This window comes from Micromonospora alfalfae (assembly GCF_022230925.1).
Taxonomy (GTDB): domain Bacteria; phylum Actinomycetota; class Actinomycetes; order Mycobacteriales; family Micromonosporaceae; genus Micromonospora; species Micromonospora alfalfae.
On sequence record NZ_JAKKFH010000034.1, the window covers coordinates 228,441 to 286,111 of the forward strand.

Sequence of the window (57,671 nt, forward strand, 5' to 3'; positions counted from 1 at the left end):
GCGGCGATCTGCGGCACTATCACTCCCTGCCGCAGCAGGTCGAGCACGATGCCGAGGTCGGTACGCAGGCGACGGCGGAACGCGGCGCGGCGGGTGAGCTGGCCGGCCCAGAAGTTGTAGAAGCCGGCCCGGTGACCGTTGGGCAGCGCGTTCCAGGTGTAGAGGCGGGTCAGCAGCTTCACGAAGACCCACACGACCGACTGCCCGGTGCCGACGGCGGCGGCGTTGCCGTAGACGACAAGCTTGCCGCCGGGGGCGAGCAGGGCGTACGAGGTGCGTACGCCCGGGCCGCCGACCGGGTCGAAGACGGCGTCGACGCCACCCGGCGACAGCTCGCGGACCCGCGCCGCCATTTCCGGGTCGCGGTAGTCAAGGGGTTCGACGCCGAGTTCGCGCAGCCCGGCGTGGTGCCGTTCGGCGGCGGTGCCGATGACCCGCAGGCCGAGGTGTCGGCCGAGTTGGACGAGCACGCTCCCGACGCCGCCGTTCGCACCGTGCACGAGGATGGTCTGTCCGGCCGTCAGGTCGGCGTCCCGCAGCATCTGCCAGGCGGTCACCCCGTTGACGACGACGGTCTCGGCCTCCGCGGGGTCCAGACCCGCCGGCACCGGGGTCAGGGCGTCGATGTCGACAAGCGCGTGCGTGGCCCACGCGCCGGTCTTGGTGACCGCCGCCACCCGCGTGCCGACCAGTGCGTCGTCGCCGTCGGGGCCGACCTCCCGGACGGTGCCGACGAGGTCGTAGCCGGGCACGAACGGAAACTTCGGCTGGCCGGGGTACAGCGCGTGGCGCATCTGCTGCTCGGCGAACGAGATGCCGGTGGCCTCGACCTGGACCAGCGCCTGCCCCCGGGCGGGCACTGGCATCGCGCGTCGGTGCAGCAGGAGGCCGTCGGGCTCCACCACGCCGGGCAGCACCACTTCGGTGATCGTGTCGGTGGTCATCGGGTTCTCCCTTGTTTGTAAGTGCGTACTCACACACTTGTCGGGTCAAAAGAGCGGGCCGCCGAAGCGGCCCAGCATCGGGGTCGGTCAGGGGTGGCGAATGCCGGCGGTCAGGGCGCGAGCCCAGGGCTCCGGGACCTGCTCCAGGCCGGCCGTCACGATCAGGTGGCACAACTGGCCGTACGCGAAGAATTGCTGCACCTGCGCGTCGCTGGCCCCTGCCCGACTCTGCACGAAGGTCGCGACCCGTCGGTAACCGGCCCGCACCGCCTCGGCGATCTCCGGGATGTCAGTGACGGCCTGCGCCTGCACCTGGAAGAGCAGCAGGTCGCGATCGGCGATCAGCTCCGCGTAAGCACCGCCCATGGCGTCGAGGATCTCCTGCGGGCTGTCACCCTCGGCGCGCTCCGCACCCGCCTCGATCGCGTCAGCGATCCGGTCGAAACACACCCCGGCCGCCGCCACGAACAAGCCGAGCTTTCCGGAGAAGAGCCGAAAGACGTACGCCTCGGAGATGCCGGCGGCGGCGGCCACGGCGGTGACCGGGGTGGCGTGGAAGCCGGCGCGTGCGAACACCGACACGGCGGTGTTCAGGACGGTGACCCGGCGGGCCTCGGCGGTGGATCGCATGTTTGTAAGTGTGCACTCACAAACAATCGCCGTCAAGCCTGGCGCGGACTTTCAGGGTGCGATCCGCAGCTGCCGGATCGCTGTGTCGTCGTAGTCGCTGAAGCGGTAACGGAGGCCGGCGAACGGGCTGCCGGGGAAGTCGCCCGTGATCGTCGCGGTCACGACGGTGCCGGCGGGAGTGTCCTCGACGTCGGTGATCTCGTACGACACCAGCGGCACGGCACGACGCCACGCGCGGATGGCCTCGATGCCCCGCCACTCGGTCGACTCGTCCTCGACCACGGCGTCCTCGGCGAAGAGGGCGAAGTAGTCCTCGGAGTCGGGCCGGCCGGCGAGCTCGAAGTAGCGGCGGATGATGGCCGGTGCGGCCTGGGTGACAGTCACGGTTGGAGACCCTTCCGGACGTCGCTGGGCAGCAGGAGGCACATGCCACCCGGACGTCGTACAGTTACTTCTGAAATAGCACCTACTAACTTCGAGACTAGCACCTACTCGGGAGAGGGCACAGTTGTGGCCGGGAAGATCCGCTTGGAGGACCGCGAATGCCCGCTGTCCAGCGCGCTGGGCCATGTGGGCGAGTGGTGGACGCTGTTGATCCTGCACGACGCCTTCGACGGCTACACCCGGTTCGACCAGTTCCAGGCCAACCTGGGCGTCTCGTCCAGCATCCTGACCAGCCGACTCAAGACCCTCACCGGTCAGGGGTTGCTCGAACGTCGCCGTTACCAGACCAGGCCCGACCGCTACGAGTACGTCCTCACCGACCTCGGCCGCAGCCTGCGGCCCGTCGTCGTCGCCCTCGCCGCCTGGGGTAACTCACGTCTCGATCCGAGCGAGCGCAGCATGATCCTCGTCGACCGGACCACCGGGCTGGAGGCCGACCCGGTGATCGTGGACCGCAACAGCGGTCGCCCGCTCGACGACGCCGACTTCGTGTTCGCCGCCGGCCCGGCCGCCAGCGAGACCATGCGCAAACGCTACGAGCACATCCCCACCCAGGCGACCCCGCAGCGGCCCTGACCTGGTCACTCCAGCGGATAGAGGCGGGCCGGGTCGCCGGGTCGGAGGCTGTCCGGCAGGTCGTCGGCGCTGCTGGCGGTGATCGAGCCGAGCAGCGCCAACGAGCGGGCGGACTCCGTACCGGGCTCGGCGTGGTAGATCACCAGCAACTGCCCGTCGGCGCCCGCCACCGCGAGCTTGTCGCAGTACAGGTCGAGGTCGCCCACCTCGGGGTGGTGCAGCCGGCTGACCACGCCCTCCCGCCGACGCACCTCGTGTCGCGCCCACAGTTGCCGAAAGCAGTCGCTCTTGAGTGACAACTCCCCCACCAGTGCCGTCAACCGTGGGTCGTCGGTGGCCCCGCCCGAGTCGGCACGCATCTGCCCCACCACGCTCTGCATCGCCTGCCGCCAGTCGCGGAACAGCTCCCGCTCGGCCGGGTCCAGGAACACCGCGCGGAGTCGGTTGGCGCCCGGGGCGAGATTCGGCGACAGCGCCCTCGCCATCGGGTTCGACGCCAGGATGTCGAGGTAGCGATTCTGCACGAAGGCCGGCATGGAGAGCTGCCGCAGCAGGTGCAGGATGCTGGCCGGGACCCGCTCGGCGGCCGGTCGGGCCGCCCGACGCGACCGCGCCCGGCTCAACCCGATCATGTACGCGGTCGCCTCCGGATCCAGCCGCAGCACCCCGGCGAGGGCATCGAGGACCTGCACCGAAGGGTGCCGCTCGCGCCCCTGCTCCAACCGGAGGTAGTAGTCGGCGCTGATGCCGGCCAGCATCGCCACCTCCTCACGCCGCAGCCCCGGCACCCGGCGCAGGCCAACGCCCGGGCCGAGCCCGACGTCCTCGGGCCGGGTCTGCTCCCGGCGGGCGCGCAGGAAGTCACCGAGCGGGTTCGTTGCGTCCATGCCACCGACGGTAGATCGCCGGGCGGCCCGGTGACTGGCTGTGTCACTACCAGGAACAGCTCGCCCTGCCGGCCGGGCGACTGCCGACGCACAGTCGTCGGAGGGCCGGTTCCAAGCGGCCCAGATGTCACCACGACAACGAGCAGAGGATGAGATGAGCGAGAACCTTCCCGGTGGTGCCCTCACCCCCGCTGACGGCCTCACCCTGAGCCGGATGGGCTACGGGGCGATGCAGTTGGCCGGCCCGGGTGTCTTCGGCCCGCCCCGCGACCGCGAGCAGGCGCTCGCCGTACTCCGCGAGGCCGTCGACCTGGGCGTCCGGCACATCGACACCAGCGACTTCTACGGGCCCGTGGTGGTCAACGAGCTGATCCGCGAGGCGCTCCACCCGTACCCCCAGGGTTTGCACCTGGTCACCAAGGTCGGCGCGCGGCGCGGCGCCGACCGCTCCTGGATCCCGGCCCTGGAGCCGGACGACCTCAAGGCCCAGGTCCGGGAGAACCTGGACCACCTCGGCCTGGACGTGCTCGACGTGGTCAACCTGCGGGTAGGCGTGGCGGAGGGCACGGGCGACGCGCCGCTCGGCGCGCAGTTCGCCGCCCTGGCGGAGCTGCGGCAGGAGGGCCTGATCCGGCACCTCGGCCTCAGCAACGTGACGCTCGACCAGCTCGACGAGGCCCAGGCCATCGCGCCGGTGGTCACCGTGCAGAACCTCTACAACGTGGCCAACCGGCAGGACGACGCCCTGGTCGACCGGTGCGCGGCGGAGAACATCGCGTTCGCGGCGTTCTTCCCGCTCGGCGGGTTCACGCCCTTGCAGTCCGACACGCTCGACGGCGTGGCCGCCCGACTGGGTGCCTCACCGCAGCAGGTCGCCCTCGCCTGGCTTCTCCAGCGCTCCCCCACCACAGTGCTGATCCCCGGCACCTCCAGCGTGGCGCACCTGCGGGAGAACATGGCGGCGGCCGACCTGAAACTGCCGACCGACGCCATCGAGGAACTGGACGCGCTGGCTTCCTAGCTAGTGCTGGTGCGGCCGGTTGCGGATCAGGGTGAGCGCCAGCGCGGCGGTGACCAGGAAGACGATGCCGTTGATCCGCAACCCGGCCTGGACACCGGAGGTCAGTGCCTCCGCGATCGCCGCCCGGACCGGGTCGGGCAGGGGTTGGCTGCCGTTGACGCCGGAGGCCACCGCTGCCTGCACTGCGGTACGGGTGGGTTCGCCGATCTGGTGCGCGGCGAGCCGGTCCGGCAGGTCGGCCACCATCGTGGTGGTGAGGAGCGTGCCGAGCACTGACGAGCCGAGCACCGAGCCGACCTGGCGGGCGGCGTTGACCGCGCCGGAGGCCATGCCTGCCTGGGCGGGCGCGACGCTGGCCAACGCCGCCGCCGTCGCCGGGGCCACCACCAGACCGCTGGCCGCGCCGAACAACACGAACAGCGCCCAGCGGTCACCGAACGACGTGGTCGGCCCCTGGTTGGCCAGCGCGAAGCTGGCCACCGCACCGAGGACCAGGCCGAGGGTCAACGGCGCCTTGAATCCGGTACGACGGATCGCGCGCCCGGCACCGAAGGCGACCAGCACGTACGCGCCGAAGAGCACCAGCATCCGCCAGCCGGTGTCCAGCGGGCTGAGCGCCTGGGCACGTTCGTGGAAGAGGACCAACAGGATCGCCACGCCGGTGAAACCGAACAGCGACACCGCGCCGACGACCATGACGGCGCTGACCGACGCGGACCGGAACAGCCGCACGTCGAGCATTGGCGCGCTGGTCCGCAGCTCGACCAGCACGAACGCGACAAGTGCGACGACCGCGACAACCCAGGCCGTCGACACCACCGGGTTGGTGTAGCCGACCTTGCCGCCCTGGATCAGCGCGTAGACGGCGGCCGCGATGGCGACGGTTCCCAGGAGGAGGCCGGGCACGTCGAGTCGGGCGGCGTTCGGCCGGGACTCGGCCACCCCGACGATGGCGACGACGAGGGTGACCAGCCCCAGCGCGATCGTCGACAGGTAGACGCTGTGCCACTGGTAGTGCCGCAACAGGAAGCCGGCGATGAGCGGGCCGATCGCGAGGCCGATGCCGGACGCCGCCGACCACGCGGTGATGACCTCGGTCCGTCGGTGCGGATCGGTGAAGGTCGCGCCGAGGATCGCCAGACTGTTCGGCAGGATCAGGGCCCCGCCGAGGCCGGCGACCAACTGCCCCACGATCACCCACCCGACGGTCGGAGCCTCAGCCACGACGGCTGCGCCGACGATCATCGCGACGACCCCGGCGCCGAACATGCGCTTACGCCCGTATCGGCTGCCCAGGGTGGCCGCGGACAGCACGACGCTCGCCACCATCAGGGTGTAGGCGCTGGGGATCCAGACCAGAGTTGTGGGGTCGACCCGCAGGTCCTGCTGGATCGTGGTCAACGCGGAGACCGTCGCGGTGATCTGCAGGAACGTGATCATCGCGCCCAGGCACATGGCGATCAGGGTCACCGGGCGGGAGCCGCGCAAGGAGGAGCGGGCGGGCGCGGCCGGCCCTGGTGAGGTCTTGCCGGATGGGGCCGCTCCGGATGGGGTCGAGGCCGTGGCGCTAGTGGTCACTGAAGATCCTTCAGGCTGATGGTCTGACTTGCGCATGCTGAAGTCAGCTTGCCCCAGTGAAGCACCTGGCTAGCCTCCATGCAAGTCAGGTACGCTGGGGGCATGGAGGACCTACGAGGCGATCGCGATTCCTGGACGAGCGAAAACTGCTCGGTGGCCCGGGCGATGGACATCGTGGGCAGCAGGTCGACGGTCCTGATCCTGCGCGAGGCCCTGCTCGGCACGCGCCGCTTCGACGACTTCGTCCGCCGGGTCGGCGTCGGCGAGCCCGCCATGGCCGCCCGCCTCAAGGAAATGGTCGCCGCCGAACTGCTCGAACGGATCCCCTACCGGGAGCCCGGGCAGCGCACCCGCCACGAGTACCAACTCACCCGCAAGGGCCGCGAACTCCTGCCCGTCATCACCGCACTGCGCAACTGGGGCGACACCTGGGCCGCCACCGACACCGGCCCGTCCGTCGTCGCCACCCACCACGACTGCGGCGAGCCGATCCGCGCCGTACTCCGCTGCGCCGCCGGCCACGAGATCGCCGACAGCGACATCGACATCATCGCCGGCCCGGGCCTCGTCCGCCGCGACTGAACCGGAAGGCCGTGGCCGGACCACCGCACTGCCGCCACCCAGGTCGCGCGGCAACGCCCCGGTCCGGCAGCTCTTCCTGGCCGCGAACCATCCGCCGCAGCGGAACTGACGGCATTGGTTCACAACAAGCGCGGCCGGCAACGCCACGGCAGGTGCCGTCATCCAATCGATCATGTGACTGAAAGTGTCGTACACCTGTTCTAGTGTCGGGTCATGCTCAAGGAGTTGGCGCTGGCAGACGACGCTGTCGTCGCCTGCGTCGACGCCCCCGCCTGGCCGGTCCCGGAACGGGAGCTGATCGCCGCGCTCGACGCCGCACACCGCCTTCAGCAACGCCTCGCCGCCGTCACCCTCACCCTGATTCGTGAGATCGACGGCCGCGGCACGGCCCGCAGTCAAGGAGCCTCCTCCACCGCAGTCTGGCTCCGCGAACGACTGCGGCTGACGGTTCCCGCCGCCCGCCGCCTGATCGACCTCGCCACCGCGCTGGACGCCGGCAATCCCGGCATCCGACAAGCGCTGGCTGATGGCACCATCAGCCTGGACCAGGCCCGGGTCATCGCCGACACCGTCGGCACCGTGCAGGCCACCGCCGGCCCCGAGGCCGCCGACAAGGCCGTCAGCCTCCTCACCGACTGGGCCGGCCAGTTCGACCCCTCCCTGCTGCGCAAACTCGGCAACCGCATCCTCGACCACGTCGCTCCTGACCTCGCCGACGCCGCCGCCAAAGCTGCCATGGAGGCCGAGGCGGCCCGTGCCGCCCGCGACCGTCACCTCACGCTGTCGGAACAGACCGACGGCCGACTCCGGCTCACCGGCATCCTCGACGCCGAAACCGCCGGTCTGCTCCGCGCGGCCATCGACCCATTGACCACGCCATCAGGCCCCGACGATCAGCGCTCCCCCGGGCAACGCCGGCATGACGCGCTCACCGACGTCTGCCGACTCAGCCTGCGCACCAGCGACCTACCCGAACACGGCAACGACCCCGCCCAGATCGTCGTCATCAGCACCTACGACGCGCTCACGGCAAAGCTCGACGCCGGCACCCTCGACACCGGACTCACCCTCACCCCGGAAGCGGTGCGCCGGCTCGCCTGCGACGCCGGCGTCCTGCCCGCCGTCCTCGGCGGCGCTGGCCAAATCCTCGACGTCGGGCGGCAACGCCGCCTCATCACCGGGCCTCTGCGACGCGCCCTCGTGCTCCGCGACAGGGGTTGCGCGTTCCCCGGCTGCGACCGACCACCCCGCTGGTGCGACGCCCACCACATCGAGCACTGGGCCGACGGCGGCCTAACCAGCCTGGCCAACGCCGTGCTGCTCTGCGGCTACCACCACCGACACATTCACCACAGCGACTGGAGTGTCCGACTCGGCAGCGACGGCCACCCCGAATTCACCCCGCCCGCCTGGCTCGATCCCGAGCAGGTCCCCCGCCGCAACCACTACCACCGACGGACGTAGGAGCAGCCGGCCGACCGGGCGGCCCGTCAAGGCGGGCGACCTCCGCGCGCTGGACAACGCACACGACCCTTCCGGCGCTAGACGACGAAGGCAGCACCTCGGCGCCTAGATGACGAATGCGCCACCCTCCACGGGTGTCGCCAGCCGCCAGGCGCGGACCAGTGCTGACACGCCTGGGTACCGTGCGTCCGGCGGCTGCCTCGTCGCGCGTTCCACGACCCGGCGCTGGTCGCTGCTGCCCCGCCAAGCCTGTGGTGAGCTCCGCCGGTCGTCCTGAGGAAACCGCAGGTCCGCTGGCGAGTCGAGTAGGTGGTGCAGGGCGCGGCCGAGATTGTGCACCGTGGTCCGCTCGTCGATGATCGCGCCACGGGTGAACTCCTCTGGTGCCATGTAGCGACGTGAACCTGGCAGCCGATCCGCCGCGAGCACGAACGGGCCGCGGCGGTACTCGTCGAGGTCGATCAGCCGCATCCGGTTGGCGGCGAAGTCGTACAGGAAGCAGCCGTCGTAGAGGTCGACAGCGACGAGGCCGGCGGCGCTGACGGCGAGGTGGGCGTCGAGGATCGCGTCGAGCGCCACCTCGACCTGCGGGACCGGCAGGCGCTGGAACCGGGTCAGCGCGCTGCGGTCCGTGCCGTGCGCTGTGGCGTGGTTCAGGACGGTGCCGTCGCACCAGGGGTAGACGAGGGTTGGTCCAGCAGTGCCGTGGATCGTCCAGGTGGGACGGACGATGGCCGGGTGGCTGACTGCGGCATGCACCGCGACGGCCCGGTCGAGGGATGCTCGGCCCTCGACGGTGGTGGCCGTCTTGACGAGCCAGCGGCGGCCCGCCTCCTCGACGCCGTAGGAGAGGCATCCGGAGTCCTGCGCGTCGAAGACCACGAAGGCCGACTCGACCGGCGGCACGGGCATCCGACCAAATGCCATGGATCCCCCATGTCGGCGCTCCCAAATGACGCGCAAAGTACCCGTTGTGTTACGAGCTTGTTTCCAAGATGACAGCGAGGTTACGGGTGCTTCTCGATGATCGGTACCGATCCTAGGTTTCGGCCACCGTCATCAGTCGTGGCGGCCGGCACTGAACGTGGAGGCAACGACGTGCCACAACCGAACGCACATCGGACCGGACGGGCCAGGTACGGGGTCAGCATGCTGGCCGCCGTGGCGCTGACCGCAGCCGGCCTGACCAGCCTGCCTGCCAGCGCCACCGCCGCGCCGGCGAGCAGTGGGCCGACCGCCCGCTACCTCGTCCAGCTCGCCGAGGAGCCGCTGGCCACCTACACCGGCGGGGTTCCCGGGATCGGGGCGACCAAGCCGGCCGACGGGGCCAAGCTGAACCGCACGTCCGGGAACGCCAACGCGTACCGGGATCACCTGCGCCAGCAGCGCAGGTCGGTGCTGGACCACGTCGGTGTGCCGGCCGAGCGCACCCGCGTCACCATGGAGACCGCGTTCAACGGCTTCGCCGCCGACCTGACCGGGCCGCAGGCCGCCCGGCTGCGCGCCACAAACGGCGTCCGAGCGGTGTACGAGAGCCAGAAGGTGCACGCCGCCACCTCACACACCCCCGACTACCTGGGCCTGACCGGCAAGGGCGGGGTGTGGAACAAGGAGTTCGGCTCAGACTCCCACGCCGGTGAGGGCGTCATCATCGGGGTCATCGACAGCGGTTACTGGCCGGAGAGCGCGAGCTTCGCGCCGCTGCCCAGCCCGCGCCCTGACCAGGCCATCATCGACGCCAAGTGGAAGGGCACCTGCGACGTCGGCGTCGAAGCGCCGGTCACCTGCAACAACAAGGTGATCGGGGCGCGCTGGTACAACGACAGCGGCATCGCCGAGGCGTTCCCGGACGACTACTCCTCGCCGCGCGACCGCAACGGCCACGGCACCCACACCGCCAGCACCGCGGCCGGCATCCACGGCGTGCGGGCCACGTCGGGTACCCAGGACCTGGGCATGATCTCCGGCATGGCGCCGGCCGCGCGGTTGGCCATCTACAAGGCGTTGTACGACAACGGCGCTGGTGGCGCGACAGGTACCGACATCGACATCGTGCACGCCATCGACGACGCGGTCGCGGACGGCGTCGACGTGATCAACTATTCGATCGGTGACGACACCGAGCGGTTCGGGGCTGTCGACGCGACGTTCTTCAACGCGGCCGCAGCCGGGGTGTTCGTCGCCGCCGCCGCCGGCAACTCCGGCCCGTTCGCCAACACCGTCGACAACTCGACGCCCTGGCTGACCACTGTGGCCGCGAGCACCACCGACCGGCAGAACACCCGGAAGCTCACCCTCGGCAACGGCACCACCATCGCCGGTGTGGGCATGGGCGAGACCGGTGTCGGGCCGGCCCCACTGGTCTTCGCGAAGGACAGCGCGATCGACCCGGACGGCGCCTACGGTGCCGGCCTCTGCGCCGACGACACGTTGGATCCGGCCAAGGTCAAGGGCGCGATAGTGCTCTGCCTGCGTGGCGAGATCCCGCGTACCGACAAGAGCATCGAGGTGGCGCGGGCCGGCGGCGTCGGCATGGTGCTCTACAACGACGAGCTGAACTCCTTGAACGCCGATGTGCAGGCAGTGCCGACAGTGCACATCAACGAGGTCGACCTGGCCACTGTCACCGCGTACGTCGCCACTGGCAACGCCACTGCGACCATCTCGCCGAGCAGGCTGGAGACGGTCGAGGCGCCCGCTGTCGCCGCGTTCTCCTCGGCGGGCCCGTCGAACCTGAACGCCGGTGAGCTGCTCAAGCCGGACATCAGCGCGCCCGGTCAGGACATCGTCGCCGCGTTCTCCCCGTCCATCGGCGGCAACGACTTCGCACTGGAGTCGGGCACCTCGATGGCGGCGCCGCACATCGCCGGCATCGCCGCCCTGCTGCTTGCCAAGCACCCCGGCTGGTCGCCGGCGGCGGTCCGCTCGGCGCTGATGACCAGCGCGGTGGATAAGACCGACAAGGGCAACCCGATCAAGATCGGCACGTACGACGCGACCCCGCTGAACTACGGCGCCGGCCAGGTCGAGCCGGGCAGCGCCTTCGACCCGGGCCTGGTCTACGACTCCAACCAGCAGGACTGGATCCAGTACCTGTGTGGGGTTTCCGCCGACCGTGGCGGCGACTACGGGCTCGGCGGCCTGGACGGCTGCGACACGATCGGTGCGATCGACACGGCACAGCTCAACTACCCGTCCATCTCGCTCGGCCGGATGGTGGGCAAGCAGACCGTGACCCGTACGGTCACCAACGTCAGCGACAAGACCAGCACCTACTCCTCGTCGGTGCAGGCCCCGCCGGGCTACCAGGTCAAAGTCACCCCGAAGAAGCTGCAGATCCGCCCGGGCAAGAGCGCCCGCTTCACTGTTGAGGTCACCAACACCGGTGGCGCCTTCGACACCTGGGCCGACGGCTCGCTGACCTGGCGCGACCAGTTCAAGCACGCGGTACGCAGCCCGCTGGTGGTGCGCAACTCCGGGCTGGTCGCCCCCGACGCCATCACCGGCAAGGGCACCTTCGGCAGCGTCCGGATCGCCGCCGAGGTCGGCTACCAGGGTCAGCTGATCTCCCAGCTCTCCGGGCTCACCTCGGGCACCAGCAACGTGGTCACCCTCAAGGGCGACGGGCCGAGCTGGGACTGGAGCACGTCGAACAACCTGCCGGTGCCGCTGCCCGCGTCGATCAGCAGGACCACACTGCACGTGCCGGCCGGGACCCGCAGCCCACTCGTCCAGGTGACGTCGGAGCGGCCCACCTGCTCCCACATCGACTGGGACGACGAGGAGGGCGTGATGGAGTGCACCGAGTTCAGCCTCAACGTCTACGACAAGTCCGGGAAGTTCGTCACCGCCACAGCCAGCGGCCGGGACGGCGCCAAGGTGACACTGCCGGACGGTGCCGGTGACTACATCGTGGTCGTCGAGCAGGAGTTCACCGAGAACATCAAGGACGGCGCGAACGCGTACACGGTCACCAGCTACCTGCCGGGCGCGCCGGGTACCTCCACCGGCCGGTTCACCATCGACCCGAAGCAGCGCAGCGTGCGGCCGGGCGCGACGGCGAACCTGACTATGCGCTGGTTCGGCCTCGCTCCGGGCCAGCGCTACCTCGGGGTGTTGGAGTTCCGCAACGGTGACGGCTCGCTGAAGACGGTGCCGGTCACCATCCAGTCCTGACCCTTCCCCCAACCCGGCGGATCGGCGTGTGACCCAGGTCACCGCCGGTCCGCCGGCCCGCCGTCGCGCCGCGCAGAGATGATCTGCTCGGCCCACGGTGATCGACGGCGGCGAGGACAAGACACGGGGCGGCGGGAGCCCAACTCCCGGCCGCCCCGAACGTCTGCGCGGACCCGTCGAGTTCGTCGGCCGGGCGGCGGAGCTGGCCCAGCTCCGCCGGATCGTCGGCACCCCGCCCTGCCTGATCCTGCTGGAGGGTGAGCCCGGGATCGGCAAGAGTCGGCTCGTCGCCGAACTGCTCGCCGAACTCCCCGGGCGGCACCTCATCGGCGAGTGCGACGACGTGCCCGAGCCCTTCCCACTCGGCGTGCTGCTGGACGCGATCCGGGGCGGTGCCGACCGAATCGGTCCGCTCAGCCCGGTGGCCGGCGCCCTCGCGCCGCTGCTGCCCGAACTGGCCGACGTGCTACCTGACGCGCCGCCCCCGTTGACCGACCCGGCGGCCGAGCGACATCGCCTGCTCCGCGCCGTCGCGGCGGTGCTCGCCGCGCTGAGTCCGGCCACGCTGTTGCTGGAGGACCTGCACTGGGCGGACCCGGCGACCTGCGAACTCCTCGCCTACCTGAGCACCCACCCGGTGGAAGGGCTGTCAGTGGTGCTGACAGCGCGCACGGCGACGCCGGGAAGCAGTACGCCGATCCACGACGCCCTGGCGCGGACTCCCCCGTGGAGCGTCACGCGCGTTGCGCTCGGCCCGCTGGACGCCGACGACGTACGCAGGCTGGCGGCCCGCACCCTGCGCCTCGATGATCCGCCGCAGCAGCTCACCGCCACCCTGCTCGACCGCACCGCCGGCATCCCGTTCGTGGTCGAGGAGGTGCTGCGGACGCTCGCCGAGCGCGGCGGCGACCCGTTGGCCGACGACAGTGTTCCGTTCGTCCTGCGTGACGTGCTGCTCTGGCGGCTGCGCCCGCTCGACGAGGCCACCCGGGAGGTGCTCGGCGCGACTGCCGTACTGGGGATGACGCCCGATCAGCGCATCCTCGCCTCGGTGCTCAGCCTGGACCGGGTGGCGATCGGCGCGGCGTTGACCGCCGCGCACCGGGCGGGCCTGCTGCACGACGCCGGTGACGGCCTGCGGTTCCGGCACGACCTGGCCCGCCAGGTGGTGTACGACCTGGTGCCCCGGGAGAGCCGGGAGTGGCTGCACCTGCGGGTGGCGCGGGTGTTGGAACAGGAGCTGCCGAGGCCGGTGGCCCAACTGGCGCACCACTACCGCCGGGCCGGCAGCGGGGCCGACTTCGTCCGCAACGCCGAGGCGGCAGCCGACCTGGCCACCGAGCGCGGCGACGACGCGACAGCGGCAAGCTTCCTGCTCCAGACGATGGACATCGCCGAACTGCCCCGACCGGTACGGGTTCGGCTCGCCGCCAAGTTGGGCCGGTCAGCCATCGACGGGCTCAGCCAGGCCGAGGCGATCCCGGTGCTGGAACGGCTGCTCGCCGACCGACGGCTGCCGCCAGGCGCCCGCGGTGAGCTGGGTCTGGTGCTCGGACGGATGCTGCGACAGCAGGGCGAGGCGCTGCGCGGGTACACCGAGATCGAGCGTGCCGTGCCGTACCTGCGCGCGCCGCGCCGCAAGGCCCAGGCGCTCGCGGTGCTGGCGGCCCCTGACACGGTCGTCGACCGGCACGTCGACGACCACCTGGCCCGCTGCGCGGAGGCGGAGACCGCCGCAGCGGCCAGCGGGGATCCGGCGGCGGACCTCGCGGTTCGCATCGCCCGCGCCTCGCTGTTGCTGGAGCTGGGCGACCCCGCGGCCTGGGCAATCATCTCCGAGCTACGGGCGTCCGCCGAACTGGCCGACCGGCCCCGCGAGCATGCGCGAGCCTGCCTGAACTGGGCGCAGGGCGCGCTGCACGCCGGTCACCCGGAGCAGGCCGAAGCGTTGCTGGCGGCCGGTCGGGCGCTGGTCGACGAGACCGGGTACGAGCGGCTGACGTCCCTGGTGGAGGCGACCGAGCTGTCGCTGGACCGGGCCGCCGGCCGGCTGGACGGGCTCGCCGAGCGGCTCAGCCGGTTGGTCGCCAGCGCTGAGCGGATGCCGGTCACCCTGCTGGACGCGCGGGCCGAACTGGCGACAGTGCTGGCGCTCACCGCCACCGCCCAACGAGCTGGCAGCACCGGGGAACACGGCAGCCCCGTCAGCCGCACCGACGGATACGCCGGACGTGAAGACAGCAACAGAGGCCGCGACGCTGTGGAGTCGGCCGAGCGGGCGCTGCGCGAGGTGGTCGCCGACGCCCGGCGGGTGGGCGCGATCTGGCCGCTGGTGCAGGCACTCTCGGCGCTGGCCCGACTGATGGTGACCGGGCGACCGGACGAGGCGGTCCGGCACGCGGCGGAGGCGCTGTCAGTCGTCCGCGGAAAGGGCATCCTGGCGTGGGCCGCCGACGCGGTGTTGGTGCTGGCCGAGGCGGAAGCCGCAGCCGGTGATCCGGGGCGGGCCGCGGGAGCGGTGGCCGAACTGGAGGCCGGGATCGCGGGCCGGGACGCGCCGCTGGCCCAGGCCGCCCTACGCCGATGCCGGGCACTCGTGCCGGCCTGAGCCAGGCTGGCGGGGTGGCGGGCCGTCTGTCGACGGCCCGCCACAGTGCATCAGAGGGTGACCTGGTGCACCCGGTTGTCGACACCGCGTACCGCCAGCCAGGCGCTGCCGTTGGCACCGGCGGCGGCTCCGGGCGCACCCCGGAACGCGTCGGTGGCGAACTCACCGCGTCGGAACCAACCGCCCCAGGCGCCGTCGGCCAGGTTGCGCTGCCAGAGCCGGTTGTCGGCGGCCAGCGCGAACAGGTAGACCCGGCCGGAGGTGGCGAGCAGGGTCGGGCTGCCGCTGGTGGTGCCGCCCAGGTTGGTCCAGGCTGACCAGGTGGTGCCGGTCCGGCTGCTCCACCACACCTCGTCGGTGCGGCTGCGGACGGCCACGTGCAGCACGCCGGCGTCGTCGACGACGGCGCTCGGCCGACCGTAGAACGGCCGGTTCTCCGGGGCCCCGACGCCGGTCCAGCCGGCGGTCGGCGTACGCGACCAGAGCTTGCCGTCGGCGCCGCGGGCGACGAGCGTCCACTGCGTCGGGCTGGTCCAGGCCACTGTGGGCGCGTCGGTCAGCGTGCCACCGAGGCTGCGCCACGGTCCCCAGCTACCGGCCACGTAACTGCGCTGCCAGGCGGCGTCGTCGGTGCCGCGGACGAAGACGTCGAGCCGCCCGTCGGCGGAGCCGTACGCCGCCGGCTGGCCGAGGATCCGGCCGCCGACCGGGCCGCCGAGCGAGGTCCAGTGCGTGCCCCACGTCTCACCGGTGCGGGTGTTGACGGCCAGCGCGCCGGAAGCGTCGCGCACGAAGGCGGTGGCGTGGGTGTCGTCCACCCGGACCAGCGCCGGGCTGGCGCTGGCGGTGCCGCCGAGGTCGGCGCCGGCGACCTGGTCGGTGCCGGTCAGGCCGAGCATGGCCACCCCGTGCGCCGGCACCTCGACGGTGTACGAGCCGGTGAACGGCTGAACACCCGGGCTGCCCGGCTGGGCGTCCACGTTGGCGCGGGTCCACAGGTCACGGACCCGAACCGACCCGCCGAGGGCGACGTCGGCGAAGTTCACAGTGATCTGCTGGGCGGTGTCGTGCCGGTTGAGCAGCGCGACCGCCCGCTTTCCGGAGCCGGTGAGCACCTTGCTCCAGACCTGCGCGTCGGTGCCGGTGTCGGCGACCTTGATGCCCTGCCGGACCAACGGGTCCTGGTCCACCGCGATGATCTCCGGGTTGGTAAGCGCCGAGATCATTTCCTTCGGCAGGCCACGCGGGTCGGAGCCGATCACCAGCGGAGCGGCCATGATGGCCCACATGCCGAGCTGCGTCTTGGACTCGTCCAGGCTCAACTCGTACCCACCGTCGGGCAGCGGGCGCATCGGCAGCAGGTAGTCCGGGTCGTTGTAGTGCCCCGGCCCGGTGGCCGCCGGGTGGTACGCGTTGACGTCCATGTTGCGCAGCACCCACTGGTACGCCCACTGCGGGGACGGGTCGGTGAGCCCCACGTCCGTGTACGTCCGCCAGGAGTCGGCGATGGTGGGCGCGTACGTGTAGCTCCAGGTGGAGAGCTGCTCCGGGGTGTACGGGCCGCCGCCCCAGTCCGAGCTGACCGGGTTGCAGATGTTGAGCAGCATCGGTCGGGGCGACTGGCGTACCGCCTCGGCCAGCTCCCGGAAGGTGCTCTCCGGGTCGAGGCCGGCGGCCCGGCCGCACAGCCAGTCGGCCTTCAGCGCGTCGAAGCCCCAGCCGGCGAACTGGGCGATGTCCGCCCGGTAGTGGCCGTTGCTGCCGAGGCCGCACTGCCCCGGCAGGTAGGGGCCGGCGTCGGTGTAGATGCCGGCCTTCATCCCCTTGCTGTGGATGTACGCGGCCAGCGCCGCCATTCCGCCGGGGAAGCGGGTCGGGTCGGCGACGAGCTGGCCGGCCTCGTTGCGCGGGGTGGGTGCTGCCCAGTTGCCGTCGATCCACACGTAGGTGTAGCCGGCGTCCCGGAGGCCACTGTGGACCATGTGGTCGGTGACCGACCGCACTTCGGCCTCGGTGGGGTCACCACCGAGACCGAAGTAGGTGTTCCAACCCTGGTAGGGCGTCGGGGCGAGGCCGCTGTTGAAGAAGGTCGGCGCGCCCTGGTCCTCGGCGCCGGTGGCCGCCGGGGCGTGACCGGGGCGGCCGGGCCCGTGGCCGGCCTGCGGCGGGTCGGCGTGGGGTGGGCCGGCCATCGCCGGCATCGGGCTGGCCAGGCCCAGGCCGAGCACGGCCAGGGCAGCGGTCAGCTGTCGGTTCAGGCGCATGGAGGTACTCCTGTCCCTCGGGGGTGGGGGTGGTGGTGCTCCGAACTCAGCAGCGGGTCAGCACCATGAGGTCGGCGTCGTGGGTAGCGCTCCACTGCACCGGCAGGCCGACAGTGGCGAGGTGGCTGCCGGAGTAGTGCTGATCGCCGTGCGAGTAGCGGGCCGCCGGGTCGAGGCCGCGCAGCGGCAACCGGACCGGGCGGGACGGAAGCAGCCCGGCGCCGTCGAGCCGGCCGGTGTGCCAGGCCAGCACCACCACCTGGTTCTCGTCCGGCGCGGTGTACTGCACCGCACAGCGGGCCTGGTCGGGGCCACCGATCAGGTGCACCTCGCCGCGCGTGACGACGTCCCGGATCTCCTTGTAGCGGGCGATCCAGCCGGCCGCCTCGGCCCGCTCGGCCGGGGTCCACGCCCTGATGTCGGCGCCGATGCCGAGCACACCGGCCATCGCCAGGACGAATCGGAACGCCAGCGATCGGGGGCGGCTGTCGAACAGGCCGGGCGCGTCGGTGACCCAGGAGCTGAGCAGGTGCGGGGCGTTGGCGTGCAGGAAGCCGTACTGGATGGCGAGGCGGTCCAGCGGGCCGGTGTTGTCGCTGGGCCAGAAGACGTCGGCGCGGGCGGCCATCGCCAGGTCGGTCCGCGCGCCCCCGCCGGCGCACGCCTCGATCAGCACACCGGGATGGTCCCGGCGCAACCGCTCGTAGATCCGGTGCAGGTTGGCGACGTGCGCGCCGTCCAGGTCGAGCGGGCCCAACCCGCCGGACCGACCCGGCTCGGTACGGGGCCTGTTGAAGTCCCACTTCAGGTAGTCGATGTCGTACCGGCGCAGCAGGCCGTCGACTGTCGAGTGGACGAACTCGGCGACCTCCGGCCGGCCCAGGTCGAGCAGGTACTGGTTACGGACCGGAGTGAGCGGTCGGCCGTTGACGGAGTAGACCCAGTCCGGGTGCTCGGCGTAAAGGGAGGACTTCGGGTTGACGCACTCCGGCTCGACCCAGAGCCCGAAGTTCAGCCCGAGGGCGCGGACGTCGGCGATGAAGGTGTCGAACCCGGCCGGGAACTTCGCCGGGTCGGGCGTCCAGTCGCCCAGCCCGGCGGTGTCGTCGTCGCGGCCGACGAACCAGCCGTCGTCCACGACGAACGTCTCCACGCCCAACTCGGCGGCGATCCGGGCGAGCGCGAGCTGACTCTGCGCCTCGACGGCGAAGTAGGTCGCCTCCCAGGAGTTGTAGAGCACCGGGCGAGGGCTGAGCCGGTCGGCGGCCAGTAACCGCTGGTGGGTGTGCCAGACCCGGGCCAGCCCGTCCAGGCCGTCCGGGCTGTACGCCCCGGTGGCCACCGGCAGTGTCAACCGCTCCCCGACGGCCAACTCCAGCGGGCCGTCGACCAGTTGACGGCCGACCCGGACCCGGGTCAGGCCGCCGGTGTCCCGCTCGGCGCTGATCTCCCAGGAGCCGGTCCAGGCCAGCGCCATCCCCCACGCCGGACCGGCCGGCTCGGCGGTGTCGCGCACGGCCAGCCAGGGCACGTGCAGGTGCCCGGGTACGCCCTGGGAGCTGCCGATGCTGAACGTGCCGTGGCCCAGCTCGACGTGGGAGAGCTGGAATTCCTGCGCCCACTGCCCCCACTGGTGGCTGAGCAGCGCGCCGTGCGGCGTCGGTACGCAGAACCCGCCCGAGCCGGCCCGGACGACCCGCAGCGCGTCGGTGCCGTCGTTGGCCAGCTCGACCCACCGCTGCACCACGTCGGTGCCGACCGGCACCCGGTAGTGCACTGTGGCGCGCAGCCCGGTCACCGGGTCGGCGAACTCGACAGCCAGCTCCCGCTGGTCGGCGTCGACCCGCGCGTCGGTGTGCACGAAACCCACCCGGCGCTGCCCGTTCACGGTCTCGATCACCAGGTCGGCGCCGGTGAACGGGCGGTCGGCGTCGGTCGCGTACTCGATGGGGGCCGCGTCCCCGGCGGTGAGGAACGGGACCGGGCCGTCGTAGGCGACCGGCGAAGGCCCGTCGGAGACGCCGTGCGGCCCCCACGCGACAAGCTCCAGCCAACGGCCGTGCGCGGGCACCGTGACGGTGTACTCGGTGTGCGCGCCGCGCAGCGTCCAGCGCTGCCCGGTCTCGGCGGTCACTTGACCGCTCCGAGCGCCAGACCGGAGACGAAGTGCCGCTGGAAGCGGAGGAACACCGCGACGGTGGGCACCGCCGCGATGACAGTACCGGCGGCGATGACGTTCCAGGACGAGACGAACTGGCCCTGGAGGGCGAGCAGCGCCGGGGTGACCGGCATGTTGTCATCGGTACGCAGCACGGTGATCGCCCAGAGCAGGTCGTTGAAGATCCAGGTGAAGGAGAGCGCCCCGAGAGCTGCCAGCGCGGGTCGGGTCAGCGGCAGCATCACCCTGGTGAAGATCTGCGCGGTGCCGGCGCCGTCGATGGTGGCCGCCTCCTGGATCTCGCCCGGCAGGTCCCGCATGAAGCCGTGCAGGACGAACGTGTAGAAGCCGAGCCCGAAGCCGACCTGCACCGCGATCAACGCCCAGAGCGTGTCGTACAGGCCGGTCAGCTCGCTGAACTTGGCCACCGGGATGAGCAGGATCTGCGGTGGCAGCAGGTTGCCGGCGAGCATCAGCAGCAGGATCGTGCGCCGCCCGGGGATCCGGAAGCGACTCAGCGCGAACGCGGCCATCGCGGCCAACCCCAGGCTCAGCGCCACCGACGGGACGGTGACCAGCATGCTGTTGATCAGCGCGCGCAGCTCGCCGCCGTCGGTCCACGCCTGCCGGTAGGTGTCCAGTGTGAAGGACCGGGGCAGGCTGCCCACGCCGTGCGCGGCGATGTCGTCGAACGACCGGGTGGACATCACCACCACCCAGAGCACCGGGCCCAGCCAGAGCAGCGAGAGCAGGATCATGCCGGTGTGGAAGGCCCCGGTACGGAGCTTGTTCATCACGCTTCCTCCCGGAACGCGCGGACCAGGTAGCCGAGGATGACAGCCAGCGCGAGCACGAAGATCACGACGGCGATCGCTGAGGCGTAGCCCAGCCGCAGGCTCTGGAACGCAGTCGAGTACATGTAGGTGCTGAGCAGCTCCGACGAGTGGTACGGCCCACCCTTGGTCAGCGACCAGACGATGTCGAACGAGCGCAGCGAATCGATCACGATGACCGACAGCACCACGGCGTTGACCCCCTTGAGCTGGGGAATCGTGACGTGTCGTAATCGCTGCCAGGCGTTGGCGCCGTCCATCCGGGCCGCCTCGTGCAGCGCCGGGTCGATCGCCTTCAGCCCGGCCAGGAACAGCACCATCACGTAGCCGATCTGCCGCCACAGGGCGGGCAGGATCACCGCGTACAGGGCGGTCTGCGGGTCGGCGAGCCAGGGCCGGATCAGGTGCTCCAGGCCGACCGCCCGCAGCAGCGTGTCGGCGATGCCGTCGGGCTGGTAGAAGACCCGCCAGACCAGCGCGGTCACCACCAGCGAGAACACCACAGGGGTGAACAGCGCGGCCCGGTAGAAGCCGACAAAGCGCCGCTCCTTCTGCAGGACGAGCGCCATCCCGAAGCCACCCAGCACGGAAAGGCCGCCGAAGAGCACCAGCCAGATCACCGTGTTGATCAGCGCACCCCGGAAGGTGGCGTCACCGGCCAGCTCGACGTAGTTGTCGGTGCCGACGAAGGTCGGCGGTGTCATCCCGTCCCACCGGGTGACGGAGAACCAGAAGCCCTGGAGCGCCGGCCAGAACACCCAGACGCTCTCGACCGCGAACGGCACCAGGACGAACGCCACCAGCAGCGGCGACAGTCGAGCCGACCGTCGCCGCCGCCGGGTGGGGGTGACCGAAGTCGTGGAGATCGTTGCTGTCACGTCAGCCCTTGAAGACCTTCTCGGCGCCGGCCTGCCACTCCCGCAGGATCGCGTCGATCTGGTCCGGCTTGTCGATGAACTTGGTCAGCGCGGTGTCCGCCGTCGGCTGGAGCGCGTCGCTGGAGTCGCGGTTGAAGAACTGGGTCAGCTCCTTGGCCTCGTCCAGCATCGCCTTGCCCTTGACCACCAGCGGCGAGTCGGACGCCTTGGCCTTCGGGTTGGCCGGCAGCACGATGCCGGAGCTGGCCTTGACGTACGCCTCCTGGGCCTCGACCCCGGAGAGGTAGCTGAGCAGGGCCTTCGTGCCGGTCGGGTTGGCGGTCTTCGCGCTGGCGAAGAAGCCGTCGGTAGGTGCCTCCTCGGCCAACGGCACCGCCGGGTCGATGATCGGGAACCGGAAGAAGTCAAGGTCGCCGAGCGCGTCCTTGGGTGCGGCGTCGGCGAAGAACGTGCCGATCAGGAACATGCCGGTCTTGCCGGCCAGCAGCGCTGTGGTCGCCTCCTGGAACGGGTACGCCTTGCCCTTGGGGTCGAAGTAGGGCAGGGCCTCGCGCCAGCGGGTGAAGACCGCCTTGACCTTCGGGTCGTCGAAGCGCTGCTTGCCGGCGAGCAACTCGCGGTGGAACGGCGCGCCGTTGATCCGGATGTTCAGGTAATCGAACCAGGCCGAGGCCACCCACGGGGTGTCGCCGAGGCCGATGCCGATCGGCGGGACGCCCTTGCTCTTCAACGTCTCGCACAGCGCCAGGAACTCGGTCCAGGTCTTCGGCTCCTGCACGCCCCACTTGGCGAAGTTGGACTTGCGGTAGAAGAAGCCCCACCAGTAGTTGTTCATCGGCACGAAGATCTGCTTGCCGCTGGCGTCGGTGGAGAGGGTGCGCAGCGACTGGGGGTAGTCGTCCAGTGACTTCCACACCTCGGAGACGTCCAGCAGCAGGTTCTTGCTGGCGTAGTCGTTGGCGACCGAGCCCGCGTACCAGGTGTAGAGGTCCGGCGGGTTGGCCGAGGTCAGGTACGTCGGCAACTGGGTCCGGAAGGTCTCCGAGGCGATCGTGTTGAGGCTCGCCGTGCCCTTGCCCTGCGCGTTGAAGGTCTCGATCAGCTTCTCCATCGCCGCCTTGGCCTGCGGCGAGGAGAGGTTGGACTGGATGGTGACAGCGCCCGAGCCGTTGCTCGTGGTCGGCCCGCTGGCGGAGCTGGCGCACGCGCTGAGGAACGAGCTGGCGCCGAGCGCGCCCAGGCCGGCGAGCCCAAGGTGGCCAAGGAATCGCCGGCGACCGGGGTCGAAGTCGCTCACGGAGGTATCCCTTCCTTTACGACACTCAGCGTCACCACGCGATGTGTCGTCCATGTGAATGCTGTGACGAGAAGGTTGCATCGGCCGTCGCCGGCTGTCAAGATATCTTCGTAATTAATGATTAGACGAGACCAAGGCGAGGGTCAGGTGGATCAGCTTATGCGTCGGCTTGAGGGCAAGAACGCGCTGGTCACTGGTGCGATGGGTGGGATCGGCACGGCCATCGCCCGGCGACTCGCCGCCGAGGGGGCAGCGGTTGCGCTACTCGACGTGACCGACCCGGCCCCGCTGGCCGAGGAGCTGACAGCGCGGGGCGACCGCGCACTGTCCGTAGTGGGCGATGTCAGCGACGAGGGCGACTGGACGGCCGCCGTGAGCGCCGTACGGGACCACCTCGGCCCGGTCGACATCCTGGTCAGCACCGCGTACGCCGTGCGGGTCGCCCCGGCGCACGAGACCAGCCGGCAGTCCTGGGACCAACAGCTCGGCGTCAGCCTCACCGGCTCCTTCCTCGGCGTCCGCGCCTGCCTGGACGACCTGCGGGCACGCTCCGGCGCGGTGGTGCTGATCTCCTCGGTGCACGCGCTGGTCGGGTTGCCCGGCCGACCCGCGTACGCGGCGGCCAAGGGCGGCCTGCTCGCGCTCGGCCGCCAACTCGCCGTCGAGTACGGCCCGCAGGTCCGGGTCAACACGGTGCTGCCCGGGCCGATTCTCACCGCCGCCTGGGCCGACGTGTCCGAAGAGGACCGCCAGCGAAGCATCGCGGAGACCGTCGCGAAGCGCTTCGGCACACCGGACGAGGTGGCCTCCACCGTCGCCTTCCTCGCCTCGCCGGACGCCGCCTACATCACCGGCGCGAGCCTCGTGGTGGACGGTGGCTGGACAGCGGTGAAAGCCTCGGCCTGAGAGAGATCGATACCGACCAGCGAAAAGGCCAGGAGCATTGGCACAGTACGCACGCCGCGGCGTCCACGGGCAGACAGTCGAAGCGATCGCCCGTCGCATCCTCACCGGTGAGATCGCCGCCGGCGCGACGCTGAACATCGTCGCGTTGCAGGAGGAGTTCGACGTCAGCCTCACCGCGCTCCGCGAGGCGCTGAAGGTCCTCTCGGCCAAGGGCATCGTCGACGCCCGACAGAAGCGCGGCACCTTCGTCCGACCCCGTGCGGACTGGAACCTGCTCGACGGTGACGTGATCCGCTGGCAGTTCGCCGAGGGCACCGACCAGCGGCTGCTCGACCAACTGCACGAGGTGCGCGCCATCATCGAGCCGGCCGCCGCACGGCTCGCCGCCACCCGCGCCACAGAGGACGACCTGACCGCCCTCGACCGGGCGCTGGCCGAGATGGCCCGGGCCAACGGTGATCCCGCCGCCGCCATCGCCGCCGACCTCGCCTTCCACCGCGCGCTGCTCACCGCCACCCACAACGAGCTGCTTGAGCGGATGGAGGTGGTGATGGAGACCGGGCTCGCCGAACGGGACCGGCTGGTGCACGGTGGCACCCCGCACGACGACCCGGTGCCCAGCCACCGCGCCGTGGTCGACGCGCTGCGCGACCGGGACGAGACGGCGGCCGAGACCGCGATGCGTCAGTTGCTGGACAAGGCCGTCCGCGACGTCGAGAAGGTACGGGGACGAAGGGGCAGTCAGTGAAGATCGAGCGGATCGAGACCTTCCTGGTCGCGCCACGGTGGTTGTTCTGCCGGGTGGAGACCGACGACGGGCTGGTCGGGTGGGGTGAGCCGGTGGTCGAGGGCCGCGCCGAGGTGGTGCGCAGCGCGGTCGAGGTGCTCTCCGAACACCTGATCGGTGCGGACCCCCTGCGCATCGAGCAGCACTGGCAGGTGCTCACCAAGGGCGGCTTCTACCGGGGCGGCCCGATCCTCTCCAGCGCTGTCGCCGGCCTCGACCAGGCGCTCTGGGACATCGCCGGGCAGGCGTACGGCGCGCCGGTGCACGCGCTGCTCGGCGGGCACGTGCGCGACCGGGTACGGATCTACTCGTGGGTCGGCGGGGACGAACCCGGCGAGGTGGCCGACGCCGCCGCAGCGCAGGTAGCCGCCGGCCTCACCGGGATCAAGATGAACGCCTGCGGGCGACTCTCGCCGATCCCCACCTCGGCCGAGGTGGACGCGGTCATCGGCCGGGTGGCAGCCGCCCGCGAGGTGCTCGGCCCCGACCGGGACATCGCTGTGGACTTCCACGGTCGCGCCGGACTGGCCGCCGTCCGCCGGATCCTGCCCGAGCTGGCCGCCCTGCGCCCGTTCTTCGTGGAGGAGCCGGTCCTGCCCGATCAGGCTCACCACCTGCGCGACATCGTCGCCAGCACGCCGATCCCGGTGGCCACCGGCGAACGGCTCTACGGTCGGTCCGAGTTCCTCGCCCCGTTGCAGGCCGGGGTCGCAGTGGTCCAACCGGACCTGTCGCACGCCGGTGGGATCTCCGAGGTCCGCCGGATCGCCGCGCTGGCCGAGACGTACGGCGCGCTGCTCGCCCCGCACTGCCCGCTCGGCCCGATCTCCCTGGCGGCCAGCCTCCAGGTGGCCTTCGCGACGCCGAACTTCCTGATCCAGGAGCAGAGCATCGGCATCCACTACAACGCCGGCTCTGAATTGCTCGACTACCTGGTCGACCCGGAGCCGTTCCGGTTCGTGGACGGGCACATCGCCCGCCTCGACCGGCCCGGCCTGGGCATCACCGTCGACGAGGCGGCGGTCCGCAAGGCCGCCCAGACGCCCCACGCCTGGCGCAACCCGGTCTGGCAGCACGCCGACGGGTCCTTCGCCGAGTGGTGACCGACGCGCGGCCGGTGGCCCTGCGGGTGGCGTACGACGCGGCGCACGGCGGTCGGTGGACGAGTCTGCGCGGCGGCGGCCGGGAGTGGCTGTGGCGTGGCCCGGAACCCGGCCGGCACGAGGTACGCCCCGACGACGCGTTCGTCGACGCCGGTGGGCTGGAGGAGTGCCTGCCCACAGTGCGCGGCGAGCCCGACCACGGCGAGGTGTGGTCGCGGCAGTGGCGCAGCGGCGGCCCTGAAACCTTGGTCATCGAGCGGCCGACGTTCACGCTGAGCCGGCGGATCACCGACGACGGTGGCGTGGTGGTGGCCGACTACCGGCTGGCCGCCGACCCCGGTTACCGTTTCGTATGGGCCGCACACGCCCTGCTCGGCCTCTCCCCCGAGGCTCATCTCGACGCCCCCGCCGGCACGCCCACCCGGCTGCATCCGGAGGCCGCCGCACTCCTGCCGCCGGGCGTCTGGCCCACCGGTAGCCCGTGGCTGACCGGACCGTGGCCCGCTCCCGCCGGGCTGACGCTGGACACCTTCGGCCCGGACGACGGGACCGCGCTCGGCGCGGTGCTGCTCGACTGCGACCGGGTCCAGGTGATCGACGGAGCCGACCGGCTGACCATGGAGCTGGAGTGCGCCGGCCAGCCCCGCAGCACCGCGCTCTGGCGCAACCTGGGCGGCTGGCCGGCCGACTGCCCCTACCGCAGCATCGGTGTCGAACCGATGCTCGGCAGCGCCTTCGACCTGGCCGACGCCGGCCCCTCCGACGCGGCGGTCGTCCCGCCCACCGGAGAGGTCACCTGGCGACTCACCATCTCCGCCCACCGCAACCACTGAGGACACCGTGATGAACCTGCTCGACGAGCTGCGTACCCACCGGCTGTTGGCCATCGTGCGCGGCCCGGACCCGGCCGCCGCGCTGACCGCCGTGCTCACACTGGCCGAGAGCGGCGTCGCCCTGGTCGAGGTCTCGCTGACCAGCACCGACGCGCTCGGCGTCATCCGACGCGCCCGGGCCGCCCTCGGACCCGGCTACGCCCTGGGCGCCGGCACAGTGCTCAGCGCCGAGGACGCCCGCGCGGCGGCCGATGCGGGGGCCGGCTTCCTGGTCACGCCGGCCATCGCGGCGAGCCTCGCCGAGGGCGGCCGGCTCGGCCTGCCGGTGCTCGCCGGTGCCCTCACCCCCACCGAGGTGGTGCAGGCCACCGACGGCGGGGCCGCCGCGATCAAGCTCTTCCCTGCCTCGTTCGGCGGGCCCGACTACCTCGGCGCCCTGCGCGACCCGTTCCCCGGTACCGCGTTCGTGCCGGTCGGTGGGGTCGACGCGGACGGTGCGCGACGCTACCTGCAACGGGGAGCGGTCGCTGTCGGCGTCGGTTCCCCGCTGCTCGGCGACGCCGTCCGTGGCGGCGACCAGGTGGCGCTGCGGGAGCGCGCCGCCGCCTTCCTCGCGGCGGTCCGGCAATGACCGACCTGCTCACGCTCGGCGAGACGATGGCGGCGTTCCGCACCACCGGCCCGCTGCGACTGGGCGGCACCGCCGGCATCTCCGTCGCCGGATCCGAGTCGAATGTGGCGATCGGCGTGGCCCGGCTCGGCCACCGGGCCGCCTGGGTCGGCGTCACCGGCGCCGACGAGCCCGGCGAACTGGTCCGCCGTACGCTGCGCGCGGAGGGTGTCGACCTGACCTGGTCCCGGGTCGACGCGACCGCCCCCACCGGCCTGATCCTCTTCGAGAACCGGGTCGCCGACATCAACCGGGTCACCTACCACCGTGCCGGGTCGGCCGGCTCCCGGCTGGGCCCGACCGACGTGACACCTGCCTTCGACGCGCCCGGGCCACCACCCCGGCTGCTGCACGTCACCGGCATCACCTGCGCGCTCGGCGTCGAGCCGTACCAGGCGGTGGTGGAAGCCGTGCGACGTGCCCGCGCGGCCGGCAGCACGATCTGCCTTGACGTCAACCACCGCAACCGGCTCTGGTCGGTCGCCGAGGCCGCCGCCGCGCTGCGCCCACTGCTGCCCTCGATCGACCTGGTGATCGCCTCCGACGACGAGTTGGCGGTGCTGACCGACGCCACCGACCCGGCCACGGCGCTACTCTCGGCCGGCGTCACCGAGGTAGTGGTCAAGCACGGCGGCGACGGCGCGACCAGCCACAGCGCGGCCGGCGTCATCCACCGTCCAGCCCGGACGGTGCCGGTGGTGGACACCGTCGGCGCTGGCGACGCGTTCGTCGCCGGGCTGCTCTCCGGCTGGCTCGACGGCCTCGACGCGTCGGCCCGACTGGACCGGGCCGTCACCACCGGCGCGTTCGCGGTCGCCACCCGGGGTGACTGGGAGGGCCTGCCCGACCGGACCGAGCTGGCGCTGCTCGACCACGGCCCTGGCGGTACGGTCCGCTGACGATCCTTTGGAGGAACACCATGGAGCTGACCGAGCCGACCGTCTGGAGCACCGACCGACTGGAGTTGGGTGAGGGCCTGCGTTGGGTCGACGACCGGCTGGTCCTGGTCGACCTGCTGGCCGGGCGACTGTTGGAGACCGACGGCGACGCCCCGAGCCCGCTGCGGGAGCTGCGCCGCCTCGACGTGCCGCTCGGCGCGGTCGCCCCGATGGCCGACCGACCCGGTGAATGGCTGGCCGCCGCCGGGACCGGCGTCACGGTGCTGCCCGCCACCGGCGACCCCCGACCGGTCACCGACCTGGTGGGCGAGGCACCCGAGCCGACCCGGATGAACGATGCGGTCGCCGACCCGCACGGCCGCTTCTGGGCCGGCAGCATGACGTACGCGATGGTGCCCGGCGGAGGCACGCTGTTCCGCCTCACACCGGGCGCCGAGCCGGTCCCCGCCGTGACCGGGCTGACCATCCCGAACGGGCCGGCGTTCGACGCGACCGGCACCACCATGTACCTGGCCGACACTCCGCTCGGCCAGATCGACCGGTTCACAGTCGACCCCGCCACCGGGGCCCTGCGCGGGCGGGAGCCGTTCCTGCGGCTGTCCCCCGCCGACGGCGGCCCGGACGGCATGACGCTCGACGCGGCCGACCACCTCTGGATCGCGCTGTGGGGCGGCTCGGCGGTACGCCGCTACCGGCCGGACGGCACCCTCGACCGGGAGATCCGGCTGCCGGCCAAGCAGCCGGCCGGTATCTGCCTCGGCGGCCCCGACCTGCGGCGACTCTTCATCGGCACCGCCCGGGTGGGGCTGGACTCGCCGGGCCCGCAGGACGGCGCGCTGCTCGCGGTGGACGTCCCGGTGCCCGGACTGCCCGCCGCCCGGGCCGCCGCGCCAGCGAGCTGATCGGAGGCATACCGGACGCCAGGGCGGGAACAAGCGCCGTAACAGTCGACCGGTAGGGAGCGAGCCGATGAGCACCGTGGAGCGGACGTCATGAACGGGCCGGTCGGCGACGAGCCGATGGGCGAACTGGAACTGGTGCACACCTTCACCGGCCCGATGCCGACCGGGGTGAGCGTCTCGCACCGGGGCCGGATCTTCGTCAACTTCCCGAAGTGGGGCGACGAGGTGCCGGCCACAGTCGTCGAGCTGCGCGACGGCCAGGAGATGCCCTACCCCGACCAGGCGTGGAACGACCCGTCCGGCGACGACGACGCGGGCGCGTTCGTCTCGGTGCAGAGCATCGTGGTGGACCCGGCGGACCGGCTCTGGGTGCTGGACACCGGCAGCCCGATGTTGCAACCCACCAAGCCGGGCGGCCCGAAGCTGGTCCGGGTCGACCTGGACACCGACACCGTCGCCCAGGTGATCACCTTCCCGGCGGACGTGGCGCTGCCGACGACGTACCTCAACGACGTCCGCTTCGACCTTCGGCGGGGCGAGGCGGGGGTCGCCTACATCACCGACTCCGCGTTCGCCGGGCCGAACGGGATCATCGTGGTGGACCTGGCCAGCGGGGCCTCCTGGCGGCGGCTGCACGACCACCCGTCCACCAAGGCGGAGCCGCTGACGTCGTTCCGTCCGATTGTCGAGGGCCGACCGTTCCTGGAACGACCGGCCGACGGGCCGCCGAAGCCGGTGGGCATGGGCTCCGACGGCATCGCCATCTCCGCCGACGGCACCCGGCTCTACTACTGCCCGTTGGCGTCCCGGCGCCTTTACAGCGTGTCCACCGAGGCGCTGGCCGACCCGGGCGTCACCCAGGAGGCGGTCGCCGCGACGGTTGTCGACGAGGGCGACCGGGGCACCGCCTCGGACGGGTTGGAGAGCGACGACGCCGGGCGGCTCTACATCACCTCGTACGAGCACAACGCTGTGCTGCGTCGACTGCCCGACGGCGAGTACGAGACGCTGGTCCACGACCCGCGACTGCTCTGGCCGGACACCATGTCGGTGGCCACCGACGGGTACCTCTACGTCACCGCCAACCAACTGCACCGGCAGCCGCAGTACCAGCGCGGCAAGGACCTGCGGCGCAAGCCGTACGCGCTGTTCCGCACCCGCATCGACGCCGGCCCGGTGCTGCTGCGCTGAGGCGAGGTTGCCCCCGCTTCCCATGATCAGGTGATGAAAAGCAGGTCTCCGAGCCGTTCTTGACCTACTTTTCATCACTTGATCACCAGACCACGACGTCGTGACGACGGGGACGGCCACTTCTGCACGTTTGGCGTGCGTTACGCGGACGTATTACGCCGCGGACGTACCGGTCGAGACGGCGGACATCGTCCTGCCGGGCGGGCGGTACGAATTGGTGTACCGCGTCCCGGTGGACTGAGCCCGCCCCAGCCCTCAACTCTTTGGCAGATTGCGGTCCAGGAGGTCGAACAGGGCGGCCCAGTGCCGCTCGGTGGCCTGCTCGTCGTACGCCGGGGTGTCGGCCATGGTGTAGCCGTGGTGCGCCCCGGTGTACACCTCGGAGCGGTAGCGCACCCCGGCGGCGTCGAGCGCCTGCTCCAGCGTGGCGATCTGCTCGGGCGTCATCGACTGGTCGGCGTCGGCGTGCCCGAAGTACACCTCGCCGGTGATCGAGGCGACGCCCCGGTGTGGGCTGTCCGGCGCCTCGGTGACGATCCGCCCGCCGTGGAAGCTGGCGATCGCGGCGATGCGGTCCGGGTGCGCCTCGATGGCCCGCAGCGCGTTCGTGCCGCCCATGCAGTAACCGGTGATGGCGACCGGGCCCGGTCGGACGTCGTCGCGGGCGGCCAGGAAGTCGAGGAACGCGGCGGTGTCCCGGCTGATCACGTCGTTAGTCAACGCGCCGACCAGCGGCATGATCTTCTCGAAGAGGGCGCCGCGCTGGTCGGCCTCGCCGAGGCGGGACAGGTCGAACAGGGGCGCCCGACCGGCCCGGTAGAACAGGTGGGGCGTCAGCACCAGGTAGCCGCGTTCGGCGATCCGCTCGGCCATCTCGACCAGGCGCGGGCGCGGCCCGAAGGCGTCCATGAAGAGCAGCACCGCCGGGAACGGGCCGTCGCCGTCCGGTCGGGTCAGGCTCGCGTCCGCCACTCCGTCACTGGTCGGGATGTCCACCGTCGTCGTCAGCACCGTGCCTCCTCGTACGCCGATCTTGGTCCGTTCCGAACGTTACTCGCCGTGTCGGCACCCCCGTCGGGCAGCCGCGTGAACGGGGCGTCAAGAAGTCGATCGGGCACGGATCCGACGCCGGTCAGGCGCGGACGAAGCGGACCGCGTCGGCGACCACGTACCCGTCGGTGTCCTCGGTACGGATCAGCACGCTGCCATCGCTGCCCGCCGTGAACGGGTAGGTGCCCAGTGCCACCCACTGGCCGCCGGACTGCCGCTGGTCCACCGTCGTGGTGACCAACCCCCCGGAGTACGCGATGTCCACCGGCACGTTCGTCGCCCGGTTCGGGTGCCCGGTCCAGCGCAGCTGCACCGTCCACGACCCGGAGGCGGGCAGTGTCGGCCGGAACCGCAGCCGGTTGACGCCCTTGCCGACGTTGCCGTCGTGCTCGTAGTCCGGGCCGTAGTAGCCACCGGTGCTGGTGCTGCGCAGCCACGTCCCGGCCCGGGTGATCCCGCTGGCCGCCGCGTTGTCCAGGATCACCTCGCTGGTGCTGCCCCACTCCAGCACCGCGCCGTCCTGGCGCAGCCGGGTCTGGAGGGCGGGCACGGAGACGGCCTGCACGGCGAGGTTCCCGGCGAGCGCCAGGGACGCCGCGGTGGCAGCGGCCTGCCCGAGGATCATGAACACGGGTTCCATCCGGATCGAGCCGTACGCGATGTGACTCGCCGAGAGGCAGACCGGCACCAGCAGGTTGGCGCACTGCGCCTGGTGCGGCACCATCGCGCGGTAGCTCACCGGGTACGGCGCCGGCACGCCGATCTGCACGTCCCCCTCGTTGCGGACCTTGCCGTCGACTACCACCCGCTGACAGTTGTGCGAGTCCATCGTGTAGCTGGCCAGGCCCACCGAGTCGGTGGCGCGTACCCGGCCCCGACAGTCGGCCTCGGTCATCACGTACGCGGAGATCATCCGGCGGGCCTCGCGGATGTAGAGCATCGGTGGCCAGCCGCCCGTGCCGGTGAACTCGTCCACCGGCAGTCCCCACCGGGCGGTCGAGTCGCGCACCGACGCCGGCAGTCGGCTGTCGTTGGCCAGGAACCACATCAGCCCCTGCTGGTAGCTGCGGTGCTCGGCGATGATGCTCTCCCGCGTCGCCCAGCTCGCCGTCGGGTACGCGTAGTTGAAGCCGATGTTGTCGGTCGACACGGCGCCGTTGTTGTTGGAGTCGGTCTTTCCGCCGCCTACCGAGTGGGTGGTGAAGTACGGCCCCGCGTAGCCGGCCTGGATGTGCCGCAGCAGCAGCTCGTAGCGGATCGGGTCGTAACCGGACGGCTTGCCGAACGGGATCCGGTTGGCCGCCTGGGTCAGGCACATCCGGAAGCAGTACGCCTGGATGCGGTCGTCGCCGCTGCCCTGCGGGGCGAGCGGAACGGCGGAGATGCCCGGCAGCAGCCCGCTGGCGGGCGAACCGGCCGTCACGTACGGGTCGACGGGGTAGGCGAACTGATGGGTGTTGCGCGACTGCACCCCGTTGATCGTCTCGCCGTAGGTGTCGTTGGACTCCCGCCCGACGGTGAACCCCACCCCGGCCATTGCCAGCAGATCGCCCTCGTAGGTGGCGTCGACGAATACCCCGCCCCGGTAGATCGACCCGTCCTCGGTGCGCAGCTCAGTGATCCGGTTCCCGGTCCGGCCCAGGCTGGCCAGCCGGGCGTCGACGACCACCGGGACGCCCGCCTCGGCCAGCATCTCGGCGAAGACGGTGGTGGCGACGTGCGGTTCGAAGGTCATCCGCAGCGGTGACGTCGAGGTGAGGGTTCCGCCGTGGTACTTCACGTACACCCGGCGGTAGAACTCGGCGGCCAGCCCGCCGATGGACGCCTGGACGCCGGTGTCGGTGGCGCCCAGCCCGGCGGTGCTCAACCCGCCGACGTGGCCGGTGGGCTCCACCACCACTGCGGTGCGCCCGAGCCGGCGCATGGTGATAGCGGCGGCCAGCCCGCCGGAGGTGGCGCCGTAGACGACAAGGTCGGCGGTGGTGACGGCGGCTCGGGCGGGGGCGGCCCGGAACGGGTCGGTGAGGCCGGCCAGGACGAGGCCGGCACCGCCGGCGACCAGCAGCCGACGACGGGACAGGGGCAGGGGCACGGACACGGCGGGCTCCCGAGGGGTAACCGGTGAAGGGGACGGTTACAGAAGCACGCCGCTGCCGCTGCTAACAGAAATTCTTCAATGTCCACAGGCGGGTGTCAACGGGGTCAGGGGCGGTAGCGGTAGCCCATTCCCGGTTCGGTGATGAGGTGGCGAGGGCGGGCCGGGTCGTCCTCCAGTTTGCGCCGCAGCTGGGCCAGGTACTGCCGCAGGTAGTTGGTCTCGTTCTGGTATTCCGGCCCCCACACGTCCTGGAGGAGCTGACGTTGGCTGACCAGCTTGCCGGGGTGACGCAGCAGCTTCTCCAGCACGCTCCACTGGGTGGGGGTCAGCTTGACCTCGGTGCCGTCGTCCCGCAGCACGCTGTGGTCGGCCAGGTCGACTGTGTGCTGGCCGATCCGCAGTGCCGGCACCGCTTCGCTGGGCGCGCCGAGGCGGCGGGTCACCGCGCGGATGCGGGCCAACAGCTCCTCTACCCCGAACGGCTTGGTGACGTAGTCGTCCGCGCCGGCGTCCAGCGCCGCGACCTTGTCCTCGCTGCCGGCTCGGCCGGAGAGCACGATGATCGGCACTGTGGTCCACCCGCGCAGGCCCCGGATCACCTCCACGCCGTCGATGTCGGGCAGGCCGAGGTCCAGCACCACCAGGTCGGGTGGGTGGCTGGCGGCGGCCTTCAACGCGGCGGCTCCGGTGCCGGCTACGTCCACGTCGTAGCGGCGCGCGCGCAGGTTGATGCGCAGGGCGCGCAGAATCTGCGGTTCGTCGTCGACGACCAGGATGCGCGTCATTCCTGCGGCCCCTCCGAGCTGGTCGGCGCGGCGGGCAGCCGCAGCACCATGGTGAGCCCACCGCCGGGGGTGGTCTCCGGGGTGATGCTGCCACCCATGGCCTCGGCCAACCCCCGGGACAGGGCAAGACCGAGACCGACGCCGGTCTGGTTGTCCCGGTCACCGAGGCGTTGGAACGGCAGGAAGACGTGTTCCCACTGGTCCTCCGGGATTCCCGGCCCCCTGTCGATCACCCGCAGCTCGACCTGACCGGCGTGGGCGCTGGCGGTGATCGTGGGCGGCTGACCGGGCGGGCTGTACCGCAGCGCGTTGGCGACGATGTTCACCAGCACCCGTTCCAGCAGGCCCGGGTCGGCGGTGGCGGCCGGCAGGTCGGCCGGGATGTCGGTGCCGACCGTCGCGGCCACCGGGCCAAGTTCGTCAAGCGCCAGGGGTACGGCGTCCTCCAGGCCGATCGCGGTCGCCGAGATGCCCAGCACGCCCGCCTGGAGCCGGCTCATGTCCAGCAGGTTGCCGACCAGCCGGGCAAGCCGGTCCAGCGACTCCTCCGCGGTCTCCAGCAACTCCTCGCGGTCGGACTCGTCGAACTCGATGTCGTGGCTGCGCAGGCTGGTCACTGCCGCCTTCGCGGACGCCAGCGGCGTACGCAGGTCGTGGCTGACCGCCGCGAGCAGCGCGGTGCGCATCCGGTCCGCGGCGGCGAGTGGCCGGGCGGTGGCGGCCTCCTCGGCGAGCCGTTCCTGGCGCAACGCGACGGCGGCCTGGGCGGCGAACGCCTCGACGATCCGCCGATCAGCGGCCTCCAGTCGTCGGCCGCTGAGCACGACGGTGATCCGGTCGTCGACCGGCACCGCGGTCTCGCCGCCGTCGGGCGTGCCGGCCGGCTGCTCGCCGACGCTGGCCACCACACACCAGGCGTGCTCCTCGCGGGCCCGCTCCGGCCGTCCACCAGCCTCCTCGGCCAGCTCCAGCACGCTCACCGCGCGCAGCCCGAAGGTCTCCCGGAGCTGATCCAGCAGGGCGGGCAGGGGTCGTTCGCCGCGCAGCACCCCACCGGCGACGGCGGCGAGGGTCTGCGCGTCGGCGGCGGCGCGCGCGGCCTCCCGGGTACGCCGGGCGGCCACGTCGACGATCCAGCTCACCGCGAGGGCCACCCCGACGAAGACGGCCAGGGCGAGGAGGTTGTCCGCCTCGGCGATGGTCAGCGTGCGGAAGGGCGGGGTGAAGAACCAGTTGAGCAGCAGCGAGCCGCCGAGCGCGGCGACCAGGGCCGGCCACACCCCGCCAACCAGCGCGACCCCGACGACCCCGGCGAGGAACAGCAGGATGTCGTTTGTCAGCGTCAGGTCGGGCAGTGTCTTCAGCAGCACTGTGAGCAGCGGCATGCCCAGCACCGCCAGGCCGAAGCCGAGCAGCCGGCGGCGTCGGGACAGCGCCGCCGGAACCGCCGCCGCCCGGCGGCCCTTGCCGGCCTGCTTGTGGGTGACCAGGTGCACGTCGATCGAGCCGGAGAGCGCTGTGGTGGTCACCCCGACACCCCTGGCGAAGATCTGCGCGAGGCGACCCCGCCGGCTGGCCCCGAGCACCAGCTGGGTGGCGTTCACGCCCTGGGCGAAGTCCAGCAGCGCGGCCGGCACGTCGGTGCCGAGCACCTGGTGGTACGTGCCGCCCAGGCTCTCCACCAGCACTCGTTGCCGGGCCAACTGGGCCGGGTCGGCGCCGGCCAGGCCGTCGCTGCGGGCCACGTGCACGGCGAGCAGGTCGGCGCCCTTGCTGCGGGCCGCGACCCGGGCCGCCCGACGGATCAGCGTCTCACCCTCCGGGCCACCGGTCAGCGCTACCACCACCCGTTCCCGGGCCTCCCAGGTGGCAGCGATCCCCTGCTGGCTGCGGTAGCGGTCGAGCTGCTCGTCGACCTTGTCCGCCAGCCAGAGCAGCGCCAGCTCGCGCAGCGCGGTGAGGTTGCCGACCCGGAAGTAGTTGCCCAACGCGGCGTCGATCTTGTCGGGTCGGTAGATGTTGCCGTGCGCCATCCGCCGGCGCAGCGCCTCCGGGGTCATGTCGACAAGCTCGACCTGCTCGGCGGCGCGGACGATCTCGTCGGGCACTGTCTCCCGCTGGGTGGTGCCGGTGATCTGCGCGACGACGTCGTTCACCGACTCCAGGTGCTGCACGTTGACAGTGGAGAGCACGTCGATCCCCGCGTCGAGCAGCTCCTGGACGTCCTGCCAGCGCTTGTCGTGCCGGGAGCCGGGAATGTTGGTGTGCGCCAACTCGTCGACCACGGCGATCTGCGGCCGGCGGGCCAGCACCTCGTCCAGGTCCATCTCGGTGAACTCGACGCCCCGGTAGGTCATCGTGCGGCGGGGCACCTGCTCCAGGTCGCCGAGCATCTCGGCGGTGTGCTGGCGGCCGTGGGTCTCCACGAAGCCGATCACCACGTCGGTGCCGCGCGCGGCCCGCCGCTGGGCCTCCTCCAACATGGCGTACGTCTTGCCGACGCCGGGGGCCGCCCCCAGATAGATGCGCAGTTCTCCGCGTGGCACGGGGACCATCCTCCCTGGTCAGATCGGCGGGCGGGGCCGCGCCGGTCGGCCCGGCCCCGCCCGCGAGGTGCTCAGCGTGCCGCGAACTGCTTGTCGAGCGCGAGGTTGAGCTCCAGCACGTTGACGCCGGGCGCGCCCAGGAAGCCGAGCCCTCGCCCGCCGGTGTGCTCCTCGACCAGCTTGCGGACCGCCGCCGGGTCCACGCCGCGCTCCCGCGCGACCCGGTTCACCTGTAGTTCGGCGTACGCCGGGCTGATCTGCGGGTCGAGGCCGCTGGCGCTGGCGGTGACCGCGTCGGCGGGCACCACCGGGTCGGCGGGCGCGTCGCCCCGGATCGGTGTGACCACCCCACCGGCGGCGACGTAGTCCTCGCCGGGCTGGGCCGGCTCCACCGCGACACCCTGGTACTCGGAGACGAAGGGAGTGGTCGGGGCGGCCTGGTTGACGCTGACCACCCGGGTGACCGGACCGGTCAGACCGTCGGCGCGGAACACCGCGAGCACAGCGCCCACCCCGTCGTCGGTGCAGTACGGGCGCCGGCCGTCGACACCGTTGAGCTCGCCGACCGACTTGCTGCGCCCGCACACCTGGGTGAGCAGGCTCTCGCTGGATGCCTCCGGGTCGGTGGCAAGGGTGTCGACAACGCTCTCCGGGCCCAGGTTGCTGGCCGAGGTGGCCGTCGGGTCGTAGCCGTCACCGGCGGCGGAGGGGCGGGACTGGAAGTACCGGGCGACGGGGTTGCCGTCCGCGTCGGTGAAGGACTGGCCGATCAGCGCGCTGCCGACAGTCGTCCCGCCCGAGGTGATCAGCGAGCCGTCGGTCTTGTGGTTGAGGCCGGGCAACTGACCAACAGCTACCAGGGCCAGCGGGTAGACCAGGCCGAGCAGCACCGTGAAGACGAGTACGGCGCGCAGCGCGGCGAGGTGTTGGGCGATCCAGGTGGGTAGGCGCATCACGAAATCCCCGGGATGAACTGGATGAGCAGGTCGATGAGCTTGATCCCGATGAACGGCACGATGATGCCGCCCAGCCCGTAGACCAGCAGGTTGCGGCTGAGCAGCTTCGACGCGGCGGCCGGCCGGTACCGCACGCCCCGCAGGGCGAGCGGGATCAGCGCGATGATCACCAGGGCGTTGAAGATGACGGCGGACAGGATCGCCGACTCCGGGCTGGCCAGCCGCATGATGTTCAGGGCGTCCAGGCTCGGGTAGAGGCCGGCGAACATGGCCGGGATGATCGCGAAGTACTTCGCGATGTCGTTGGCGATGCTGAAGGTGGTCAGCGCGCCGCGGGTGATCAGCAACTGCTTGCCGATCTCCACGATCTCGATCAGCTTCGTCGGGTCGGAGTCGAGGTCGACCATGTTGCCGGCCTCCTTCGCGGCCGACGTACCGGTGTTCATCGCCACCCCGACGTCGGCCTGCGCGAGCGCCGGCGCGTCGTTGGTGCCGTCACCGGTCATCGCGACCAGCCGGCCACCCTCCTGCTCCCGCTTGATCAGCGCGAGCTTGTCCTCCGGCGTCGCCTCGGCCAGGAAGTCGTCCACCCCGGCCTCGTCGGCGATCGCCTTCGCGGTCCGCGGGTTGTCGCCGGTGATCATCACGGTTCGGATGCCCATCCGGCGCATCTCGTCGAACCGCTCCCGCATGCCGGACTTGACCACGTCCTTGAGGTGGATGACGCCCAACGCACGGGCGGGCGCACCGTCGACGTGCTCGGCGACCACCAGCGGGGTACCGCCGGTGCCACTGATCGCGTCCACGATCTCGCCGACCTGCTCGGTCGGGTGGCCGCCGTTCTCCCGTACCCACTTCATCACCGCGGCGGCGGCGCCCTTGCGGACCCGGCGGGCCGTGCCGACCGCGCCGCCGTCGACGCTGGCGTCCGGGGTGAGGTCGACGCCGCTCATCCGGGTCTGCGCGGTGAACGGTACGAAGGTGGCGTGCGGCATCACGCCGGGCTCGCGCTCGCGCAGCCCGAACTCGTTCTTCGCCAGGACGACCACCGAGCGCCCCTCCGGGGTCTCGTCGGCCAGGCTGGACAGCTGCGCGGCGTCGGCGAGCGCCGCGGCGTCGACCCCCTCGACCGGTACGAACTCGGCTGCCTGCCGGTTGCCCAGCGTGATGGTGCCGGTCTTGTCCAGCAGCAGGGTGTTGACGTCTCCGGCCGCCTCGACGGCCCGGCCGCTCATGGCCAGCACGTTGCGCTGCACGAGGCGGTCCATGCCGGCGATGCCGATGGCGGAGAGCAGCGCGCCGATGGTGGTGGGGATCAGGCAGACCAGCAGCGAGATCAGCACCACGCCGGTGACGCCGGAGTCGGTGATCGCCCCGCTGTCCGGTGCGGCAGCCTGGTACGCCTTGGAGAAGATCGCGAGGGGCTGGAGGGTGACCACTGCCAGCAGGAAGATGACGGTGAGCGCGGCGAGCAGGATGTTCAGCGCGATCTCGTTCGGTGTCTTCTGCCGGTTGGCCCCCTCGACCAGGGCGATCATCCGGTCGATGAAGCTCTCCCCCGGCTTCTGGGTGATCTTGACGATGATCTGGTCGGAGAGCACCTTGGTGCCGCCGGTGACAGCGCTGCGGTCGCCGCCGGACTCCCTGATGACCGGTGCCGACTCTCCGGTGATGGCCGACTCGTCGACGCTGGCGATGCCCTCGACGATGTCGCCGTCGCCGGGGATGATGCCGCCGGCTTCGACGAGTACGACGTCGCCCTGACGCAGGTCCGGCGCCGGCACCGCCTCGTCGCGGTAGGTGTTGGCCCGCGCGCCCGGCTTCCAGTCGATCAGTCGGGTGGCGATGGTGTCCTTCTTCGCCTGCCGCAGGGTCGCGGCCTGGGCCTTGCCCCGACCCTCGGCGACTGCCTCGGCCAGGTTGGCGAAGACCACTGTCAGCCAGAGCCAGACGGTGATCGCCCAGGCGAACACCGACGGGTCGAGCACCGCCAGGACTGTGGTGAAGGCCGCGCCGACCTCGACGATCAGCATCACCGGGTTGCGCCACAGGGTGGTGGGGTTGAGTTTGCGTACGGCGTCCGGCAGGGATCGGATCAACTGCTGGGGGTCGAGCAGGCCTCCGCCGATCCGTCTGCCCTGGTCGGCTGCTGTGGCGAGCTGACCGGATGTCACGGACATGTCCTCGTTCCTCATGATGGTCAGAGCCCCTCTGCCAGCGGGCCGAGCGCGAGCGCGGGCAGGAAGGTCAGCGCGACGAGGACCACGGTGACGCCGACGACCATGCCGATGAACAGCGGTCGGTGGGTCGGCAGGGTGCCCTCGGACGCGGGGGTGGGTGCCTGGCGGGCCAGCGAGCCGGCCAACGCGAGCACGAAGATCAGCGGCAGGAACCGGCCCAGCAGCATGCACAACCCGAGCGCGGTGTCCCACCAGGTGGTGTTGACGGTGATGCCGCCGAACGCGGAGCCGTTGTTGTTGCTGGCCGAGGTGAACGCGTACAGCACCTCGGAGAGGCCGTGAGGGCCGACGTTGAGCGCCGTGGAGTTGTTGCCGGTGCCGAACGCCGCCGCCGTGCCGACGAGCACCAGGATCGGCGTGATCAGGAAGTACAGCGAGGCGAACTTGATCTCGCGCGACCCGATCTTCTTGCCCAGGTACTCGGGCGTGCGGCCCACCATCAGGCCGGCCACGAAGACGGTGATCACCGCGAGGATGAGCAGGCCGTACAGCCCCGAGCCGGTGCCGCCCGGCGCGACCTCGCCGAGCATCATGTTGACCATCGTCATCATGCCGCCGAGCGAGGTGAACGAGTCGTGGAACGAGTTCACCGCACCGGTCGAGGTGAGCGTGGTGGCGGCGGCGAAGGTGGCCGAGTTCGACACGTCGAACCGCACCTCCTTGCCCTCCATCGCCGCGCCGACCGCCTGCGGCACGGTGCCGTGCCCGGCCAGCTCGAAGATGTTGGTGATGGCGACGCTGAGGAACGCGAGGATGCCCATCACGGCGGCGATGGCGTAGCCCTGCCGGTTCTGCCCGACCATGCGGCCGAAGACCCGGGGCAGGCTGAACGGGATCAGGAAGATCAGGAAGATCTCCAGCCAGTTCGTCCAGGTGGTGGGGTTCTCGAACGGGTGCGCGCTGTTGACGTTGTAGAAGCCGCCACCGTTGGTGCCCAACTCCTTGATCACTTCCTGGCTGGCGACCGGCCCGCCGGTGATGGTCTGGGTGCCACCGGTCAGCGTGCTCACGTCGGTGCCGGCGGACAGGTTCTGCACCGCCCCGCCGATCATCAGCGCGATGGCGCCGAGCACCGCGATCGGCAGCAGGATCCGCAGCGTGATCCGGGTCAGGTCGACCCAGAAGTTGCCGAGCTGCCCGGTGCGGCTGCGGGCGAAGCCGCGTACCAACGCGACCGCCACAGCGATGCCGACCGCCGCCGAGACGAAGTTCTGCACCGCCAGGCCGGCCATCTGCACCAGGTGGCCCATCGTCGACTCACCCGAGTACGACTGCCAGTTCGTGTTGGTCACGAACGACACGGCGGTGTTCCACGCGCCGTGCGGAACCACCGGGTCGAAGCCCAGCGACAGCCACAGGTGGTTCTGCACCCGCTGGAACAGGTACAGGAACAGGATCGATACCGCGGAGAACGCCAGCACGCTGCGGGCGTACACGCCCCAGGTCTGCTCGGCGGTCGGGTTGACCCCGACCAGTCGGAAGATGCCCCGCTCGACCCGCGACTGCTTGGTGCCGGAGACCGCCCGGAACATGTAGTCGCCGAACGGCTTGTAGACGGCGACGAGGGCCGCCACCAGCGTCAACACGAAGATGACGCCCGCTGTTGTCATGGTCATCAGAAGCGCTCCGGAAACAGCAGCGCGAACACCAGGAACGCGCCCAGGACGACCGCGAGCACCAGACCGACGGCGTTTACCGCGTTCACAGCTTCTCCACCGCCCGGACCACCAGGGCGAGCACTGCGAACAGCACCACCGTCAGGACCACGAACACCACGTCAGACACGCTGACTCCTCAGCCGGAAAGGTTCGTCGCGACCGCCTTCCGGTCGCGCCGGGCAATCAAAGCCCCACCACCCACCGGACGGCACGAGTCATAACGCGACCATGACGGCGGCGAACCTTTTCTTGACGTGGTTTTCACACCGAGCTGCTGATCAGGTGAAATGCGGCACAGAGGCGCGTCAGCCGGAGCGACGAGGGTCGGCTGTCCACCCTTTGCTCTGCTTCAACGGAGGCGACAGCGAGGCGCCAAAACTGTTGCGCCGGTTGAAGCAGAGCAAAGGGCTCGAAGGGGGTGGGCGGCGGGTCAGGCCGGACGGCGGGCCACCAGCACGTCGCGCATGATCGACTGGTCCACCCGGTGCCGCAGCGCGCGGTAGGGCTCGGCGTCGACCACTGTCAGGCCGGCGTCGGCCAACGCCGCCGCCGCGTCGTCCCGACTGGCGACGTGGGTGTTCCAGGAGATCCCGAGCGCACCGCCGGGACGCAACAACCGGGCCCAGACCGGCGCGGCGTCCGCGAGCAACGCCAGCGGGTCGCGGGTCAACCCCTGCCCAGCGGTACGACTGCCGTGCTGCACGCCGTACGGCGCGTCGGCGACGACCAGGTCCACGGTCTCCGGGCGGAAGAACTCCGCCGAACGGGCGGTGTCGGCGTTGACCACGTCCAGCAACTGCGTCTGGCCGGCCTTGTGCTCCTCGCGGGTCGGCGCCAACTCGATCCGCACCCGCCGGCCGACCACCTTGCGCTCCCGCCGCACCGGCCCCGACTCCAGCACCCGGTGCTTGACCCGCTTCTGCTTCAGCCAGGTGGTGATGAACGCCCGGTACGCCTCGACGTCCTTCTGGTCGCGCTCGATTCCGGCGGCGTCGAAGCCGTACATCAGCGCCTGGTTGAGGGTGGTGCCCCGACCACAGAGCGGGTCGAGCACCCGGAACCGGCGGCTGGTCATCTCGGCGGCCCAGTCCGAGGCGAGCAGTGTGACGTTGAGCAGCAGCTTGGTGAACTGCTCGTTGGTCTTGCCTGGGTACTTCTGGATGGTGAGCAGATCGTCGTCGTAACGGTCCAGACGGCTCCACTCGATCGGCCGCAACAACTCACCGACGATCTCGAACAACGCGTACCCGGCGGAGAGGTTGCCCAGGACGGCCAGGTCACGCTCGGTCAGCCCGTCACCGGTGAACGTGATGTAGGACGCCCCTCCGACGACCTCGGTGTCCAGCTCGCCGATCCGGCCGTCCAACGCCGAACGGCCGAAGATCTCCAGCTCAGCTCGGGTGAGGTCGACTGCGGCGCGGGCGTACACCCGGTTGGTGGCGGGCAGGATCAGCAGGCCGTAACGCGTCATGATCCGGCGAGTATTCCACAACCGGTCACGGTCGCCGGGAACCGGAGCGGCTGCCGGAGCGACTACCGATACATGGGGTGTGAGCAGTGGCGGGAGGTCCTGTCCGCGCAGTTGGACGGGGAGGAGACCGCCGCCGAACTGACGGCGGTGCAGGGGCACCTGGACGGGTGTGCCGAGTGCCGGGCCTGGTTCACGGCTGCGGCGGCGGTGACCCGTCGGGTTCGTACCCGACTGGTGGTTGAGGTGCCGGACCGGACGGCGGCGATCCTTGCTGCCGCCAGCGCGGCCCCGGCCCGCCGGTCGCGGTGGCGGCGTGGGCCGCTCGTCGCCGGCCTGCGAAAGGTGCCCGGACGGGGCCAGCTCGCCGCCGGGTTGCGCGCGGCGTTCGGACGTGGCCCGCTCGTCGCCGGCCTTCGGTCGGCGCTCGGGCTGCTCGGCGCGGTGCAACTGGTGCTCGGTCTGGCCCAGGTCGGCCGGGGTGCGACCGCCGACCACCTGCACCCCACCGGCCAGCACCTGTGGCACGAGTCGGCGGCGTGGAACGTGGCAGTGGGCGCGGGCTTCCTCTTCGTGGCGTTGCGCCGCAGCCCACCCGCCGGGCTGCTGCCGATGCTCAGCGCGTTCGTCGGCACATTGCTGCTGTTGTCGGTCAACGACCTGGCCACCGGTTCGGTGGGTGGGGAACGGCTGATCAGCCACGGCTTCCTGGTGGTCGGCTACCTGATCACGGTGCTGCTGTCCCGGCCCGGGCTGCGCCCCGGTGGGCCGGCACCGCAGCGGCAGCCGGGACCGTCGCGCTGGCGGTTCGGGGCCGACGAGGTGGACCGACCGCTGCGGGTGGTACGCCCCGACTCCTATCCGGCGCAGGCCGCCGACCGGTTCGCCGCGCCGGCGGCGCGGGCCGGTCAGGCTGCCCCGGCGGCGCACACCGGGCGGACGGACGAACGCCGGGCCGCCTGATCGGCCGAGTCAGTCCACCTGCCGCTGCCGGGCCCGGTGGGCGCGCAGGTTGGTCGGGTGCCCGCAGACGCGCACGGAGTGCCAGACCCCGCTGTTGTTGCGTGAGCGGTCGTAGAACGCCACCCGGCAGCGGGGGTTGCGGCAGGTCTTGATCCGCCGCCCGGTGTCGGCGAGCTGCGCCTCGAACAGCGCAGCGAGGACGAGCGAGACCAGCAGCTCGACCCCGGCCCCGGCGGGGTCGAGGTGGACGGATCCGCCCTGATCGAGCCGGAGCGTGGCACCGGCGGTACGAGATCCGGTCGCGCGCCGGTTCGACGCCCCGGTGGTGCCGTGTCCGGGTTCCGGCATGTGCAGCCTGGCGTCGATCCCGTCCAGCAACTCGTCGCGAAAGGTCCGTAGCGCCCGGAGTCCCGCAGGGTCGAGCGTGACGTCGGGCGCTGGGCGGCCGGCGGGCGTCGACCACTGCGCGACGGCCGACTGTGCCCATTCTGTGGCGCTGCCCGGGTCGTCCAGAAGGTCCGGTTGCCGTGGCACGCCAGCCGAGATCGTGTTGAGCAGATCCTGAACGAGCCCGAGGCCGCCCGGAGCGGGGTCGATGCCGTACCTCGCGGTGGCGGTCCACGGCCCGACCACCGCGCCTGTCGGGTGGTCGGGCATCGAAAGCGTCACCGGGTCACTTCCCGAGCAGGGCGAGGGCCCCGTACCACGCCGGCCCCGGATTGATCCAGTCTGGGTAGAGTCGCACCATCTCGTCGAAGAACTCGCGGGCGGTCTGCTTCTCGGCCAGCAGCCGCTCCACGGTCAGCAGGTACTTCCGGGTCTGGTCGATGCTTGCCGGGTCGTCGGGAAGGGCCCGATTCTTGTGGCCAGCGACGACGGCCCGGGGCGCGAGCGCCTCGACGCGGTCGAGGGCATCGAGCCATTGCCGCAGGCCGCCGCCGACGGTCTCCGAGATGTACTGGTGAACCCCGTTGTAGACGACGTCGCCGGCGACGACCAGGCCGATCGACGGGACGTGCAGAACGGTGGTCTGATCGGTGTCGGTGTGCCCGGTCTCGACGGGCTGGATGAGGTTGCCTTCGAGCAGGAACCCCTCCGCCGGCACGGGTACCGCGTCGACAGACGTTTCCGGGATCAGGCCGGGGAAGACCCGGTCGAACAGTTCATTCCGCCCGACGGTGGCCTGCTGGTGCATCACCTGGATGGTGCCGGGCGTGGCGTAGGTGATCGCGCCGGGGAAGCGCTTGACCAGCTCCGCCGCGCCGAACCAGTGGTCGCCGTGCCCGTGGGTGGCGTAGATGTACGTCAGCCGCTTACCCGACTCGGCGATCCAGTCGCCCACCTGCGAGATCTGCTCGTGGGTGAACGGTGGATCCACCAGAAGCGCCTCCTCGGCCCCGAAGATCAAGGTGGACGAGACCGGGTTCCAGTGGAGCCGCGACCCGTCCGGCATGCGCTGGTCACCCGCTCGCATGGGGCCGTCCGAGACGAAAACCTCGTACGACAGGGCAGGAGTGGTCATGTTTCCTCCTCGGTGACGCGATGCCCGGCTCGTCGCGGGTGAATACCCGTCGAGCAACGAAATAACCGTAGCCTCTACACCTATTTCATTGCCGTCATCGCGCTCGTGGCCTACGTCACCGCCCCGTGTCACGCCCTAGCCGGGAGGCCCAGCCGGGCGCATCGGCCGGGTCAGATCCTCGCCGGCGAGGATCTGCGGGACGACCTGTTCGACGATGGTCAGCAGGGTCGTGGTGAGCAGCAGGTGCACCTGGGCGCGGGTCAGCGCGCCACGCTGGAGCCACTCCCGGGCGGTCGACGTCGCCAACCCGCAGTACGCCCGGACCATGCCGCGAAGCTCCTCATGGTGCTCGGCCTGGCCAGCCAGCCCGACGGCGACCAGCATCCGGTCCGCGGCGACCTCCTCGGCCTCGGCGAGCACCCGCTCCACGTCGGCGTCGCCGCCCATCCCCCGGGCGGTGACCGCCGCCAGCCACGAGGTGCTGTGTCGGGACACCACGTCGAGGAACCAGGTGACGCTGGCGTCGACCCGGGTCCGCAGATCGCCCTTGGGCAACCGTTCCAGGGCAACCTCCGGGATCGTCACCATGACCCGGACGACCTCCAGGTAGAGGTCCTTCTTCGCGCCGAAGTAGTGGTTGACCAACCCGCGGGCGACACCCGCCTCACGGGCGACGTCGGTGGTCGACACCTCCGCGTACGGGCGCTCGCCGAACAGCCGGACCGCGCAGGCCAGGATCTGGCCGCGTCGGGCGTCCGGCTCCAACCGGCGGCGGCGCGGAGCCGTCTCGACACTCATCTGCCCGACCCTATCGGCAGCTCACACCGCCGGCTTCGGCGTCGACGTCCGCCGTGCCTCCTCGGAGCCGCCGGCCCCCGGGCCGCGCCGACCGGTCAACGGCTGGACCTCTCGATCGCGGCCGGGGTCACTGGGGTGAAGAAGTTGACCAGGTTGCCGTCGGGGTCGCGGAAGAGCAGGGCTCGGTTACCCCAGGGCATGGTCGTGGGCTCGTTCACGAAGTCGTCCACCACGCTCTTCAGCTTCTCGTACAGCGCATCCACGTCCTCCACGAGGAACTCGATGATCACGCTGTGGTTGTCGGCGGGGCGGGCTGAGCCGGGCGCGAACAGTCCGACGGTGCGGGTGCTGCCGATCGCCAGTGTGCAGTGGGCGGTACGCACCTCGGCGAAGTCCTCGTTGCCCCAGGTCGCCTGCACGCCGGTGATCTTCTCGTAGAAGCCGACCAGGCGGTTGATCTCGTCGGTGATGATGCGGATCGAGATGAAGTCCACGTCTTCTCCCTGCTCAGTGCGGTCGGTATCGGTCGGTCGAGATCACGTTAGAACGAATACTGGACAGGTTTGGTCCAGTATTCGGATAAAGTTCAGACCGTGGCACGACCGACAGCCCAGGTGCTCGCACTGCTGGAACTCCTGCAGTCCGGCGGGGTCCGGACGATGGCCGAGCTTGCCGAGCGCCTTGGTGTCGAGCCGCGCACGGTGCGGCGCTACGTGAGTCATCTGGTCGACCTGGACCTGCCGGTGGAGTCGGTGCGCGGTCGCTACGGCGGGTATCGGCTCGCCGCCGGCTATCGTCTGCCGCCGCTGATGTTCAACGACGACGAAGCTCTTGCCGTCCTACTCGGCCTGATCGCCGGCCGCCGTGCCGGTTTGGCGAGAGCAACGGGCACGGCGGGCGAAACAGCCGCCGCGAAGATCCGTCGCGTCCTGCCGCCGCGGACGGCGGACCGGCTGGACGCCGCACTCCAGTCCCTCTCCTTCACCGCCGAACTCGGTGACTTCCCTGCGCCGCGGACCGACGTACTACTCGCCGTCGCCGACGCGGTCCGCCATCACCGGCCGATCTCGCTGCAGTACACCTCGGGCGACGGCCGGCGCAGCGTCCGCGTGCTGCATCCGTTCGGGCTGGTCAACCATGCCGGCCGGTGGTACGTCACCGGGGTCGATCCGGATATCGGCGAGGAGCGAACCCTTCGACTCGACCGCATCGCGGACGCGAGACCGCTGCCGGGCTCGTTCGAGCCGCCCGCCGGGAACGATCCGGCCCGGCACCTTCTCACCTCGATGGCACGAGCGCCGTACCAGCACGCGGTGTCGCTGCGGATACAAGGAACAGTCGAGCAGATCCGCAGGCAACTACCGGCCAGCATCGCCGAGGTACGAGAGGGTGCGGACGAAGGCTGGCAGGACGTGGAGATCCGGGCAGAGAGCCTCGACTGGTTGCCCGGCGTGCTCGCCGCGCTCGACCTGCCGTTCGTCATCGAACGTCCGGACGAACTCCGCGACCGCGTCGTCGCTCTCGCTGAGCGGCTGGCGGCCTCGTCACGACGTGGGTCGATCACGACTTATTGACATGCCGCCAACAGCGCGCGAGGGTGGTGCACATGCCGACGCCCGACGGTCCCCCCTCCCCCTGGCGCGAGCCGGAGCACGACGACCTGGCCGAGCTGGCCAGCACCTTCTTCACCAAGGAGGTGTTGCCGCACGCCGACCGCCTTCAGGAGCAGGGCCACCCGGACCGCGAGCACTATCGGCGCGCCGGTGAGCTGGGGCTGCTCGGCCTGTCGGTCCCGGAGGAGTACGGCGGTGGGGGCGGCGGGTTCACCCACGAGGCGGTGCTGCTGCACGAGCAGGCGTACGCCGGGGAGGGCAGCCTCGGCCTGGCCGTCCACAGTGGCATCGTCACCGGATACCTGGTGGCGTACGGCAGTGAGGAGCAGAAGCGGCGCTGGCTGCCCGGCCTGTGCAGCGGTGAGCTGGTCGGCGCCATCGCGATGACCGAGCCGGACGGTGGCTCCGATCTTCAGGCGATGCGCACCCGGGCGGTCCGCGACGGCGACGACTACCTGGTGACCGGCGCGAAGACGTTCATCACCAACGGCGGTCTGGCCGACCTGGTCATCGTGGCGGTGAAGACCGACCCCGAGCAGCGGGCGGCCGGCGTCTCGCTGCTCGTGTGCGAGGTGGGCGGCGACCCGGAGGGCTTCCGGCGAGGCCGACTGCTGTCCAAGATCGGCCTGCACGCCAACGACACTGCGGAGTTGTTCTTCGACGAGTTCCGGGTGCCGACGGCCAACCTGCTCGGCGGCGCCGAAGGGCTGGGCTTCGTCCAGCTCATGCAGCAGCTTCCGCAGGAACGGCTGGTCATCGGCGTTGGGGCGGTCGCCGCCATGGAACGGGCGGTCGCGCTGACCGTCGCGTACGCCAAGGAGCGCACCGCGTTCGGCAAGCCCCTGATGGGTCACCAGAACACCCGGATGGTGCTCGCCGAGTGCGCCACCCGCGCCCGGGTCAGCCGGGTCTTCCTGGATGACTGCATCGTCCGACACACGCGTGGCGACCTGGACGTCTCCACGGCGGCGATGGCGAAGTCGTGGCTCACCGACGGGCAGTGCGAGGTGGTCGATCGGTGCCTTCAACTCTTCGGCGGTTACGGCTACACGACGGAGTACCCGATCGCCCGGATGTACGCCGACGCCCGCGTCCAAAAGATCTACGGCGGCACCAACGAGATCATGAAGGAGTTGATCGCGCGTGCTCTCTGAGGCGTACGTCTATGACGCGGTCCGCACCCCGCGCGGACGCGGCCGGGACACCGGCGCGCTGCACGGGGTCAAGCCCATCTCCCTGGTGGTCGGCCTGATCGACGCGTTGCGGGAGCGCAACCCCGGCCTGGACGTCGGCCGGCTGGAGGATCTGCTGCTCGGCATCGTGACCCCGGTCGGCGAGCAGGGCGGCGACCTGGCCAGGGCCGCCGCGCTGCTGGCCGGGCTGCCCGATGAGGTGGGTGGGGTGCAGCTCAACCGGTTCTGCGCCTCCGGGTTGGAGGCGGTCAACTCCGCCGCCGCGCGGATCCGCTCCGGCTGGGAGCATCTGCTGCTCGCCGGCGGGGTCGAGTCGATGTCCCGGGTGCCGATGGGTTCCGACGGGGCGGCCTGGGCCACCGATCCGCAGACCGCGCTGGCCACGTCGTTCGTGCCGCAGGGCGTGAGCGCCGACCTGATCGCCACACTGGAGGGTTTCACCCGCGACGACGTGGACGGCTACGCGCTGCGGTCGCAGGAGCGGGCCGCCAAGGCCTGGGCCGGCGGGTACTTCGCCCGCTCGGTGGTGCCGGTCCGCGACGGCAACGGGCTGGACATCCTCACCGTCGACGAGCACCCGCGCCCGGAGACCACCCGGGAGGCGCTGGCCAAACTCACCCCGTCCTTCGCCACCATGGGTGAGGCGGCCGGTTTCGACGCTGTCGCAATGCAGAAGTTCCACTGGCTGGAGGCGATCGAGCACGTCCACCACGCGGGCAACTCGTCCGGCATCGTGGACGGCGCGGCGCTGGTGCTGATCGGTTCGGAGCAGGTCGGTCGGGATCTCGGCCTCACCCCGCGCGCCCGGATCGTCGGCGCGGCGGTCACCGGCGCGGACCCGACGCTGATGTTGACCGGCCCGATCCCGGCCACCCACAAGGCGCTCGCCGTGGCCGGGCTGACAGTCGACGACATCGACCTGTTCGAGATCAACGAGGCGTTCGCCGCTGTGGTGCTCAAGTACGTCAGCGACCTGCGCCTCGACCCGGACCGGGTGAACGTCAACGGTGGCGCGATCGCGCTCGGCCACCCGCTCGGCGCGACCGGAGCGATGCTGCTCGGTACGGCGTTGGACGAGTTGGAGCGCCGCGACCTGCGCCGGGCCGTGGTGACCCTCTGCATCGGCGGCGGCATGGGCGTCGCCACAGTTCTTGAGCGCTGCTGACCCGGAGGACGACAATGACCAACACCATCCGGTACGACCGCGGCGCCGACGGCATCGTCACGCTCACAGTGGACGACCCCACCCAGTCCGCCAACACAATGAACCGGGCGTACGCCGCCTCGATGAGCGTCACGTTGGACCGGCTGGAGGCCGAGAGCGATCTCGTCGGCGTCATCGTGACCAGCGCGAAGTCGACCTTCTTCGCCGGCGGTGACCTGCCCGAGATGATCCGGGCCACCCGCGCCGACGCGCCCGCGCTCGCCGACCTGCTCGGCACCATCAAACGGGACCTGCGCCGGCTGGAGACGCTGGGCCGGCCGGTGGTCGCCGCTGTCAACGGCTCGGCGCTCGGTGGTGGCCTGGAGATCGCGCTCGCCTGCCACCACCGGATCGCGCTGGACGCGTCCGGCAGCCGGCTCGGGCTGCCCGAGGTGACCCTGGGCCTGCTGCCTGGTGCTGGCGGTGTCACCCGGACCGTACGGATGCTCGGCCTGGCCGGCGCGCTGACCACTGTGCTGCTCACCGGCCGGCGGATGCGCCCGGTCGACGCCCTGTCCGCCGGGCTGGTCGACGAGGTGGTCGCCACGCCCACCGAGCTGCTGGACCGGGCGCGGGCCTGGATCGCGGCGAACCCGCACCCGGCACAGCCGTGGGACCGGCCGGACTATCGGATGCCGGGCGGCACCCCGGCCAGCCGCTCGCTGGCCACACAACTGCCCGCCTTCCCGGCGACGCTGCGCAAGCAGCTCAAGGGTGCCCGGCTGCCCGCGCCCGAGGCGATCCTCGCCGCCGCCGTCGAGGGCGCACAGGTCGACCTGGAGACCGCCCTGAGCGTGGAGACCCGGCACCTGATCGGCCTGCTCACCGGGCAGGTCGCCAAGAACATGATCGGTGCGTTCTTCTTCGACCTGAAGGCCGTCAACGGTGGCGCGGCCCGACCGCCCGGCGTGGATGCGCCGCCGGTGCGCCGGGTGGCGGTGCTCGGCGCGGGCATGATGGGCGCTGGCATCGCGTACGCCTGCGCCAGCGCCGGGCTGGACGTCGTGGTCAAGGACGTCACGCCGGAGGCCGCCGGCCGGGCCCGGGAGCACGCCGAGCGGTTACTGACCCGGGCGGTACGCAAGGGCCGCACTACCGAGGCGGACGCGCGTGCCGTGCTGGACCGGATCGCCACCACCGACCAGGTGGACGCGTTGGCCGGCTGCGACGCGGTCATCGAGGCGGTCTTCGAGGACCCGGCCCTGAAGAAGGCCGTGTTCGCCGAGGTGCTGCCGGTGCTCGCGCCAGGCGCGCTGCTCGCCTCCAACACCTCCACCCTGCCGATCACCGGGCTGGCCGAGGGCGTGGACCGGCCGACGGACTTCATCGGCATGCACTTCTTCTCTCCGGTGGACCGGATGCCCCTGCTGGAGATCGTGGTCGGCGAACGCACCGGGGACGTGGCGCTGGCCCGTGCGTTCGACCTGGGCCGGCGGATCGGCAAGACCCCGATCGTGGTCAACGACGGCCGGGGTTTCTTCACCAGCCGGGTGATCGGCAAGTTCATCGACGAGGCGGTCGGCATGGTCGCCGAGGGTGTCCCCGCCGCATCGGTGGAGCAGGCCGCCCTTCAGGCCGGCTACCCGACCGGGCCGCTGGCGCTGGCCGACGAGGTCAGCCTCACGCTCATCCAGCGGATCCGCCGCCAGTTCGAGGCGGCCAGCGAGGAGTTCCGACCGATGCCGGCGCACCGCCTGGTAGACGAGCTGGTCGACGCGTACGAGCGGCCGGGGCGCGCCGCCGGACGGGGTTTCTACTCCTACGACGACGGCACCCGGGGTCGGCTGTGGCCCGGTCTCGCCGACCTGACCACCGACGCGGGTCGGGCGGTGCCGTTCACCGACCTCCAGGAACGGATGCTCTTCGCCGAGGCGCTGGACGCGCTGCGCTGCCTCGACGAGGGGGTGTTGCGCACCGAGACCGACGCCAACATCGGCTCGATCTTCGGCATCGGCTTCCCGGCGTGGACGGGCGGGGTGATCCGCTACGTCCGGCAGTACGCGGGCGGCCCGGCCGGCTTCGCGGCCCGTGCCACCGAGCTGGCGGGCATCTACGGCGACCGGTTCACGCCCCCCGCCGACCTGGCCGAGCGGCTCGCCGTTCTCCGGGCCGAACCGGCTGACGTCGCATGACGGCGGCCCGCGGCGGGCCGCTGGCCGGGGTGCGGGTGGTTGAGCTGGCCAGCCTCGCCCCGGCGCCGTTCGGCTGCATGGTGCTCGCCGATCTCGGCGCGGACGTGGTGCGGGTGGACCGGCCGGGCGCCCCGGGAGCGGGCCGGCTGGCAGCACCGACCAGCGGGCCGTTGCAACGCGGCCGGCGGGTCACCGCGCTGGACCTGAAGTCCCCGGCCGGCGTGGCGGACCTGCTGCGCCTCGCCGAGCGCGCGGACGTGCTGGTCGAGGCGTACCGGCCCGGGGTGGCCGAGCGGCTCGGCATCGGGCCGGAGGTGTGCCGGGCCCGCAACCCCCGACTGGTGTACGCGCGGATGACAGGCTGGGGTCAGGACGGCCCGCTGGCAGCCCGAGCCGGGCACGACATCGACTACATCGCGGTGGCCGGGGCGTTGGAGCCGCTGGGGCGGGCCGGCGAACGCCCGTACGCGCCGATGAACCTGCTCGGCGACTTCGGCGGCGGCGGGATGCTGCTCGCCGTCGGGGTGCTGGCCGCGCTGCTGGAACGGGAGCGCTCCGGCTTCGGCCAGGTGGTCGACGCGGCGATGGTGGACGGCTCGGCGCTGCTCACCTCGTTTCTGCACGGGTTGCTCGGCACCGGCCTGTGGGCCGCCCCGCGTGGGCGCAACATGTTCGACGGCGGGGCGCCGTTCTACGACACGTACGCCACCGCCGACGGTGGATTCATGGCGGTCGGCGCGATGGAACCGGCGTTCTACGCCGTACTGCTCACCGGCCTCGGCCTCGCCGACGACCCGGACCTGCCCGCCCAGTACGACCCGAGCGGCTGGGACGAGTTGCGCCGCCGGTTCACCGAGCGGTTCGCCGAGCGCACCCGGGACGAGTGGACGGCGGTCTTCGCCGACGTGGACGCCTGCGTCGCGCCGGTGCTCGCCCCCGGCGAGGCGCATGGGCACCCGCACAACGCTGCCCGGGGCACGTTCGTCGAGGTGGGCGGCGAGATCCAGCCGGCCCCCGCACCCCGCTTCGACCGCACCCCGACCGACCGACCAACCCCGGCACCAGATCCGGAGCAGGACGTCCTGGCGGTAGAGGAGATCCTCACCGACTGGCCCCACCGACCCTCTTCTTGTTGATCAAGAGGTTTGCGTCAAGGAATTGCCTTCCGGTGACGCAAACTTCTTGATCAACGGGGGTGGAGACGGGGACGAGGGCGGGGACGGGCGGGGGCGGCGGGAGTGGTACCAGGTGGCGAAGAGGGCTGCTGCCAGGAGCAGCTCGGCCAGGTCGCCGCCGTAGTACATGAGTTGGGCGGCCGAGCGGAACGCTTCCGGGTCCCGGTCGGCGAGGCCGGGCGGGAGGTTTTCGGCCTGGGCGTACAGGTACTTGGCCAGCACGGCGTGGCCGGCCGACGCGGCCAGTAACGCGCCGACCCGTACCGCCAGGCCGGGGCGACGCGGCGCCGGGTCCGGCCCGGCCAACGACCAGGCGAAGAGGTACCCGGCGGCCAGGTAGTGCAGGTGCACCGCGTGATGCAGGACGGGTTGCCGTTCGGCCGCCGCGTACAACGGGGTGAGCAGCACCAACGCCAGCCCGCCGGTGGTGAGCAGCGCGGCGGTGAACGGGTGGGCGAGCAGGTGCAGCGGGCGGGCGCGCAGCAGCCGTCCCACCAGCCGGCGCATCGGCGGAGGCGCGACGTGCAGCAACAGCGTCACCGGGGCGCCGAGCACCAGCCCGAGCGGGGCCAGCATGCCGAGCAGCAGGTGCTGCGCCGTGTGCCCGCTCGGGTTGTCGGGGAGTTGGGTCAGCGGCCCGACGGCGACCGCCAGCAGGGCGCAGCCGACCAGCCAGGAGGCGGTACGCCGGTGGTCCCAACCCCGCGGGTCGCGGACGGCTGCCAGCAGGTAGCCGACCGCGACCAACGCGACAGTGAACAGCGGGAACCAGGTCGGCCCGGCCGCACCGTGCCCGGCGTGTGCCAGCGGCCCGGCCACCGTCATCGGGGGCCGGGCCGGCGGGACCGGGCCCACCACACCACCCCGGCGCCGGCCAACAGCAGCACCGCGCCGGACGCGATCCACAGCACGTCGTACGGCAGCAGGTGTACGCCGTAGCGGATCTGGTGCAGCCGGAGCACCTTGTGGTCGACCACCCCGTCGAAGACCTGGAACCCTCCGGCACCGAGCAGGAAGCCACCCCACGCCAGCCGGTTCGACAGGGCACGTCGTCGACGCAGGTCGGCGAACCAGAAGAACCCGCCGACCAGGATGATCAGCTCGGCGGCGTGCAGCAGTCCGTCGGAGAGCAGCGCCACCGATGGGGTGGACCGGTCGTAGAAGTGGTGCCACGCCAGCAACTGGTGGAAGACGATCTCGTCCACCGCGGCCATGATTGCGATGCCGATCAGGACGCCGACGAGCGTGGAGGAGCGTACGTCGGCGGCGCGTGCGCTCGGCAGGCTCGAATCGGCCACCACAAACCTCGCATCCGCCTCGGGTCAGGTCGAAACTACCCCGAACATGCCGCCGATCGCGGCCGGGCCGGCCCGGGCCATCCCCGTTTCACGACTCCCGCACCAGTGGCGGCATGATCATGCAGCCTGGAGGGGCAGCGACAGCCAGATCCCGAGAAGGAGGTGTCCGTGCCGGACGCGGACGAACTCGTCGCCAACGCGCTCGCGGCGGTGCGCGGCACTGACGTACGGCAGGCCGAACGACAGCTGGACCAACTGATGGTCGGCACCGGCGCCGCGGACGGCACCACTGCGGTGGACGCCGCTCTGCTGCGTCGCCTGGTTCGCGGCCTGGGCCGGCTCTGGCCGCGCGGTTGGCAGCCGGTCGACGTGGACCGGATCACCAGTCGACGGCTCGACGCCCGCGCGGCCCGGCTGGTCCGTGCCGCGATGGCCGCCCAGCGGCGCGACCAGACCGAGCCGGTCCCGGCCTGGTGGGACGACCAGCTACGCGAGCTGGTGGCCACCGAGGGCGGTGCCGACCGCAGCGTGTTGGCTGGTTGGGCCGGCCGGGAGGGTCTGGACCGCGCCGACGCGCTCCGCGCGGCCGTGGACACTCTCGCGCTGGTGGAGAGCCTGCCGCCGATCGCGGTGCTGCGTCCACCGCCGGGTACGAGCGGCGCGGCACTGCCCCGTACGGCGGGCACGGCTCGCAGCGGGTCGCCGATGCTGGACCGGGTGCGGGCGCTGCTGGCGAAGGCCGAGTCGACCACCTTCCCGGCGGAGGCGGAGGCGCTGACCGGGAAGGCCCAGGAGCTGATCGCCCGGCACAGCATCGACGAGGCGCTGCTGGCGGCCGGGTCGGAGCGCGGGGACCTTCCCGGCGGCGTACGGCTGAGCACCGACACCCCGTACGCGGGTGCGAAGGCGCTGCTGGTGCAGGAGGTGGCGGCGGCGAACCGGTGCGAGGCTGTCTGGTCCGACGATCTGGGCTTCGCCACGGTGCTGGGCTGGCCGGCCGATCTGGTGGCGGTGGAGTTGCTCTACACGTCGCTGCTGGTCCAGGCCACGGCGGCGATGCTGCGGGGGCGGGCCGAGCGCCGGCCGGGGTCGGGGCGACGGACGAAGGTGTGGGACGAGTCCTTCCTCAACGCGTTCGCGCTGCGGATCGGCGAGCGGCTGCGCACTGCCACCGAGGCGGCGACACACGCGGCGGACCAGGCGGCGGCCGAGACGGCCGGGGCGGAACGGCTGCTGCCGGTGCTCGCGGCGCGGGGCGAGGCGGTTCGGGAGCGGTTGGACACGCTCTTCCCCGGCGTCACCCGGCACCGACTCAGCGTGCGTGACGCCGAGGGCTGGTCGTCCGGCACCTCGGCGGCCGACCGGGCTTCGCTGGACGTCGGCGGTGCCCGGAAGCCCCGACAGGTGCCCGGCCGACCCGATCCGCGTTGAACGCTGTTCCGCTGACCGGGCCTCGATCTCGGCCCGTCCGGCGTGGGACCGCCCCCGGCGGACGTTTCTGCGATTTTCTTCGGTACGCGGTAGGGATCGGGGGAACGGCTCCGACCCTCCGGTGAGTCGCGCCCCGGTCGGGGGTGCGACCAGAGCCTGAGGAGCATCGCCGTGAAGTACATGCTGCTGATCTGGAACCGCCCCGGCTTCACCGAGGAGCTGAGCGAGCAGGAGCGCACCGCCCTCTTCGGTGAGGTCGACGAGATCATGAAGGAGCTGGCCGAGACGGGCGAGCTGATCGGCGGCCAGGCGTTGGCCAATCCGTCGCAGACGTTGACGGTCCGGCTCGTGGACGGCAGCCCCGAGGTCCTCGACGGTCCGTTCATGGAGAGCAAGGAGCAGTTCGCCGGTTACCTGGCCGTCGACTGCGACAGCCCGCAGCGGGCCGCCGAGATCGCCGCCCGCTGGCCGGACGTCCGGTACGGCGGTGCGATGGAGGTCCGCCCGATCATGGACGAGGCCGGGACGGAGATGTGACCGGGGACCGGACGGTCGAGGATCTGCTGCGCACGTTCGCGCCGCAGGTCCTCGGCCTGCTGGTCCGTCGGCACGGACAGTTCGACAGGTGCGAGGATGCGGTCCAGGAGGCCCTGCTCGCCGCCGCGACGCAGTGGCCCGGCCAGGGCGTACCGGATAATCCGCGCGCCTGGTTGCTCACAGTGGCCACCCGCCGCCTCACCGACGAGTGGCGCAGCGAGAGCGCGCGCCGCGACCGCGAGGTGGCGGTGGCGCGGCGCGAGCCGGCGTACGCCGGGGTGGCGCCCGCGGCGGACGCGGAGCCCACAGTTCCGACCGGGGACGACACCCTCACGCTGCTGTTCCTCTGCTGCCACCCGGCGCTGCCCGGATCGGCGCAGGTGGCGCTCACCCTGCGAGCGGTCGGCGGTCTCAGCACCGCCCAGATCGCCCGGGCGCACCTGGTGCCCGAGGCGACGATGAGTCAACGGATCCGGCGAGCCAAGCAGCGGATCGAGGCCGCCGGGGCACGGTTCACGATGCCGGGGCCGGGCGAGCGGGGCGAGCGGCTGGGAACCGTGCTGCGGGTCCTCTATCTGATCTTCAACGAGGGCTACACCGCGTCCAGTGGCCCGGATCTGCGCCGGGCCGAGCTGACCGGCGAGGCGATCCGGCTGGCTCGGATCCTGCGCGGGCTGCTGCCCGACGACGGTGAGGTGGCCGGGCTGCTGGCGCTGATGTTGTTGACCGACGCGCACCGGGCGGCCCGGGTGGGGCCGGACGGGGAGTTGGTGCCGCTGGCGGAGCAGGACCGTTCCCGGTGGGACGCCGCCGCCATCGCGGAGGGGGTCGCGCTGATCACCGAGGCGCTGACCTGGTCGCCGCCCGGCCCGTACCAGCTCCAGGCGGCGATCGCCGCTGTGCACGCCGAGGCGTCGACGGCGGCGGAGACGGACTGGCGGCAGATCGTCGCGCTCTATCGGCTGCTGGCCCGGGTCGCGCCGAACCCGATGGTCACCCTCAACCAGGCGGTGGCGGTGGCGATGGTCGACGGGCCCCGCGCCGGGCTCGCTCTGCTCACGCCGTTGGACGCCGACGAACGCACGGCCGGGCACCACCGGCTGGCCGCCGTCCGGGCTCACCTGTTGGAGCTGGCCGGGGAGGTCGGTGCGGCGCGGGAGGCGTACCTGGTGGCGGCGCGGGGCACCACGAGCCGGCCCGAGCAGCGCTACCTGGAGGTGCGGGCGGCCCGGCTGACCGGGCAGGGGTGAGCGACGTCGTCTTGCCGTTTTGGCAACAATCTTTGCGCATCGCTCGGTCGCCGGTCACAGTCGTGGGCGACGCGCGAAGGAGCAGGCACAGATGACCGAGCAGCACGAGTTCGACAAGGACTA

Annotated in this window: 50 protein-coding genes (2 of these 50 cut by a window edge); 24 read left to right on the forward strand and 26 right to left on the reverse strand. The window is 71.5% G+C overall.

The genetic code is table 11. The features are described 5' to 3' along the window. The 3 genes from MED01_RS26730 to MED01_RS36200 form a co-directional block, all read right to left on the reverse strand. Positions 1–944: the 5' portion of a medium chain dehydrogenase/reductase family protein gene (locus tag MED01_RS26730; RefSeq protein WP_238671279.1), read on the reverse strand. It extends 85 nt beyond the left edge of the window; the window shows 944 of its 1,029 coding nt (coding positions 1–944); it begins with the start codon at positions 942–944; its stop codon lies off the left edge, out of view. Positions 945–1,031: 87 nt separating this feature from the next. After that, on the reverse strand, positions 1,032–1,574 hold the full coding sequence (locus tag MED01_RS26735) for a TetR/AcrR family transcriptional regulator (protein WP_238671280.1): 543 nt from the start codon (positions 1,572–1,574) through the stop codon (positions 1,032–1,034). A gap of 51 nt (positions 1,575–1,625) precedes the next feature. Beyond that, the gene (locus MED01_RS36200) at positions 1,626–1,958 is read right to left on the reverse strand and encodes a nuclear transport factor 2 family protein (protein ID WP_238671281.1); all 333 of its coding nucleotides are present in this window, start codon (positions 1,956–1,958) and stop codon (positions 1,626–1,628) included. 144 nt (positions 1,959–2,102) lie between these two features. On the opposite strand from MED01_RS36200, the gene MED01_RS26745 reads away from it, so the two are divergent. Next, positions 2,103–2,594, forward strand: coding sequence for a winged helix-turn-helix transcriptional regulator (locus MED01_RS26745; RefSeq protein ID WP_238671282.1), 492 nt, complete (start codon positions 2,103–2,105; stop codon positions 2,592–2,594). A gap of 5 nt (positions 2,595–2,599) precedes the next feature. Here MED01_RS26745 and MED01_RS26750 read toward each other — a convergent pair whose 3' ends face one another. Beyond that, positions 2,600–3,481, reverse strand: coding sequence for a helix-turn-helix domain-containing protein (locus tag MED01_RS26750; protein WP_238671283.1), 882 nt, complete (start codon positions 3,479–3,481; stop codon positions 2,600–2,602). A gap of 154 nt (positions 3,482–3,635) precedes the next feature. Here MED01_RS26750 and MED01_RS26755 point away from each other — a divergent pair, with 154 nt between their 5' ends. Further along, positions 3,636–4,502, forward strand: coding sequence for an oxidoreductase (locus MED01_RS26755; protein WP_238671284.1), 867 nt, complete (start codon positions 3,636–3,638; stop codon positions 4,500–4,502). Here the strand turns inward: MED01_RS26755 and MED01_RS26760 are convergent, their stop codons facing one another. Then, entirely contained in the window at positions 4,503–6,080 is a 1,578-nt protein-coding gene (locus MED01_RS26760) for an MFS transporter (RefSeq protein WP_238671285.1), read from the reverse strand. Between the two features lie 102 nt (positions 6,081–6,182). Between MED01_RS26760 and MED01_RS26765 the strand changes: the two genes are divergently transcribed. Continuing rightward, the gene (locus tag MED01_RS26765) at positions 6,183–6,662 is read left to right on the forward strand and encodes a winged helix-turn-helix transcriptional regulator (protein ID WP_238671286.1); all 480 of its coding nucleotides are present in this window, start codon (positions 6,183–6,185) and stop codon (positions 6,660–6,662) included. A 213-nt stretch (positions 6,663–6,875) separates the two neighbouring features. Then, entirely contained in the window at positions 6,876–8,126 is a 1,251-nt protein-coding gene (locus MED01_RS26770; RefSeq protein ID WP_238671287.1) for an HNH endonuclease signature motif containing protein, read from the forward strand. 105 nt (positions 8,127–8,231) lie between these two features. Here the strand turns inward: MED01_RS26770 and MED01_RS26775 are convergent, their stop codons facing one another. After that, a complete protein-coding gene (locus MED01_RS26775; protein WP_238671288.1) occupies positions 8,232–9,053 on the reverse strand; it encodes a protein kinase family protein in 822 nt (273 codons plus the stop codon). A gap of 171 nt (positions 9,054–9,224) precedes the next feature. On the opposite strand from MED01_RS26775, the gene MED01_RS26780 reads away from it, so the two are divergent. Beyond that, positions 9,225–12,302, forward strand: a complete 3,078-nt coding sequence (locus tag MED01_RS26780) for a S8 family serine peptidase (protein ID WP_238671289.1) — start codon at positions 9,225–9,227, stop codon at positions 12,300–12,302. Positions 12,303–12,399: 97 nt separating this feature from the next. Then, complete coding sequence (locus MED01_RS26785; RefSeq protein ID WP_238671290.1) at positions 12,400–14,910, forward strand: ATP-binding protein; 2,511 nt, start codon at positions 12,400–12,402, stop codon at positions 14,908–14,910. 50 nt (positions 14,911–14,960) lie between these two features. Here MED01_RS26785 and MED01_RS26790 read toward each other — a convergent pair whose 3' ends face one another. From MED01_RS26790 to MED01_RS26810, 5 genes are read right to left on the reverse strand one after another with little or no spacing between them, the layout of a single operon-like run. Continuing rightward, positions 14,961–17,174, reverse strand: a complete 2,214-nt coding sequence (locus MED01_RS26790) for a DUF8189 domain-containing protein (protein WP_238671291.1) — start codon at positions 17,172–17,174, stop codon at positions 14,961–14,963. 46 nt (positions 17,175–17,220) lie between these two features. After that, positions 17,221–19,308 (reverse strand): alpha-galactosidase, encoded by a 2,088-nt coding sequence (locus MED01_RS26795; RefSeq protein ID WP_238671292.1) that lies wholly within the window; start codon positions 19,306–19,308, stop codon positions 17,221–17,223. Further along, positions 19,305–20,126 carry a carbohydrate ABC transporter permease gene (locus tag MED01_RS26800; protein WP_112581751.1) on the reverse strand — a complete coding sequence of 274 codons (822 nt, stop codon included), beginning with the start codon at positions 20,124–20,126 and terminating at the stop codon, positions 19,305–19,307. The genes MED01_RS26795 and MED01_RS26800 overlap by 4 nt, the downstream gene beginning before the upstream one ends. Then, on the reverse strand, positions 20,126–21,043 hold the full coding sequence (locus MED01_RS26805; protein WP_238671293.1) for a carbohydrate ABC transporter permease: 918 nt from the start codon (positions 21,041–21,043) through the stop codon (positions 20,126–20,128). Before MED01_RS26805 ends, MED01_RS26800 begins: the two co-directional genes overlap by 1 nt. Before the next feature lies 1 nt (position 21,044). Next, on the reverse strand, positions 21,045–22,340 hold the full coding sequence (locus MED01_RS26810) for an ABC transporter substrate-binding protein (protein WP_238671294.1): 1,296 nt from the start codon (positions 22,338–22,340) through the stop codon (positions 21,045–21,047). A gap of 147 nt (positions 22,341–22,487) precedes the next feature. Between MED01_RS26810 and MED01_RS26815 the strand changes: the two genes are divergently transcribed. From MED01_RS26815 to MED01_RS26850, 8 genes are all read left to right on the forward strand, one after another. Next, positions 22,488–23,246: an SDR family NAD(P)-dependent oxidoreductase gene (locus MED01_RS26815; protein WP_238671295.1), complete on the forward strand. Its 759-nt coding sequence runs from the start codon at positions 22,488–22,490 to the stop codon at positions 23,244–23,246. 37 nt (positions 23,247–23,283) lie between these two features. Continuing rightward, positions 23,284–23,994, forward strand: a complete 711-nt coding sequence (locus MED01_RS26820) for a FadR/GntR family transcriptional regulator (protein WP_238671296.1) — start codon at positions 23,284–23,286, stop codon at positions 23,992–23,994. Then, positions 23,991–25,136, forward strand: coding sequence for a galactonate dehydratase (gene dgoD, locus MED01_RS26825; protein WP_238671297.1), 1,146 nt, complete (start codon positions 23,991–23,993; stop codon positions 25,134–25,136). Before MED01_RS26820 ends, dgoD begins: the two co-directional genes overlap by 4 nt. Continuing rightward, positions 25,133–25,969, forward strand: coding sequence for a hypothetical protein (locus MED01_RS26830; RefSeq protein ID WP_238671298.1), 837 nt, complete (start codon positions 25,133–25,135; stop codon positions 25,967–25,969). The genes dgoD and MED01_RS26830 overlap by 4 nt, the downstream gene beginning before the upstream one ends. Before the next feature lie 10 nt (positions 25,970–25,979). After that, positions 25,980–26,600 carry a bifunctional 4-hydroxy-2-oxoglutarate aldolase/2-dehydro-3-deoxy-phosphogluconate aldolase gene (locus MED01_RS26835; protein WP_238671299.1) on the forward strand — a complete coding sequence of 207 codons (621 nt, stop codon included), beginning with the start codon at positions 25,980–25,982 and terminating at the stop codon, positions 26,598–26,600. Further along, positions 26,597–27,538: a sugar kinase gene (locus tag MED01_RS26840; protein ID WP_238671300.1), complete on the forward strand. Its 942-nt coding sequence runs from the start codon at positions 26,597–26,599 to the stop codon at positions 27,536–27,538. Before MED01_RS26835 ends, MED01_RS26840 begins: the two co-directional genes overlap by 4 nt. Positions 27,539–27,558: 20 nt before the next feature. Beyond that, on the forward strand, positions 27,559–28,440 hold the full coding sequence (locus tag MED01_RS26845; RefSeq protein ID WP_238671301.1) for an SMP-30/gluconolactonase/LRE family protein: 882 nt from the start codon (positions 27,559–27,561) through the stop codon (positions 28,438–28,440). Positions 28,441–28,530: 90 nt separating this feature from the next. Then, the gene (locus MED01_RS26850; protein WP_238671302.1) at positions 28,531–29,631 is read left to right on the forward strand and encodes an L-dopachrome tautomerase-related protein; all 1,101 of its coding nucleotides are present in this window, start codon (positions 28,531–28,533) and stop codon (positions 29,629–29,631) included. Between the two features lie 255 nt (positions 29,632–29,886). Here the strand turns inward: MED01_RS26850 and MED01_RS26855 are convergent, their stop codons facing one another. The 9 genes from MED01_RS26855 to MED01_RS26895 form a co-directional block, all read right to left on the reverse strand. Next, a complete protein-coding gene (locus MED01_RS26855) occupies positions 29,887–30,642 on the reverse strand; it encodes a dienelactone hydrolase family protein (protein ID WP_238671303.1) in 756 nt (251 codons plus the stop codon). Between the two features lie 121 nt (positions 30,643–30,763). Continuing rightward, positions 30,764–32,779, reverse strand: a complete 2,016-nt coding sequence (locus tag MED01_RS26860; RefSeq protein ID WP_238671304.1) for an FAD-dependent oxidoreductase — start codon at positions 32,777–32,779, stop codon at positions 30,764–30,766. 104 nt (positions 32,780–32,883) lie between these two features. Further along, positions 32,884–33,564 carry a response regulator gene (locus tag MED01_RS26865; protein ID WP_210782924.1) on the reverse strand — a complete coding sequence of 227 codons (681 nt, stop codon included), beginning with the start codon at positions 33,562–33,564 and terminating at the stop codon, positions 32,884–32,886. Then, positions 33,561–36,110, reverse strand: coding sequence for a sensor histidine kinase (locus tag MED01_RS26870; RefSeq protein WP_238671305.1), 2,550 nt, complete (start codon positions 36,108–36,110; stop codon positions 33,561–33,563). Before MED01_RS26870 ends, MED01_RS26865 begins: the two co-directional genes overlap by 4 nt. Before the next feature lie 71 nt (positions 36,111–36,181). Then, a complete protein-coding gene (locus tag MED01_RS26875; RefSeq protein WP_238671306.1) occupies positions 36,182–37,063 on the reverse strand; it encodes a potassium-transporting ATPase subunit C in 882 nt (293 codons plus the stop codon). Further along, positions 37,063–39,246: a potassium-transporting ATPase subunit KdpB gene (gene kdpB, locus MED01_RS26880; RefSeq protein ID WP_238671307.1), complete on the reverse strand. Its 2,184-nt coding sequence runs from the start codon at positions 39,244–39,246 to the stop codon at positions 37,063–37,065. The genes MED01_RS26875 and kdpB overlap by 1 nt, the downstream gene beginning before the upstream one ends. A 20-nt stretch (positions 39,247–39,266) precedes the next feature. Continuing rightward, on the reverse strand, positions 39,267–40,922 hold the full coding sequence (gene kdpA / locus MED01_RS26885; RefSeq protein WP_238671308.1) for a potassium-transporting ATPase subunit KdpA: 1,656 nt from the start codon (positions 40,920–40,922) through the stop codon (positions 39,267–39,269). Next, positions 40,922–41,011 carry a K(+)-transporting ATPase subunit F gene (gene kdpF / locus MED01_RS26890; RefSeq protein ID WP_036410889.1) on the reverse strand — a complete coding sequence of 30 codons (90 nt, stop codon included), beginning with the start codon at positions 41,009–41,011 and terminating at the stop codon, positions 40,922–40,924. Before kdpF ends, kdpA begins: the two co-directional genes overlap by 1 nt. Before the next feature lie 383 nt (positions 41,012–41,394). Beyond that, positions 41,395–42,435 carry a TRM11 family SAM-dependent methyltransferase gene (locus tag MED01_RS26895; RefSeq protein WP_112603623.1) on the reverse strand — a complete coding sequence of 347 codons (1,041 nt, stop codon included), beginning with the start codon at positions 42,433–42,435 and terminating at the stop codon, positions 41,395–41,397. 72 nt (positions 42,436–42,507) lie between these two features. Here MED01_RS26895 and MED01_RS26900 point away from each other — a divergent pair, with 72 nt between their 5' ends. After that, positions 42,508–43,395: a zf-HC2 domain-containing protein gene (locus MED01_RS26900; RefSeq protein WP_238671309.1), complete on the forward strand. Its 888-nt coding sequence runs from the start codon at positions 42,508–42,510 to the stop codon at positions 43,393–43,395. A gap of 9 nt (positions 43,396–43,404) precedes the next feature. On the opposite strand, the gene MED01_RS26905 is transcribed toward MED01_RS26900, so the two are convergent. The 4 genes from MED01_RS26905 to MED01_RS26920 form a co-directional block, all read right to left on the reverse strand. Then, on the reverse strand, positions 43,405–44,064 hold the full coding sequence (locus MED01_RS26905) for a CGNR zinc finger domain-containing protein (RefSeq protein WP_238671310.1): 660 nt from the start codon (positions 44,062–44,064) through the stop codon (positions 43,405–43,407). Positions 44,065–44,068: 4 nt separating this feature from the next. Then, entirely contained in the window at positions 44,069–44,917 is an 849-nt protein-coding gene (locus tag MED01_RS26910) for an MBL fold metallo-hydrolase (RefSeq protein ID WP_238671311.1), read from the reverse strand. 135 nt (positions 44,918–45,052) lie between these two features. Further along, complete coding sequence (locus MED01_RS26915) at positions 45,053–45,715, reverse strand: TetR/AcrR family transcriptional regulator (protein ID WP_238671312.1); 663 nt, start codon at positions 45,713–45,715, stop codon at positions 45,053–45,055. A gap of 95 nt (positions 45,716–45,810) precedes the next feature. Beyond that, positions 45,811–46,209 carry a VOC family protein gene (locus tag MED01_RS26920; protein ID WP_238671313.1) on the reverse strand — a complete coding sequence of 133 codons (399 nt, stop codon included), beginning with the start codon at positions 46,207–46,209 and terminating at the stop codon, positions 45,811–45,813. 99 nt (positions 46,210–46,308) lie between these two features. Here MED01_RS26920 and MED01_RS26925 point away from each other — a divergent pair, with 99 nt between their 5' ends. From MED01_RS26925 to MED01_RS26945, 5 genes are read left to right on the forward strand one after another with little or no spacing between them, the layout of a single operon-like run. After that, the gene (locus MED01_RS26925) at positions 46,309–47,289 is read left to right on the forward strand and encodes a helix-turn-helix transcriptional regulator (protein WP_238671314.1); all 981 of its coding nucleotides are present in this window, start codon (positions 46,309–46,311) and stop codon (positions 47,287–47,289) included. 32 nt (positions 47,290–47,321) lie between these two features. Next, positions 47,322–48,482, forward strand: a complete 1,161-nt coding sequence (locus tag MED01_RS26930; protein ID WP_238671315.1) for an acyl-CoA dehydrogenase family protein — start codon at positions 47,322–47,324, stop codon at positions 48,480–48,482. Continuing rightward, positions 48,472–49,686, forward strand: coding sequence for an acetyl-CoA C-acetyltransferase (locus MED01_RS26935; RefSeq protein WP_238671316.1), 1,215 nt, complete (start codon positions 48,472–48,474; stop codon positions 49,684–49,686). Before MED01_RS26930 ends, MED01_RS26935 begins: the two co-directional genes overlap by 11 nt. 14 nt (positions 49,687–49,700) lie before the next feature. After that, entirely contained in the window at positions 49,701–51,857 is a 2,157-nt protein-coding gene (locus MED01_RS26940; protein ID WP_238671317.1) for a 3-hydroxyacyl-CoA dehydrogenase NAD-binding domain-containing protein, read from the forward strand. Continuing rightward, positions 51,854–52,993, forward strand: coding sequence for a CaiB/BaiF CoA transferase family protein (locus MED01_RS26945; RefSeq protein ID WP_238671318.1), 1,140 nt, complete (start codon positions 51,854–51,856; stop codon positions 52,991–52,993). The genes MED01_RS26940 and MED01_RS26945 overlap by 4 nt, the downstream gene beginning before the upstream one ends. Here the strand turns inward: MED01_RS26945 and MED01_RS26950 are convergent, their stop codons facing one another. Together MED01_RS26950 and MED01_RS26955 are read right to left on the reverse strand one after the other, a co-directional pair. Next, on the reverse strand, positions 52,994–53,887 hold the full coding sequence (locus MED01_RS26950; protein ID WP_238671319.1) for a cytochrome c oxidase assembly protein: 894 nt from the start codon (positions 53,885–53,887) through the stop codon (positions 52,994–52,996). Further along, positions 53,854–54,330: a DUF2243 domain-containing protein gene (locus MED01_RS26955; RefSeq protein ID WP_238671320.1), complete on the reverse strand. Its 477-nt coding sequence runs from the start codon at positions 54,328–54,330 to the stop codon at positions 53,854–53,856. The genes MED01_RS26950 and MED01_RS26955 overlap by 34 nt, the downstream gene beginning before the upstream one ends. A gap of 168 nt (positions 54,331–54,498) precedes the next feature. On the opposite strand from MED01_RS26955, the gene MED01_RS26960 reads away from it, so the two are divergent. The 4 genes from MED01_RS26960 to MED01_RS26975 form a co-directional block, all read left to right on the forward strand. Then, positions 54,499–55,761 (forward strand): DUF2786 domain-containing protein, encoded by a 1,263-nt coding sequence (locus MED01_RS26960; protein ID WP_238671321.1) that lies wholly within the window; start codon positions 54,499–54,501, stop codon positions 55,759–55,761. A gap of 180 nt (positions 55,762–55,941) precedes the next feature. Then, positions 55,942–56,298 carry a YciI family protein gene (locus tag MED01_RS26965; protein ID WP_238671370.1) on the forward strand — a complete coding sequence of 119 codons (357 nt, stop codon included), beginning with the start codon at positions 55,942–55,944 and terminating at the stop codon, positions 56,296–56,298. Continuing rightward, positions 56,295–57,548 carry an RNA polymerase sigma factor gene (locus tag MED01_RS26970; protein ID WP_238671322.1) on the forward strand — a complete coding sequence of 418 codons (1,254 nt, stop codon included), beginning with the start codon at positions 56,295–56,297 and terminating at the stop codon, positions 57,546–57,548. The genes MED01_RS26965 and MED01_RS26970 overlap by 4 nt, the downstream gene beginning before the upstream one ends. Positions 57,549–57,639: 91 nt before the next feature. Continuing rightward, on the forward strand, positions 57,640–57,671 hold the beginning of the coding sequence (locus tag MED01_RS26975; RefSeq protein ID WP_238671323.1) for a class I SAM-dependent methyltransferase. Its footprint extends 625 nt past the window's final position; only the first 32 of its 657 coding nucleotides appear in the window; it begins with the start codon at positions 57,640–57,642; its stop codon lies off the right edge, out of view.

Bases quoted from the DNA above. Each gene is read 5' to 3' on its own strand.
- MED01_RS26735 (WP_238671280.1), bottom strand. From the start codon at position 1,574: ATGCGATCCACCGCCGAGGCCCGCCGGGTCACCGTCCTGAACACCGCC.
- MED01_RS26750 (WP_238671283.1), bottom strand. From the start codon at position 3,481: ATGGACGCAACGAACCCGCTCGGTGACTTCCTGCGCGCCCGCCGGGAG.
- MED01_RS26755 (WP_238671284.1), top strand. From the start codon at position 3,636: ATGAGCGAGAACCTTCCCGGTGGTGCCCTCACCCCCGCTGACGGCCTC.
- MED01_RS26765 (WP_238671286.1), top strand. From the start codon at position 6,183: ATGGAGGACCTACGAGGCGATCGCGATTCCTGGACGAGCGAAAACTGC.
- MED01_RS26770 (WP_238671287.1), top strand. From the start codon at position 6,876: ATGCTCAAGGAGTTGGCGCTGGCAGACGACGCTGTCGTCGCCTGCGTC.
- MED01_RS26775 (WP_238671288.1), bottom strand. From the start codon at position 9,053: ATGGCATTTGGTCGGATGCCCGTGCCGCCGGTCGAGTCGGCCTTCGTG.
- MED01_RS26790 (WP_238671291.1), bottom strand. From the start codon at position 17,174: ATGCGCCTGAACCGACAGCTGACCGCTGCCCTGGCCGTGCTCGGCCTG.
- MED01_RS26800 (WP_112581751.1), bottom strand. From the start codon at position 20,126: ATGAACAAGCTCCGTACCGGGGCCTTCCACACCGGCATGATCCTGCTC.
- MED01_RS26835 (WP_238671299.1), top strand. From the start codon at position 25,980: ATGAACCTGCTCGACGAGCTGCGTACCCACCGGCTGTTGGCCATCGTG.
- MED01_RS26840 (WP_238671300.1), top strand. From the start codon at position 26,597: ATGACCGACCTGCTCACGCTCGGCGAGACGATGGCGGCGTTCCGCACC.
- MED01_RS26845 (WP_238671301.1), top strand. From the start codon at position 27,559: ATGGAGCTGACCGAGCCGACCGTCTGGAGCACCGACCGACTGGAGTTG.
- MED01_RS26850 (WP_238671302.1), top strand. From the start codon at position 28,531: ATGAACGGGCCGGTCGGCGACGAGCCGATGGGCGAACTGGAACTGGTG.
- MED01_RS26865 (WP_210782924.1), bottom strand. From the start codon at position 33,564: ATGACGCGCATCCTGGTCGTCGACGACGAACCGCAGATTCTGCGCGCC.
- MED01_RS26875 (WP_238671306.1), bottom strand. From the start codon at position 37,063: ATGCGCCTACCCACCTGGATCGCCCAACACCTCGCCGCGCTGCGCGCC.
- kdpB (WP_238671307.1), bottom strand. From the start codon at position 39,246: ATGTCCGTGACATCCGGTCAGCTCGCCACAGCAGCCGACCAGGGCAGA.
- kdpA (WP_238671308.1), bottom strand. From the start codon at position 40,922: ATGACCATGACAACAGCGGGCGTCATCTTCGTGTTGACGCTGGTGGCG.
- MED01_RS26895 (WP_112603623.1), bottom strand. From the start codon at position 42,435: ATGACGCGTTACGGCCTGCTGATCCTGCCCGCCACCAACCGGGTGTAC.
- MED01_RS26900 (WP_238671309.1), top strand. From the start codon at position 42,508: ATGGGGTGTGAGCAGTGGCGGGAGGTCCTGTCCGCGCAGTTGGACGGG.
- MED01_RS26910 (WP_238671311.1), bottom strand. From the start codon at position 44,917: ATGACCACTCCTGCCCTGTCGTACGAGGTTTTCGTCTCGGACGGCCCC.
- MED01_RS26915 (WP_238671312.1), bottom strand. From the start codon at position 45,715: ATGAGTGTCGAGACGGCTCCGCGCCGCCGCCGGTTGGAGCCGGACGCC.
- MED01_RS26930 (WP_238671315.1), top strand. From the start codon at position 47,322: ATGCCGACGCCCGACGGTCCCCCCTCCCCCTGGCGCGAGCCGGAGCAC.
- MED01_RS26940 (WP_238671317.1), top strand. From the start codon at position 49,701: ATGACCAACACCATCCGGTACGACCGCGGCGCCGACGGCATCGTCACG.
- MED01_RS26945 (WP_238671318.1), top strand. From the start codon at position 51,854: ATGACGGCGGCCCGCGGCGGGCCGCTGGCCGGGGTGCGGGTGGTTGAG.
- MED01_RS26965 (WP_238671370.1), top strand. From the start codon at position 55,942: ATGCTGCTGATCTGGAACCGCCCCGGCTTCACCGAGGAGCTGAGCGAG.